The organism is Halobacillus karajensis, from assembly GCF_900108515.1.
Lineage (GTDB): Bacteria > Bacillota > Bacilli > Bacillales > Halobacillaceae > Halobacillus > Halobacillus karajensis.
The window spans coordinates 1-51778 of record NZ_FNWW01000015.1; the positions used below are offsets into that span (position 1 = coordinate 1).

52 protein-coding genes, 2 tRNA genes and 1 rRNA gene are annotated in these 51778 nt (G+C 42.4%); 3 read left to right on the forward strand and 52 right to left on the reverse strand.

Annotated features, from left to right (window positions below):
* The 14 genes from BLW54_RS19040 to spoIIE all read right to left on the reverse strand — a co-directional run.
* A 16S ribosomal RNA gene (locus BLW54_RS19040) occupies nucleotides 1-184 on the reverse strand; the annotation flags it as partial.
* 368 nt (nucleotides 185-552) lie between these two features.
* Nucleotides 553-2043: a lysine--tRNA ligase gene (lysS, locus tag BLW54_RS19045; RefSeq protein ID WP_074736295.1), complete on the reverse strand. Its 1491-nt coding sequence runs from the start codon at nucleotides 2041-2043 to the stop codon at nucleotides 553-555.
* Between the two features lie 285 nt (nucleotides 2044-2328).
* Nucleotides 2329-2826 (reverse strand): 2-amino-4-hydroxy-6-hydroxymethyldihydropteridine diphosphokinase, encoded by a 498-nt coding sequence (gene folK / locus BLW54_RS19050; RefSeq protein ID WP_074736298.1) that lies wholly within the window; start codon nucleotides 2824-2826, stop codon nucleotides 2329-2331.
* Nucleotides 2823-3188: a dihydroneopterin aldolase gene (gene folB, locus BLW54_RS19055; protein WP_074736300.1), complete on the reverse strand. Its 366-nt coding sequence runs from the start codon at nucleotides 3186-3188 to the stop codon at nucleotides 2823-2825. The genes folK and folB overlap by 4 nt, the downstream gene beginning before the upstream one ends.
* Nucleotides 3181-4014, reverse strand: coding sequence for a dihydropteroate synthase (folP, locus tag BLW54_RS19060; RefSeq protein WP_074736302.1), 834 nt, complete (start codon nucleotides 4012-4014; stop codon nucleotides 3181-3183). The genes folB and folP overlap by 8 nt, the downstream gene beginning before the upstream one ends.
* Nucleotides 4015-4177: 163 nt before the next feature.
* Nucleotides 4178-5104: a cysteine synthase A gene (cysK, locus tag BLW54_RS19065; RefSeq protein WP_187689710.1), complete on the reverse strand. Its 927-nt coding sequence runs from the start codon at nucleotides 5102-5104 to the stop codon at nucleotides 4178-4180.
* A 150-nt stretch (nucleotides 5105-5254) separates the two neighbouring features.
* The gene (gene hslO / locus BLW54_RS19070) at nucleotides 5255-6145 is read right to left on the reverse strand and encodes an Hsp33 family molecular chaperone HslO (protein ID WP_035511825.1); all 891 of its coding nucleotides are present in this window, start codon (nucleotides 6143-6145) and stop codon (nucleotides 5255-5257) included.
* A gap of 5 nt (nucleotides 6146-6150) precedes the next feature.
* Entirely contained in the window at nucleotides 6151-6942 is a 792-nt protein-coding gene (locus BLW54_RS19075; protein WP_035511824.1) for a type III pantothenate kinase, read from the reverse strand.
* A gap of 126 nt (nucleotides 6943-7068) precedes the next feature.
* Nucleotides 7069-9108, reverse strand: a complete 2040-nt coding sequence (gene ftsH / locus BLW54_RS19080; protein WP_074736304.1) for an ATP-dependent zinc metalloprotease FtsH — start codon at nucleotides 9106-9108, stop codon at nucleotides 7069-7071.
* Nucleotides 9109-9225: 117 nt separating this feature from the next.
* Nucleotides 9226-9765 (reverse strand): hypoxanthine phosphoribosyltransferase, encoded by a 540-nt coding sequence (hpt, locus tag BLW54_RS19085; RefSeq protein WP_035511820.1) that lies wholly within the window; start codon nucleotides 9763-9765, stop codon nucleotides 9226-9228.
* 11 nt (nucleotides 9766-9776) lie between these two features.
* Complete coding sequence (gene tilS / locus BLW54_RS19090) at nucleotides 9777-11171, reverse strand: tRNA lysidine(34) synthetase TilS (protein WP_035511818.1); 1395 nt, start codon at nucleotides 11169-11171, stop codon at nucleotides 9777-9779.
* Nucleotides 11172-11396: 225 nt separating this feature from the next.
* Nucleotides 11397-12317: a serine/threonine protein kinase PrkT gene (gene prkT, locus BLW54_RS19095; RefSeq protein ID WP_074736306.1), complete on the reverse strand. Its 921-nt coding sequence runs from the start codon at nucleotides 12315-12317 to the stop codon at nucleotides 11397-11399.
* Nucleotides 12298-13035 (reverse strand): vWA domain-containing protein, encoded by a 738-nt coding sequence (locus tag BLW54_RS19100; RefSeq protein ID WP_035511814.1) that lies wholly within the window; start codon nucleotides 13033-13035, stop codon nucleotides 12298-12300. The genes prkT and BLW54_RS19100 overlap by 20 nt, the downstream gene beginning before the upstream one ends.
* Nucleotides 13036-13098: 63 nt before the next feature.
* Complete coding sequence (spoIIE, locus tag BLW54_RS19105) at nucleotides 13099-15546, reverse strand: stage II sporulation protein E (protein WP_035511813.1); 2448 nt, start codon at nucleotides 15544-15546, stop codon at nucleotides 13099-13101.
* Between the two features lie 278 nt (nucleotides 15547-15824).
* On the opposite strand from spoIIE, the gene BLW54_RS19110 reads away from it, so the two are divergent.
* Together BLW54_RS19110 and BLW54_RS19115 are read left to right on the forward strand one after the other, a co-directional pair.
* Nucleotides 15825-15901, forward strand: a tRNA-Met gene (locus tag BLW54_RS19110).
* Nucleotides 15902-15921: 20 nt separating this feature from the next.
* Nucleotides 15922-15993: transfer RNA gene (locus BLW54_RS19115), tRNA-Glu, on the forward strand.
* A gap of 67 nt (nucleotides 15994-16060) precedes the next feature.
* Here the strand turns inward: BLW54_RS19115 and BLW54_RS19120 are convergent.
* The 27 genes from BLW54_RS19120 to metG form a co-directional block, all read right to left on the reverse strand.
* Entirely contained in the window at nucleotides 16061-16909 is an 849-nt protein-coding gene (locus BLW54_RS19120) for a MurR/RpiR family transcriptional regulator (RefSeq protein WP_035511812.1), read from the reverse strand.
* Between the two features lie 75 nt (nucleotides 16910-16984).
* Entirely contained in the window at nucleotides 16985-18364 is a 1380-nt protein-coding gene (locus BLW54_RS19125; protein ID WP_074736308.1) for an aspartate aminotransferase family protein, read from the reverse strand.
* A 240-nt stretch (nucleotides 18365-18604) separates the two neighbouring features.
* Nucleotides 18605-18991 carry a S1 domain-containing RNA-binding protein gene (locus BLW54_RS19130; protein ID WP_035511808.1) on the reverse strand — a complete coding sequence of 129 codons (387 nt, stop codon included), beginning with the start codon at nucleotides 18989-18991 and terminating at the stop codon, nucleotides 18605-18607.
* 76 nt (nucleotides 18992-19067) lie between these two features.
* A complete protein-coding gene (locus tag BLW54_RS19135) occupies nucleotides 19068-19451 on the reverse strand; it encodes an FtsB family cell division protein (protein ID WP_035511806.1) in 384 nt (127 codons plus the stop codon).
* Nucleotides 19452-19466: 15 nt separating this feature from the next.
* Nucleotides 19467-20057 carry a spore cortex biosynthesis protein YabQ gene (gene yabQ, locus BLW54_RS19140; protein ID WP_035511804.1) on the reverse strand — a complete coding sequence of 197 codons (591 nt, stop codon included), beginning with the start codon at nucleotides 20055-20057 and terminating at the stop codon, nucleotides 19467-19469.
* Complete coding sequence (gene yabP, locus BLW54_RS19145) at nucleotides 20054-20359, reverse strand: sporulation protein YabP (RefSeq protein ID WP_035511802.1); 306 nt, start codon at nucleotides 20357-20359, stop codon at nucleotides 20054-20056. Before yabP ends, yabQ begins: the two co-directional genes overlap by 4 nt.
* A 175-nt stretch (nucleotides 20360-20534) precedes the next feature.
* A complete protein-coding gene (locus BLW54_RS19150) occupies nucleotides 20535-20798 on the reverse strand; it encodes an RNA-binding S4 domain-containing protein (RefSeq protein WP_035511800.1) in 264 nt (87 codons plus the stop codon).
* A 3-nt stretch (nucleotides 20799-20801) separates the two neighbouring features.
* The gene (yabN, locus tag BLW54_RS19155; protein WP_074736310.1) at nucleotides 20802-22268 is read right to left on the reverse strand and encodes a bifunctional methyltransferase/pyrophosphohydrolase YabN; all 1467 of its coding nucleotides are present in this window, start codon (nucleotides 22266-22268) and stop codon (nucleotides 20802-20804) included.
* Nucleotides 22265-23851, reverse strand: a complete 1587-nt coding sequence (locus BLW54_RS19160) for a putative polysaccharide biosynthesis protein (RefSeq protein WP_035511798.1) — start codon at nucleotides 23849-23851, stop codon at nucleotides 22265-22267. The genes yabN and BLW54_RS19160 overlap by 4 nt, the downstream gene beginning before the upstream one ends.
* A gap of 93 nt (nucleotides 23852-23944) precedes the next feature.
* Nucleotides 23945-24481 (reverse strand): stage V sporulation protein T, encoded by a 537-nt coding sequence (gene spoVT, locus BLW54_RS19165; protein WP_035511796.1) that lies wholly within the window; start codon nucleotides 24479-24481, stop codon nucleotides 23945-23947.
* Between the two features lie 407 nt (nucleotides 24482-24888).
* On the reverse strand, nucleotides 24889-28425 hold the full coding sequence (mfd, locus tag BLW54_RS19170; RefSeq protein WP_074736312.1) for a transcription-repair coupling factor: 3537 nt from the start codon (nucleotides 28423-28425) through the stop codon (nucleotides 24889-24891).
* Between the two features lie 49 nt (nucleotides 28426-28474).
* A complete protein-coding gene (gene fin, locus BLW54_RS19175; protein WP_035511793.1) occupies nucleotides 28475-28705 on the reverse strand; it encodes an anti-sigma-F factor Fin in 231 nt (76 codons plus the stop codon).
* A 77-nt stretch (nucleotides 28706-28782) separates the two neighbouring features.
* Nucleotides 28783-29346, reverse strand: a complete 564-nt coding sequence (pth, locus tag BLW54_RS19180; protein ID WP_035511791.1) for an aminoacyl-tRNA hydrolase — start codon at nucleotides 29344-29346, stop codon at nucleotides 28783-28785.
* A gap of 270 nt (nucleotides 29347-29616) precedes the next feature.
* A complete protein-coding gene (locus tag BLW54_RS19185; RefSeq protein WP_035511789.1) occupies nucleotides 29617-30255 on the reverse strand; it encodes a 50S ribosomal protein L25/general stress protein Ctc in 639 nt (212 codons plus the stop codon).
* A 78-nt stretch (nucleotides 30256-30333) separates the two neighbouring features.
* On the reverse strand, nucleotides 30334-31287 hold the full coding sequence (locus BLW54_RS19190; protein WP_035511787.1) for a ribose-phosphate diphosphokinase: 954 nt from the start codon (nucleotides 31285-31287) through the stop codon (nucleotides 30334-30336).
* Between the two features lie 15 nt (nucleotides 31288-31302).
* A complete protein-coding gene (gene glmU / locus BLW54_RS19195) occupies nucleotides 31303-32682 on the reverse strand; it encodes a bifunctional UDP-N-acetylglucosamine diphosphorylase/glucosamine-1-phosphate N-acetyltransferase GlmU (protein WP_035511786.1) in 1380 nt (459 codons plus the stop codon).
* A 183-nt stretch (nucleotides 32683-32865) separates the two neighbouring features.
* Nucleotides 32866-33165: a septation regulator SpoVG gene (spoVG, locus tag BLW54_RS19200; RefSeq protein ID WP_035511784.1), complete on the reverse strand. Its 300-nt coding sequence runs from the start codon at nucleotides 33163-33165 to the stop codon at nucleotides 32866-32868.
* 180 nt (nucleotides 33166-33345) lie between these two features.
* On the reverse strand, nucleotides 33346-34164 hold the full coding sequence (gene purR, locus BLW54_RS19205; RefSeq protein WP_074736314.1) for a pur operon repressor: 819 nt from the start codon (nucleotides 34162-34164) through the stop codon (nucleotides 33346-33348).
* Between the two features lie 53 nt (nucleotides 34165-34217).
* Nucleotides 34218-35090 (reverse strand): 4-(cytidine 5'-diphospho)-2-C-methyl-D-erythritol kinase, encoded by an 873-nt coding sequence (ispE, locus tag BLW54_RS19210; RefSeq protein WP_035511781.1) that lies wholly within the window; start codon nucleotides 35088-35090, stop codon nucleotides 34218-34220.
* A gap of 116 nt (nucleotides 35091-35206) precedes the next feature.
* The gene (locus tag BLW54_RS19215; RefSeq protein WP_035511780.1) at nucleotides 35207-35386 is read right to left on the reverse strand and encodes a small, acid-soluble spore protein, alpha/beta type; all 180 of its coding nucleotides are present in this window, start codon (nucleotides 35384-35386) and stop codon (nucleotides 35207-35209) included.
* Nucleotides 35387-35565: 179 nt separating this feature from the next.
* Entirely contained in the window at nucleotides 35566-35826 is a 261-nt protein-coding gene (gene veg / locus BLW54_RS19220; RefSeq protein ID WP_035511778.1) for a biofilm formation stimulator Veg, read from the reverse strand.
* 385 nt (nucleotides 35827-36211) lie between these two features.
* The gene (yabG, locus tag BLW54_RS19225) at nucleotides 36212-37102 is read right to left on the reverse strand and encodes a sporulation peptidase YabG (RefSeq protein WP_181949691.1); all 891 of its coding nucleotides are present in this window, start codon (nucleotides 37100-37102) and stop codon (nucleotides 36212-36214) included.
* Nucleotides 37103-37171: 69 nt separating this feature from the next.
* Nucleotides 37172-38041: a 16S rRNA (adenine(1518)-N(6)/adenine(1519)-N(6))-dimethyltransferase RsmA gene (rsmA, locus tag BLW54_RS19230; protein WP_035511776.1), complete on the reverse strand. Its 870-nt coding sequence runs from the start codon at nucleotides 38039-38041 to the stop codon at nucleotides 37172-37174.
* Nucleotides 38034-38594 carry a ribonuclease M5 gene (rnmV, locus tag BLW54_RS19235; RefSeq protein ID WP_074736316.1) on the reverse strand — a complete coding sequence of 187 codons (561 nt, stop codon included), beginning with the start codon at nucleotides 38592-38594 and terminating at the stop codon, nucleotides 38034-38036. The genes rsmA and rnmV overlap by 8 nt, the downstream gene beginning before the upstream one ends.
* Before the next feature lie 97 nt (nucleotides 38595-38691).
* Entirely contained in the window at nucleotides 38692-39966 is a 1275-nt protein-coding gene (locus BLW54_RS19240) for a G5 and 3D domain-containing protein (protein WP_035511772.1), read from the reverse strand.
* A gap of 211 nt (nucleotides 39967-40177) precedes the next feature.
* Nucleotides 40178-40948, reverse strand: a complete 771-nt coding sequence (locus tag BLW54_RS19245; protein WP_035511771.1) for a TatD family hydrolase — start codon at nucleotides 40946-40948, stop codon at nucleotides 40178-40180.
* A 96-nt stretch (nucleotides 40949-41044) separates the two neighbouring features.
* The gene (gene metG, locus BLW54_RS19250) at nucleotides 41045-43000 is read right to left on the reverse strand and encodes a methionine--tRNA ligase (protein WP_035511770.1); all 1956 of its coding nucleotides are present in this window, start codon (nucleotides 42998-43000) and stop codon (nucleotides 41045-41047) included.
* A 416-nt stretch (nucleotides 43001-43416) separates the two neighbouring features.
* Here metG and abrB point away from each other — a divergent pair, with 416 nt between their 5' ends.
* Entirely contained in the window at nucleotides 43417-43692 is a 276-nt protein-coding gene (abrB, locus tag BLW54_RS19255) for a transition state genes transcriptional regulator AbrB (RefSeq protein ID WP_035511769.1), read from the forward strand.
* Between the two features lie 211 nt (nucleotides 43693-43903).
* Here the strand turns inward: abrB and rsmI are convergent, their stop codons facing one another.
* From rsmI to BLW54_RS19310, 11 genes are all read right to left on the reverse strand, one after another.
* Nucleotides 43904-44782 (reverse strand): 16S rRNA (cytidine(1402)-2'-O)-methyltransferase, encoded by an 879-nt coding sequence (gene rsmI / locus BLW54_RS19260; protein ID WP_074736318.1) that lies wholly within the window; start codon nucleotides 44780-44782, stop codon nucleotides 43904-43906.
* Nucleotides 44760-45050 (reverse strand): GIY-YIG nuclease family protein, encoded by a 291-nt coding sequence (locus tag BLW54_RS19265; RefSeq protein ID WP_035511764.1) that lies wholly within the window; start codon nucleotides 45048-45050, stop codon nucleotides 44760-44762. Before BLW54_RS19265 ends, rsmI begins: the two co-directional genes overlap by 23 nt.
* Nucleotides 45040-45783, reverse strand: a complete 744-nt coding sequence (locus BLW54_RS19270; RefSeq protein ID WP_035511762.1) for a tRNA1(Val) (adenine(37)-N6)-methyltransferase — start codon at nucleotides 45781-45783, stop codon at nucleotides 45040-45042. Before BLW54_RS19270 ends, BLW54_RS19265 begins: the two co-directional genes overlap by 11 nt.
* Before the next feature lie 159 nt (nucleotides 45784-45942).
* Nucleotides 45943-46293: a DNA replication initiation control protein YabA gene (gene yabA / locus BLW54_RS19275; RefSeq protein WP_035511761.1), complete on the reverse strand. Its 351-nt coding sequence runs from the start codon at nucleotides 46291-46293 to the stop codon at nucleotides 45943-45945.
* 15 nt (nucleotides 46294-46308) lie between these two features.
* On the reverse strand, nucleotides 46309-47136 hold the full coding sequence (locus BLW54_RS19280; protein WP_035511760.1) for a PSP1 domain-containing protein: 828 nt from the start codon (nucleotides 47134-47136) through the stop codon (nucleotides 46309-46311).
* Between the two features lie 7 nt (nucleotides 47137-47143).
* Complete coding sequence (holB, locus tag BLW54_RS19285) at nucleotides 47144-48130, reverse strand: DNA polymerase III subunit delta' (protein WP_035511758.1); 987 nt, start codon at nucleotides 48128-48130, stop codon at nucleotides 47144-47146.
* Nucleotides 48131-48143: 13 nt separating this feature from the next.
* A complete protein-coding gene (locus BLW54_RS19290; RefSeq protein WP_035511756.1) occupies nucleotides 48144-48584 on the reverse strand; it encodes a YaaR family protein in 441 nt (146 codons plus the stop codon).
* Between the two features lie 18 nt (nucleotides 48585-48602).
* Nucleotides 48603-48932, reverse strand: coding sequence for a cyclic di-AMP receptor DarA (darA, locus tag BLW54_RS19295; RefSeq protein ID WP_035511753.1), 330 nt, complete (start codon nucleotides 48930-48932; stop codon nucleotides 48603-48605).
* Nucleotides 48933-48986: 54 nt separating this feature from the next.
* A complete protein-coding gene (gene tmk / locus BLW54_RS19300) occupies nucleotides 48987-49616 on the reverse strand; it encodes a dTMP kinase (RefSeq protein WP_035511752.1) in 630 nt (209 codons plus the stop codon).
* A gap of 2 nt (nucleotides 49617-49618) precedes the next feature.
* Nucleotides 49619-51043 carry an aminotransferase class I/II-fold pyridoxal phosphate-dependent enzyme gene (locus tag BLW54_RS19305; protein ID WP_083391580.1) on the reverse strand — a complete coding sequence of 475 codons (1425 nt, stop codon included), beginning with the start codon at nucleotides 51041-51043 and terminating at the stop codon, nucleotides 49619-49621.
* A gap of 249 nt (nucleotides 51044-51292) precedes the next feature.
* Nucleotides 51293-51475, reverse strand: a complete 183-nt coding sequence (locus BLW54_RS19310) for a sigma factor G inhibitor Gin (protein ID WP_035511749.1) — start codon at nucleotides 51473-51475, stop codon at nucleotides 51293-51295.
* Nucleotides 51476-51778: the final 303 nt, after the last annotated feature.

Below are 51778 nucleotides of genomic sequence, written 5' to 3' on the forward strand. Positions count from 1 at the left end.
ATTAGCCCCAGTTTCCCGGGGTTATTCCGGTCTTACAGGCAGGTTGCCCACGTGTTACTCACCCGTCCGCCGCTCGTTCCACGAGCTTCACCCCGAAGGGATCCACTCGCTTCCCGCGCTCGACTTGCATGTATTAGGCACGCCGCCAGCGTTCGTCCTGAGCCAGGATCAAACTCTCCATAAAAGTTAAGTTTGACTTGCTCATTTGCACACCGAATGTGCTTGTTTAAAATCTCTTCTATATAAGAAGAAATGTTTGACGTACTGGTTGGTTCGTTCAGTTTTCAAAGATCAATGTTTGGTTCGCCGCTTCAAAACAGCGACTTAATCAATATATCATGTTCAGTCATTATCGTCAACAACTTTTTAAGATTTATTTTGTTAAGCCGTTGCGGCTTGCCGCTCTCTTAATGCGACAAATAATAATTTACCATGGTTTTTGAATTAGTTCAAGTGATATTTTATTAAAAAATAATTCTGATTATTATTCAACCTTATTCATCTTCCAAACAAAAGAAAAATCCCCCCGGCTCGCACCGGAGGGATGGATATTTAAGAATCACGATTTCTCATTTGAGGAAACAGCAGCACGTCACGAATGGACGGGGAATCTGTCAACAACATAACAAGACGATCGATCCCGATACCAAGACCACCTGTTGGAGGCATCCCATATTCCAATGCCTCAAGGAAATCTTCATCCATCATATGTGCTTCATCATTACCTTCTTCTCTTTCTTTTAATTGAGCTTCAAATCTTTCTCTTTGATCAATCGGGTCGTTTAATTCAGAGAAAGCATTGGCATGTTCACGACCAACGATGAACAATTCAAAACGATCCGTAAACCTTTCATCCTCAGGATTCTTCTTCGCAAGAGGAGAGATTTCTATCGGATGTCCATAAATAAATGTAGGTTGAATCAATTTTTCTTCTACACGCTGTTCAAAAAATTCATTAACAATATGACCGAATGTCATCGTATCTTTAATTTCAATCCCATGCTCATTAGCCAATTCTTTTGCCTGCTCATCACTCATATGCTCCCAGAAATCTACACCTGTATGTTCTTTAATCGCGTCCACCATATGGAGACGAGTCCAAGCTGGTTCCAACTCAATCTCTTGTTCGTTATATGTCACTTTCGTAGTACCAAGCACATCTTTAGCAATGTGAGCGACCATATCTTCTGTTAAGTTCATAATGTCATGATAATCCGCATACGCTTCATAGAGCTCAATCATTGTGAATTCTGGATTATGGCGAGTGGAGATTCCTTCATTACGGAATACACGGCCGATTTCATAAACCTTCTCTAATCCACCGACAATCAAACGTTTCAAATGCAATTCAATAGCAATACGCATATAAAGCTGCATGTCCAATGCATTATGGTGTGTAATAAACGGGCGTGCTGAAGCTCCGCCGGCAATTCCATGCATTAACGGCGTTTCAACCTCTAAGAAGCCTAAGCCATCAAGGTAACGACGCATAGACTGAATAATTTTGCTTCGAAGGACAAAAGTATCTCTACTATCAGGATTGGTAATCAAATCTAAGTAACGTTGACGATAGCGTTGCTCAACATCTTGCAAGCCGTGGAACTTTTCAGGGAGTGGACGCAGAGACTTGGTTAACAACTGATATTCTGCAGCTTTAACGGACAGCTCTCCTACATTTGTTTTGAACATCACTCCTGAAACGCCGACAATATCTCCTAAATCAGCAGACTTGAAAAGAGTATCATAAGCTTCTTCCCCGATTTCATCTTTACGTACATACAACTGAATTTGCCCTGTAAGGTCCTGGATATGTGCGAAACCCGCTTTTCCCTTTCCGCGCTTTGTCATAATCCGTCCAGCAATTGTTGCGGGGAGCTGCTTTTCCTCTAGCTCCTCTTTGGTATAGTGATCATATTTTTCTATTAAGTCCCGGGCGTAGTCTGTTCGTTCGAATTTGTCACCGAATGGGTCAATGCCCTGTTCGCGGTGAGTACTCATCTTATCGCGCCGCACCCGCATATGTTCATTGAGTTCTTCTGTCATTGCTATCACTCCATTCCCTGATCTTTTTGGATACTTACCGTTACAATAACAAAAACTGCCAGCATGGGACTGGCAGCATCTAACTATCGTTTAGTATAAAAAAGTACTATAGGCGTGTCAATGTTGAGAGGTTTAAGATGCTTGTATTTTCTCCTCTAATTCATCATCGAATTCATAAAAGGGAGGACACATTGTCTCTCTGGTTCAGCTTGGATTAATACGGTGACGGATTCGTCTGTTCCCTTTCATATACCATGACCCCGCACCTGTTTGACGTCATTCCGTTTAAATTCTCCCCCACTCGGACATACTGTCTACTTCTTCCGAAGGTAACAAACCGAGGGCCTCTCCTGCCGTCTGTTTCAAATGAGGAAGGTAGGTTTTAGGATCCAAGTCAGCTAAAGGGACCATGACAAACGCCCGCTCATGCATATGAGGATGGGGAATCGTTAAATGCTCGGCATTCATATTTTCATGATTATAAAGTAAAATGTCAAGGTCTATCGTGCGTGGTCCCCATTTCACCAGTCTTTTCCTCCCCAATACACGTTCAATTTCCTGACAGTATTGAAGAAGTTCTGAAGGGGATAAGCCGGTATTTATACGAATGACCATGTTTAGGAAATCATTTTGTTCCGTATACCCCACAGGGGCCGTTTCATAAACAGCTGACTTTTGTTCAATATTGATTTCTTTATGTTCCTTTAGAAGAATAATCGCGTCTTTTAGGAAGTTTTCTCTCGGCGTGATATTGGAACCTAATGCAATATAAGCCTCATTCATGTCGTACGTCTCCGATAGATCTCAACAGCAACCGATTTGTAATGGCCCGGGATGGGAGGATCAGGTTTGTAAACTTTCACAAGGCTCCCCTCCAATAATGGGAACTCCGCGAAAAGTTGATGAGCAATCATTTCAGCAACGGTTTCGATTAACTTATATGCCTGGCCTTCCACTATTTTTTTCGTAACCTCATAAATAGCGCCATAATCAATCGATTTTGTCATATCGTCAGATTCGCCCGCTGGCTTCAAGTCCAGTTCAAGCTCAAGGTCCACATAAAATCTCTGGCCAAGTTTGTTTTCTTCCGGAAAAAGACCATGATACCCCCAAAACTCCATTTGATCTACATATATTTTATCCATTCCCTTCACCCTTTCCAAGCATGGCATCCATCATTCGAGTCATCCGTATCATCGGTTGCACCTCATGCACACGAACGATTTGAACTCCCTGGGCCACTCCATAACACACAGTTGCCCCTGTTCCCTCCATCCGTTGGTCTTTCGGGAGGTTCAATGCCGTTCCTATAAAAGTTTTTCTGGAAGTACCTAATAAGATGGGATAACCCAGTTCATGCAATTGATTCAGGTTGCGCATAACTTCCAGGTTTTGATCCTGAGTTTTGGCAAAACCTATGCCTGGATCAAGAATGATGAACTCTTCCTTCACCCCTGCCTGTTTAGCTGATTCAATACTTTTGTGAAGGTCTTTTTTTATATCATCCATTAAGGATGTGTACTCTTTATTCGTGCGATTGTGGGTGAGTACAATAGGTACATTATATCGAGCAGCAACATCAGCAATTTCCGGCTCCTTCAGCGCTCCCCAAACGTCATTAATAATGGATGCTCCGGCCTCCACAGCCTTTTCTGCAACCTTAGCTTTATACGTATCAATGGATATGGGAATACGAACCGACTCTTTAACTGCCTCAATAGCAGGAATAACACGCGCCAACTCTTCATCTGTTGATACAGGATCGTGACCAGGACGAGTAGACTCGCCCCCAATATCAATGATATGTGCCCCTTCTTCTTCCATAGCCTTCGCTTGTTTCACAGCCTGATCAATATCAAAATACAGTCCCCCATCTGAAAAAGAATCAGGGGTTATATTTAGAATACCCATGACAAGCGTTTGTTTAGTTAAATTATATGTTTTTTCGGATGTTCTTAGTTCATTGACCATATGCGTCTCTCCTCGTTTCCTTCATTCTCTCCCCCTATCTTACATCATTTCAAAGTTTCTATCACACTTGTCATCCAGGAGGGGATTACGGCATGGAGATAAAAATATCCGAAACAAAAGTAAAACTGCACTCCGCTTTGGGAAGTGCAGTTTTTTCATACGCTTATTCTCCATCAAAATCATAAAGAGGGGTAGAGAGATAACGCTCTCCATTACTAGGTAGAACAGCCACAACTTTTTTTCCTTTCCCCAGCTTCTTCGCCACCTGTTTTGCTACATGGATAGCAGATCCAGAAGAGATTCCTCCCAGGATTCCGTCTTTTCTTGCGGCATCTCTGGCTGCTGCAAAAGAATCTTCCTTGGAGACAGTCACGACTTCATCATAGATATCTGTATCGAGGATCCCTGGTACGAAACCAGCACCAATCCCCTGGATTTTGTGAGGGCCGGGCTCTCCACCAGATAATATAGCGGATTCTTCCGGTTCTATCGCATAAATTTGAATATCTGGATACTTTTCTTTCAATACTTTACCAGCGCCGGTTATTGTACCGCCTGTGCCGATCCCGGCTACAAAAGCATCAAGTTGGCCGCCCATCTGCTCGACAATTTCCGGCCCTGTTGTTTTTTCATGTATAAGAGGATTCGCTTCATTATTGAATTGTTGTGGCAGAAAATAACCTTCTTTTTCTTGAAGTTCAGATGCCTTTTTAATAGCACCTTTCATCCCTTCGCTTCCCGGAGTTAATACGAGTTCGGCTCCATAGGCACGTAAAAGGTTGCGACGCTCTTGGCTCATCGTATCCGGCATAACAAGAACCGCTTTATACCCTTTAGCTGCTGCAATCATTGCTAAACCGATACCAGTGTTTCCACTCGTCGGTTCTACAATTGTATCTCCTTCCTTCAAGCGGCCGTCTTTTTCGGCCTCTTCAATCATCGATAAGGCAATACGATCCTTGACAGAGCTTCCCGGGTTCATATATTCAAGTTTCAGATAAATATCAGCACTATCTTCCTCTGCACTGCCATTTAATTTAACTAGTGGAGTCTGACCTACTAATTCACTTACGTTATTTACGATTCTCATTATACTCACTCCTAAAACCAAGTATTTTTATAGGATTTAACCCTAATGTACTGAATACTGAAGGAATTGTCAAACATTTCAATCATATATAAGAAAAGAAAAATGACGAAACGAACGTTTCGCCATTTATTGAATCATCATTTTACTTGCTTATGAGGGAGAATCAGTTCCATTAGACTGCAGCTCCTGAAGTTCTTCCACATTGAATTGGTAATCTTCATTACAGAAATGGCACTTCGCCTCTGCTCCCTGGTCTTCTTGAATCATTCGTTCAATTTCTTCATCCCCAAGGCTGGCAATGGCCATCTCTACCCGTTCGCGTGAGCAATGACATTGGAACTTCATAGGCAAGGTATCCAGTATACGGACATTTTCTTCCCCAAGGACGGTGTGTAAAATCTCTTCCGGCGTCTTTCCATCCCGGACTAACGATGAAATGGCTGGCATCTCAGATAGTTTCTTTTCGATTTGATTAGTTGTCTCATCATCAGCTCCAGGCATCATTTGAATAATGAAACCTCCCGCTGCAAGAATGGAATAATCGGTATCGACAAGAACACCTGCACCTACAGCAGATGGGACTTGCTCAGAATTCGCAAAGTAATAAGTGAAATCTTCACTGATCTCTCCAGAAACTATCGGGACCTGACCTGTGAAATGATCTCTCATCCCAAGATCTTTTACAACGCTTAAGGTCCCAGAAGTACCAACCGCACGCCTGACATCTAATTTACCTTGTGCGTTAGATTCAAAGTCGACATGAGGGTTCTTAATATATCCCCTTACCTCCCCTTTTGAGTTCGCATCTGCAATAATAGCTCCTGCAGGGCCGTCCCCCTCAATTTTCACTGTGAGTTTATCGTCCCCTTTGAGCATAGCGCCCATCATTCCACTAATGGTCAACGTTCTCCCAAGTGCTGCGGATGTTGTGGCCCAGGTGTCCTGTCTACGCCTCGCTTCATCAACAGTTTCAGTTGACTGAACCGCATAGGCTCTGACTTGTCCATCGAAACCTACGGCACGCACTAAATAATCTGACATGCTATTCATTCTCCTTTAAATGCTTTTTTCTCTTTGTTCCGTTGGTATATCTTATGAAGACCTTTCAATGTCAAAAAAGGATCTACATGGTCGATTGTTCGCGATTGACCGGCAATCAGGTTGGCAAGTCCGCCTGTTGCAATCACTGTCGGTGTCTGATCCGACGTTTCTTTCATGCGGCGTACGACTTCGTCTACCTGGCCGACATATCCATAGTAAACACCAGACTGCATCGCCTCTACTGTACTCTGTCCAATTACTTGATCCGGACTCTTAATTTCAATTTTCGGCAGTTTGGCCGCTTTAGCATACAAGGCTTCCATGGAAATATTCACACCAGGAGCAATAGCGCCTCCAAGATACTCACCTTCCGCATTGATATAACAATACGTCGTAGCCGTTCCAAAATCAATAATTACTAGAGGAAGGGGGTACTCATCGATAGCTCCCACTGCGTTCACCACACGGTCAGCTCCTATCTCACTAGGGTTCGGATACCTCATTGGCAGACCGTGGTCCACGGCCCCCTCACCAATAATCATCGGTTGCTTTTTAAAATAATATCGGGACATACGATCGAGTGCAAACATTATAGGTGGAACAACGGAAGAAATAATAACGCCGTCCATATGTTCAAAACTTAAACCTTCATGGTCGAAAAGGGATTTAATAAGCATACCGAACTCGTCTTCTGTTTTGTAACGGTCGGTTTTAATTCTCCACTGGTACTTTAAGGAGTCATCTTCAAATACACCTAGTACAGTATTGGTATTTCCCACATCAAGGACAAAATTCATACATGCAGCCTCCCGTGTCATTTCCTTCGGCTACCATCATATCATAAGACCCTACCGCTTCGCTCCTACCTCACACACAAAAAGCCACACCACCCAAATTTAGGGCTGATGTGGCTTTGCTTGTGATTAAGAACGACGGTCCTCTGAATCAGATGGACCTTCATCTTTTGTTTCTTCTTGTTTATCTTCCTTAGTTACTTCATTCGAAGGTTCTGTTCCGTCTGTTTGTTCATCTTCTTTTGACTGGATGGTTAAACGCACATCCTCGTTATCGGAAGACGTATTATTCTTGATTTTTGCGTTGTGTTCCCGCGCAATTTCTTCAAGTTCTTCATCCGTCGGAAGACGACCTTTGTCAAACAGTGAGCGAATTTGAGTTGCATCAAGGGTTTCAACATCCAACAATGTCTTCGCAATCAACTCAAGTTTATCTTTATTTTCCGTCAGAATCGTTTTCGCACGATCATAACAGTATTGAATAAAGTTCTTCACTTCCTGATCAATTTCATAAGCAATTTGATCACTATAATTTTGTTCGTTCTGGATGTCACGGCCTAAGAAGACCTGACCACCAGAGTTGGAACCAAACTGAAGCGGGCCAAGTTTTTCACTCATCCCGTACTCTGTGACCATCTTACGAGCAATACTTGTTGCACGCTGGAAGTCATTGTGAGCACCTGTACTAACTTCACCGAAGATGATTTCTTCTGCGACTCGGCCACCAAGCAATCCTGTAATCTTATCAAATAGTTCAGGTTTTGTCATGAAGTAACGATCTTCTTTTGGAAGCATGACGGCATACCCGCCTGCCTGCCCACGAGGGACAATTGTTACTTTATGAACCATATCGGCATCATCCAGCACCATGCCAATTACTGTATGTCCACTCTCGTGGTGGGCCACAATATCGCGCTCTTTCTTGGAAATGACACGACTCTTCTTAGCTGGTCCTGCAATAACGCGGTCAATTGCTTCGTCTACATCGTCCATATCGACTGCCTTCTTATCTCCACGTGCGGCTACAAGAGCTGCTTCGTTGAGTAAGTTTTCTAAGTCAGCACCAGAAAACCCTGGCGTACGAAGAGCGATTGTTTTCAAATCAACGTTTTCTGAAAGGGGCTTGTTTTTCGCATGAACAGCCAGAACAGCTTCACGACCTTTAACATCAGGGCGATCAACCGTGATTTGACGGTCGAAACGACCAGGACGTAGAAGAGCCGGGTCCAGAATATCTGGCCTGTTAGTAGCTGCGATGATAATAATCCCTTCATTGACACCGAAACCATCCATTTCAACAAGCAATTGGTTCAACGTTTGCTCACGTTCATCGTGGCCACCACCGAGTCCAGCACCACGCTGACGACCTACAGCATCGATCTCATCAATGAAGATGATGCCAGGGGCATTCTTTTTCGCATTTTCAAATAAGTCACGGACACGAGATGCCCCTACACCAACGAACATCTCAACAAAGTCCGAACCACTAATGGAGAAGAATGGAACACCAGCTTCGCCGGCTACTGCCCGAGCGAGTAGTGTTTTACCTGTACCAGGAGGTCCAACTAACAAGACACCCTTAGGAATACGTGCACCGACAGCAGAGAATTTACGAGGGTCTTTTAAGAAGTCAACGACCTCCACAAGTTCCTGCTTTTCTTCATCTGCTCCGGCAACATCTTTAAAGCGTACTTTCTTCTTCTCTTCCGAGTACATTTTCGCCTTACTCTTACCAAAGTTCATAACACGGCTTCCGCCACCCTGAGCTTGGTTAAGCAAGAAGAAGAACAAGATAAAGATAATGACGAATGGAATGATGGAAGTTAGGAAAGTCACCCATGCACTAGGCTGTTCTTCCTGTTCCACAGTTAGGTTGCTCTGTTCTTGAGCTGTCTGTGTAATATTAGCAATCACTTCATCGTTCGCAGGAATCTGCGCTACGAAGGTTTCTCCTTCTTCAGCTCCCTGCTCTTGACCTGTCACGCGAATCACCCCGTTGACAGGCTGAATCGTCATTTCCTGAATCTCACCATTATTCAATTTATTGTAGAATTCATTGACATTGTATTCTGTTTGCGGATCACCTTGACCTCGAAATAGACCGACCACGCCGATAACCACGAGGAAGATAAGTAAGTAAAATATGGTATTACGAAAGATCCGGTTCATTGCCTACCTCCTCCCAAACGAGAAAAACTATAGTAAATACTACCATACCAAAAACGGACGACACAACTAATTACCCTTGACATGAACAATCTAAAACTACTTCGCCAGAATCTATATTCAGCCTCCATAAACCTCAGGCTTCAATACTCCGACGTATGGAAGATTCCGATATTTTTCTTGGTAGTCGAGACCATATCCGACAACAAATTCATCAGGGACTTCGAACCCAACGGTATCTGCTTTAATATCAGCACTGCGCCCCGTCGGTTTATCGAGAAGTGTAACGATTTTGATTGAATTAGCTTTGCGGTATTTAAACAAGTCGACAAGATAGGCCAACGTGCGTCCACTATCAATGATATCTTCAATAATTAGCACATCTCTACCTTCAACCTTTGTATCAAGGTCCTTTACAATTTTGACCTCTCCAGAAGATTCCATACCTCCGTGGTAGCTGGACACATCCATAAAGTCCATTTCCAAATGTGTTTCCATACGCTTCAAAAGGTCAGTCATGAATGGGGTTGCTCCCTTCAATACACCGATCGCCAAAGGGAAATGACCTTCATATTCCTTCGAGAGTTCTGCCCCCATTTCTTTACATTTCTCTTGAATTTCTTCTTCGGAAATCAAGACCTTTTCAATTTCATTATGCATGATTGCTCCTCCTACGTGTCTGCTTTGTTTTTATAATGTAACCGAAGCCACTTACCTGATGAAAGGCTGGTACGTTCCCCACCTTTTTTCAAACCGATTACCCAAAGGATTTTCCCTGTTTGGTCTGTAATGATCGGCCAGGTATTACGCAGACGGGCCGGGACTTTCTGGTCGATAAAAATATCTTTTACCTTTTTCGACCCGTTCATCCCTCTGATATTTATCCGGTCCCCGTCCAGCCTCGTCCGAACAACGAGAGGAGGTTTTACGTGATGCGAATCACATACGTACGTAAAAACATTCTCTGTCTCGTCAGGTTCACACCAGCTTGCCGTAATGTTGGATCCGTCAGGGAGTTCCACAGAACCTTCAATCGAAAGTTCGTATTTATAGCCCTTTTCCTCTTCCCTTTCTTTAAAAGCAAAAGTGATTTCATCATAGGCGCGGGTAATTTTCAACCCTTCCGGGAAATCAAGGGAAACATTCGGTTTTTCATCATTCAAAAGGTTCATAAACATTTCTTCATGCAAGTAAGAAATGTCTTCATTTTGCTTCACATACAGATAGTTCAATATTAGATGAAAGGCTGTCCTTTGTAAAGCAAGCGGGAATGTTTTGAAAGTTCGTTTAGAAAATTGTACGAATTTCTCAACATTTTGCGAAAAATGGACGGTTTCCAATACCTTTTGGGCCTGTTCATTTATGTATGACCTTTCTTCCCTGACCCTTTCGCTCCACGCCTGCATATGCTTATGAAACTGAGGATTTTTCTTATTCATAAATGGTAAAACATGCTGGCGGAAGGCATTACGGGTATAATCTGTTTCGGTATTAGATGGGTCGAGTCTAAACTTTACATTTTTTTCTTCCAAATAGTCAGTGATCTGTTTTTTTGAAACGGTTAGAAACGGGCGTATAATCTGACCACAAGCAAAGGGCCGTACAGCAGGCATGCCTTGGACGGCTTCAGGCCGTGCGCTGCGCAGCAGCTGCATCATGACTGTTTCCGCCTGATCATCTCCATGATGCCCCATAACTAATGCATCCGCTTCGTAAGCGTACATCATCTTCTCAAACCATTGATAACGTAAAGTTCGGGCAGCTTCCTGCGTTCCTTTACCCGTTTCTTTTTTGTACGATTTTACATCCACAGATACCCCTTGGAATTCTATATCCCACTGCTGACAAACTTCTTCAACAAAACAAAGGTCTTCCCCCGATTCTTCCCCTCGTAATTGGTGATCGACAGATAGGACGACTAGACGGAGAGAGGATGATTTCCTCATGGAGCATAAGAAATGCAAGAGAGCCATCGAATCCGGCCCGCCGGACACTGCCACAAGTAACGTTTGATTGGAGCGAATCAGATGGTGTTTAGCTATAAACGAATGGACAGCGTGATCCATTAAAGGTTCCTCCAGTCTCTGTCATTTGTATCTCTTCTTATCGTATCACTATTCGCAATCACTGCAAAAGATAAGCTGTTTATTTCTTCTTTTATTTTTCATATCGTTTCAGAAGACCTTCACATAAGAGGCCGAACATTTATAGATACCTGGAAGGTCAGGGAGGGCAAATGACCAATCCACCAGGAATGTACACTTTTCCTTACCTATAATGGGTCCGGTGTTCTATAGAAAGAAGCTGAGTACTGAGACACCAAAGACCACTCCGGCCGTTAGAGTTAATGTAGCGAGCTCTCGATTCTCAGATTCTTTAGCGCTGCGCCGCTTTTGGACTCGAGATGAGTTTGTGCCACTCCGCTTCATCAATATGTCAGATAGGGCCCGCTTCATATCAGCCGCATTTTGAATCTTCCCTTTCCAGCATTGTTGAATAATACGCCGATAAGGTTTTAACACGGAGGAAGAGGCAAGTTTACTTTCTAACGTTTTATACGGGTGGCTTCCTTTGTCAAATCTTTTAGGATATCCCATTTCCATCATTATCATGGTGACGGCAAATAAATCATACGTCGCCTCTGCTTTTCTCGATCCTAAATTCCAATATCCCCGATCATAAAACTCTGTGTATTCCTTAATCGCACGTCCTATAGCCGTAACTCCCCCAACATCAATCCATCGGACCCGTGAAGAGGATATTAATAAATTTTCTGTTTTCAAATCCCCAAACACGTAACCAGCGTGATGAAGATTCTCGAGATCTGTCAGCAATTGAATGGCAAAGATGCCGACCCAGTCCTTCGTTTTCCCTTTCAAAAATTCAGGCAAAGGAGTTCCGTCCACATATTCCATCACATAAAAAGGGAAAGAACGCCCTGATGGATTGATCCAATCATCGACGTCAACAAAAGAAGGCCCAAGCTTCACCCCTTGGACCTTACTGAATTTCTTGAGCATATTCACTTCCAACATCATGCGCGAACTATCTTCTCCCACCTTCAGGGCATACGTATCCCCTTGCTCGGATCGGCATAAAAAAACAGTTCCACAGGCACCAGCGCCTAACTTTTTGATGGTGGTATAAGTACGCCCGTTCCATTTACCGGTTATTCGACTTCCAGGGGATAAGTCAAAAACCTGTTTCTTCATATGGATCTTCCTCATTTCTCATCCGTTCCATTAATGGTTTCCCTGCAAAGGCATACACCGCTTCCTTCAATGCAGGCCCAGTCGGTGTATACCCCCCACTGTTCAACTTTGAGAAGATCCCATGAATTTCACCCAGTTCCGGTGTCCAGTCGACCATTTTAGTAATGGTCTTTTTCGGATCCGGAAAGGCATAAACACTAAATTGGTTCGATCCTGATCTTGCATTTAAACTTAACGATAAATCAAAAAGCGCCTCCTTTACTGTAGGAAGTTTATGGTGCATACTCGCACTCGTATCCACAAGGACGAGAACTTCAAGATCACTGCTCTCCCCTAATTCATCCACCACTTCAACGACTTCTCCCCGCTGCTCCGGAGGGAGCTCCTCAATAGTCTGATTTTTCCCGAGTATTTCTTGTAATTCTTTATTCACCACCCCTTGAATCGTTTGGGTCATGGCCTGTCTCGTAACCATTTGTACGGTTTGGGACAAACTTTTCTGGTAAACAATTTGACTGACGCCTCCACCTGCCTCAGCAATCGATTCTACTTCTTCAAGCCCTTGTGGCTTGCCATTTTGCCGATCGTCAAGAACGCCAATCACATTGACCGTTATCCCCTGATTTCTCGCAAGCGCTGCGACGACAACAGGGTCTTCTCCATGGTTCGAGCATCCATCTGTCAATAAAAGAATCTGCTTTATTCGGCCTGGTTTCATTGTGCATATCCCTCCTGTTTCGTTGCTTCCATCATCGCCGAAAAGGAGGAATTCTATACTAGATTATGCCTCTTTTTTTGCAGAAGGAATCGATGTCCACTCCGGCATATACCGATCAATCCGCGCCACAATAATTGTCATATCATCAACAATTGCACCTGATTGGGTCCGTATCACCTCTTCCAATAATAGATCCGCCATCACCTGCGGGTCTTCATCTGAAATCTCCTTAATTTTACGCTTGAGCCACATATCTACATTCCCGATTTGTTTCGGTCCTTCTAAAATGCCGTCACTCATCATTATGAGTAAATCCCCTGCTTTTAACTGTTCACTTCTCATATCAACATCAACTTCCGGAATAATCCCTATCGGCAGATTTCCGGCCTCGACAGTGAAAATTTTATCTCCTCTCTTAATATAACTTGGTGTACTGCCAACTTTGATAAACTTGGAGGTAGCCTGATGCAGATCAATTACAGCTAAATCCAAGGTGGAAAATATCTCATCATTTGTCCGCAATGACAAAATGGAATTAATAGATTGAATAGCTACAGACTCCTGGATTCCCGATTGTAGAATCTGCTTTAAAAGTCTTAGCGTTTCCATACTTTCTTCATGAGCACGTTCACCGTTACCCATTCCATCACTAATGGCAAGCGCGTACTTCCCCCTTCCCAGTTCCATCATCGTAAAGCTGTCTCCCGATACAAACCCGCCCCCTTTGGCTGCATGAGCCACTCCAGATTCGATAGAAAAATGCTTCGCAGATCCAAATGATAGATAACACCTTCCGTGTGGGTACGGAGATATCTCTTCCATGGTGACAACGATCGTTTCCCCTAAAATATCGGAAAGTACAGGGGCAATAATCTTTGCACCTTCTCCTCTATAATTATCGACTTCCACAATTAACTCCAGGTCCATATTCCCCGCATCCAAGGAGTAGATTTCTAACTTTTGAATAACCATCCCCATTCGTTCCAGAGCACGGTAAATAATTTGTTCTTTTTGCTCATGGTGTTCCCGCTCTTTCACAATTTCTTTAGCGAAATTCCCCATCACATCAGAAACCCCTTGCAGCTGTTCCGCTACAAATTTGCGACTCTCCAGAACCTGCCGCTTTAATTCTTTATTAGCATGATAAAAAGTTAACTCATGATTCATTGTATCGATCAACTTTTGTGACTTGACGCAGTGCTGATCGATGTTTTTTCTCATTATACGGCTCGGCTCTCCCTTTTCGTCCAGTTCATGCATCAGCTCCGTCATTAAGTGATGGGTATCATCAAACTGATTGACCCAGCATTTTTCTTTCTTAAAACATGATTGGCAGGTCTTTTCCGTGACATGACTTAAAAAATAGTCAATCTCCTCCGCTTCTCCACTATCCTCCTTAGGAGACTCTAAGTGAGTAAAACTCTTAGATAAAGCCTGAAAAACATCTGAAAATTTCCCGACCCTTACAGCCGTGACGTCTCGTACTTTTTGTAAGTATTTTTGTTGTTCCGAATGGTGCTCATCCGTACCTGGAATATACCTGGATAGCTGTTTAACCCAGGAATTTGGAGTCAATACAAATAAGGCCACTGCCCAGGCTGAAGCCCAAAGGGAAGATGGCAGATCTGCCCCACTGCTCATATAAAATCCTATCAATAATGTACCTACGACAAGTCCAGCACTCACACCGGCTTTTTTCCCCTCCTTCAATAAACCTCCTAACAAACCGGAAAAAGCGAGCAGACTCATTTGATAGATATGATCCATATTGGACAGGCTTAACACCAGACCTGTTACGACACCAACTGTCGATCCTATTGCTGCCCCAGCTATATAAGCCAGTAAAATAACTAAATACCTGGCAAAAATATCGACAACCGCCACTCCTTGAACTTGCCAGCCGATCATCCCTGTTAAAACAGAGGCTAATAAAATGATTAAACAAACGATTTCTTCATTTTTTAATGTAGGTTGATACCTTTGAGGTGTTAAAAGCGGAATGCTTTGCATAAAGATAAGTACAAGTATAAAAGCGAGTACTCCTTCTGCCACCATCAAAGTAAGTTCATAGAGCTGCCAACGATCGAGCAATGCTAGACTCGCTGTTCTGGGAATCAAGCTTGCCATTAATGCAATCATCGGCAGCCATTTCTGGGGGTGACTTGTTTTGCGTAAGGCCAGACTTAAGAGCAAAAAAGTCGTCGACGCCCCTACAATAAAACCCGCATGACCGTAGCTGTATGTAGAGGCTCCGGCAGCCATCATAATAGTTACTGGTATGACGAGGGGACGCTTTAACCACCAGATCACCGCTAAAAACGCAACGCCAAAAGGGGCCATAGAAGATAGGATGATGGCTCGTCCCAATAACAAAGCCAGAACCATGTGGAAAATTCCTTTGTTCGCCATGAAAGAAAACGTACCATATGAAGCCCTTCGAACCCCTTGCACAATCCCTGACCCACGAACCGTTGATTGACGACTTTCTTGTTTTGATACAGTTCCTAACATTTTCATCACTCCTTCTTTGTGAAACCTATTAAACCACACCCAGAACAAGCATTTTGTCAAAACAACAGGAGAGCAGGAACAAAAACTTCGATGGTTTTCACAGGAACCAAGGTTGTTTCTACAAAATCCCCCCAGCCATACCTCTTCACTTCCCAAAAATCCCCTTCATTCCCTAGCGAAATAAACAGAGTTATCTGATATTTTTATTTCTTGTTGACAGTTTTTTTACCATGGTGTAATATATTTTTTGTGACTTTGAGAGAACATTTTAACGACATGGCGGTGTAGCTCAGCTGGCTAGAGCGTACGGTTCATACCCGTGAGGTCGGGGGTTCGATCCCCTCCGCCGCTACCATTATTTTTCTCATACATATTGGCCCGTTGGTCAAGTGGTTAAGACACCGCCCTTTCACGGCGGTAACACGGGTTCGAATCCCGTACGGGTCATCAGAAGCATTCTTGTCCCAAAAAACCCGCCTTCTCTAGTAAGAGAAGGCGGGTTTTTTTATTTTCTTCAATAGAAGATGTTAAACCGATTCCATACATCTTCTAGTGTATCTAACTTCTCGTCAAAACCATCTCGTTTTTCTTTCGCTGTATGAATAATAAGCGCATTAATTACACTCAAAGGCGCAACAAAAGAATCGATAAAAGCGGGCATTTGACTGGAAGCCATCAAGGAAACATCGGTATGCTGGTGCAGTGGTGATAAAAGGTCATCTGTCAGCGCCACCGTGGATGCTCCCTTTTCTTTTGCATAAGCAAAGACATCAACGGTACTTCTCGTGTACCTTGAATAACTAATACCAATGACAAGATCCCCCTCTTGTAAGTCATGAAGAAGGTCTGCATCCTTTTCTATAGAATGGAGCATATCGACGTGATCCAGAATAAAATCCAAATAGTAATGAAGGAATATACCAAGCGAAGCGGCACTGCGATTAGCCACAATATATACTTTACGTGCTTTCAACAAGTGATCGATGGATTTTCTGAAATCTTTTACGTTGAGGTGATCCATTGTCGTTTGAATGTTTTTTATGTCCCCGCTCAACACTTGAATAATCCCCTGATCGTCATTCCCATAGACCTCTTCTGACATTTGTAATCTTTCTTTTGCCGTCAATTGCTGCTGAACAGAAGATTGAATATGCTCTTGAAATTCAGGGTAGCCTGAAAACCCTAAATATATCGCAAATCTTACAATCGTTGCATCACTAACACCTACACACTTCGCCAACTTCCCTACATTTAAAAAAGGGACTTCATTCGGGTTTTCAAGAATGTATTGTGCAATTTTCCGTTGGGATTTGCTCATCTTCGGTATTTTCTCATTGATTTTTTTATATACATTGTTCTCCATGTCAAACCTCTTTCTGCTACACTTTTAATAATGTAAGTGTAACATGTACCTTATAGATTCAACGGATTTCCCAGATTATCGCTGCTTCAGAACTGTTTTAATCGCCTGTTCATGTGCTCGAATCGTCCGGCTAATATCTTCCTCCGTATGGGCTGTGGAAAGAGAATAACGGTTCAACGGTTTTGTATAAACCCCATTTTTTAATAGTTCATAATCAATCGCCTTTCTGAGGCACAGATCCGCCTGTTCCATATCCCGGTAATTCTTTATAGAAGCTTTCGATAAAATGATGTTAAAAATGCTTCCCTTCCCTATGGTCTGCATCGGGATACCATATTGACCATACAATTCCTCAAGCCGATCTCTAAGCGCATGGGTTTTGGAGAAGAGTTCACCTATAACACCATCCCTTTCAAGAAGTTCGATAGTGGAAAGGCCCGCCGCTAACACCGTTGGATGTCCGTTATAAGTGCCACTATGGAAGACAGCCTCTCGTTTCTGGCTATCCTCTTCCCCAACAGTCATAATATCCCTTCCACCGTGAGGGGAGAGAAGGTTCATGATCTCCTTCTTTCCACCAATGGCTCCAACTGGAAATCCACCACCAAGTACTTTTCCAAGTGCCGTAATGTCAGGTTCAATTCCATAAACCTCCTGCGCACCTCCGAGGGAAAGGCGAAACCCCGTCTTCACTTCATCTAAAATAAGAACAATGCCAAGCTCTTCGGTCAGCGTACGGAGTTGTTTTATAAATTCCTTTTCCGCAGGTATGAACCCTCCTTGAACCGGCTCCATAATAATAGCTGATATATCTTCCTTACAGGTGCGCAATATCTTCTCAGTGGAAGGAAAATCATTAAAAGGTAGCATAATCGTATTTTTTTGATAATATTCTGGAAGTCCATGTGACTCTGGGACGGAATTCGGTTGTGCCGCATCCCCTGACTTTTCATGTTCAGGATTCACACTCAATAATACTTGATCATAACCCCCGTGGTAATGACCTTCAAACTTGGCAATTTTTGGTTTACCTGTGTATGCACGTGCTGTCCGAAGAGCAAGTAAAGTCGCCTCTAAACCAGAGTTCGTATATCGAACCATTTCAATTCCAGGATAAAGGGAAATCAATTTTTCAGCCATTACCATTTCCAATTCATGCGGGGTCCCAAAAATCGTAGTGCCCGAACTTTTCATTTGCTTCATCACAGCTTCGTACACCTCGGGGTGCCCATGGCCATGGATCAAAGCCCCATATGAAAGAAGGTAATCCATATATTCGTTGTGATCGATATCATAAAGCTTACTGCCTTCTGCTCTTCTCATAATGATAGGATGCGGTTCCATGTATTTGATATTGGCTGTAACCCCTCCAGGTATAAGCTCCCTCGCTTTGGTATATTGTTCCGCCGATCGCTTCGTTTGTTCTGCAAATGAATGAAAATCTTCACTACCCAAGTCTTATCCCTCCACCATTAAGTAATTTACATTTCAAATAAATAGTATCATGAAATAAATATTTCATGAAGGGGGTCCTCACCAAACACAACATTTGTTTTATTCTTGTAAAACCTTGAATAGCACTATAAAAAGATTAGGAGCACCCATTTACAAGACAAATGAAAAAGAGCAGATCCTTAATGGATCTGCTCTTTATATGAAGACGTGCATCTTTTACTCATTGTCCTAGACAGCAAGCTATCCTCTTTTAGCACCTCGACCTCCACGTTTGGATTCCGTGTGCTTTTTCAGTGATGCCAAACGATCTTCGCTATCCTTCATAAAACGGTTCATCTTTTGTTCGAATGATTCAGCCGGCTTACGAGGCTTTTGTGGGCGACGACCGTAATTCTCTTTTGCTTTCTTGATGGAAAGTCCAATCTTTCCATCGTCTCCGACATTAATGACTTTTACTTCCACCTGGTCTCCCTGGCTCAAGTGTTCATTAATATCTTTTACATAGTTGTCGGCAACTTCACTAATGTGAACCAGCCCCGTCTTACCATCTGGAAGCTCGACGAACGCTCCAAAATTAGTGATTCCCGTTACCTTACCCTGCAGCTTGCTGCCTACTTCAATTGACATAAAAAAAATGCTCCTCCTTAAATTTTCGATAAAAAAGTATCTTCCTATATATTATATATAAGCTTTGAAAAGAGTGTCAATAAGACGGGTCCTCATTAGGCATTTTAAAAATTATTTCTCCTTCTTTTGAGAAGAAATAATTCGTCCGTGCAATCTGAAGCACGTACTCTTCATCCTTAAGAAGCTCAATCTCCTGCTCTAAACCTTTTTCCTCTTGTTCCAAAGCGGTCATTTCTTGCTGTAGCTGTTGATACTTTTCTTCCTTCTCTGCATACAGCGACTGTTGTTTCATATGGTAAAACACCATGGAACCAGCAACGATCGACACTAACAGGGCAAACATGACGAGACGACGGACTAAGCGCTTTTTCTTTCGTTGGTGTCTGTCCATATAAGCATCGTAGTGCTTCATGTATGTAGAATCCAAGCGTGCGACAGACTCCGGTTGTCTCTTTGCCATGAAAGTAGGCCTCCTTTACTTCTTAATTCGTTTCATCCATTTGTTCATTGTATTCTTCATTTTATCCAGAAACCCTGCTAAATGCCTTAAGTAAATTTTCATGTTTTTCGGCAAAAGTCGCCAAATGATACGAAAAGCTAGCCGGATCGGATAAAATGCGACAAGAAACAATAGAATGATACCCTTTAAAAGTATCTTATAAACGCCAAGAAGTAAAGAAATAATAAGGAAAATGATTGTTTTCGCGGGAAGAAAAATTAAATAATACCCCGTTTTTTTAATAAAGCGTATGACCGATACAACGATTCGAATCCACATTTCAAGTGTTTTTAAGTAAAGATTCTGAAACAATGCACGATACGCCGCAAATCCGCAAACAATGGCAACAAAAACATAGACTCGTAATTCACCATAATTGGCGAGATACAACAAATAAAAAAGAAAAGCGGCTTGGATAAGCCAAAACCCTAATTGATAGATGACCTCAAGCCAACTCTTCTTTTTTCTTTTGTGAAAGAAACGCTCGAAGGTATCCATGGAAGCACCAACGAACACCCCTCCTCCGATCATGGAAAGGATAGTGATGAATTGGGTCGTCAGTGTCATTTGAATAACTTGCTAAACAAACCTTTAGCTTTCTCCCCTTGGTGCTCGTCCAAGTATGTCATTTCGTACATTTTCCCTTTAATCGATACAATCCCTGCATCCAAATCCAGGTTTTTCATTTGCAAATTCTGGCCCCGAACGACCAAGTAACCCATAGACGTCTGGAGGAGAAATTCTTCACTATCAAAACTATCCACCTCTTTGACACCAGAGATCTCTATATTCCTTCTATTCCATACCTTCACATTATGCTCTACCGGCTGCTGACTACGAATCCCCTGATTTTTTTCATAACCTTCCATCACACCAGCCCCCTTCTCTAGTACAAGCTATGAAAAAACCAAGACGATTAGAACTTAGAATGCGGAAGCGGCTTGGTCAGCACCAACAAGCATAAACAAAGTATCTTCTGTGCAGTGGCCACACAACTATTTACTATAACCAAAAACCACTGCCGTAAAACGGCAGTGGTTTAAATCAAGATTGGTTCACAGGCTCTTCCTTTTTTATTTCATAAAGTGATGCGGCCTCGTCTTTTGTCACATTTTCCTTTAATGACTTCACTTCAATCGTCAATACTTTCTGGCCAAATTGAATCGTCAGTTCATCGCCGACCGCTACATTACTGGCCGCTTTGCTTTGGGTACCATTGATACGAATGCGCCCTTGATCAGCTACCTCTTTCGCCAGTGTACGTCTTTTGATCAACCGGGATATCTTCAAGAACTTATCCAAACGCATATATTATTCCGCTCCTTTGTGTTTAACTTTCGCTCGTATCCACAGTTCTTCTAATGAATCCAGGTGGTATTCTTCCAAGGTCATCCCTTCTTCATTTGCTTCTTTTTCCATCGCAGAGAGACGGGTCCTGAACTTACGATTAGTACGCTGAAGGGCATTTTCACTACTTAGCTTGTAATGCCGTGCAAGATTGGCAATAGCAAATAACCAGTCCCCAAACTCTTTCTCCATCTCTTCTCGATTTCCATCTTCACGGGCTTCCTGAAATTCCTGCCATTCCTCTTCAACTTTTTCAATGATAGGATCAATCGTATCCCAATCAAATCCTACTTTTGCTGCTTTTTTTTGCAATTCTTCTGCTTGCAACAAAGCAGGAAAACTCTGCGGGACAGCATCAAGAATAGATTCGGATCTTTCTCCTTTTTCCTGCACTTTAATGGCCTCCCAATTCGTTACAACTTCATCCGAAGTATCTACTGTCACTTCGCCGAAAACGTGAGGGTGACGACGAATCATTTTATTTGTTATCGATACTATTACGTCATCGATGGTGAAAAAACCTTCATCTTCCCCAATTTGACTGTGGAGCATCACTTGCAACAACACATCCCCGAGTTCTTCCACCATATGATCGTCATCCATCCGATTGACGGCATCTATAAATTCATAGGCTTCTTCAATCATGTATTTTCTCAATGATTCATGTGTCTGCTTACGATCCCACGGGCAGCCTTCCGGACTTCGTAACATTTTAATCACTTCTCTGAGACGAAAGAATTGGTGATTCAAGGTATCTCTTTCCACTGGCGGGACATACACACTTGTCAAATTGTCCACTTTTACACTTCGGTCCAATTCCTCCAAAGGAACAGTCGTTATTCCTTCCCCTTTACTTCCAGCAGCTGTGACAATCGTGACAGGGTGGTCAGCAGGCAAATCCTCAAGCAGCGTCAATTTAACTTCTGATGCCACTAAAGCATCGTAAACCTGACAAAAGATGAGATGGTTTAAATACTGAAGCTGATCACGCTTTATATCAGTAGCGTCTACAAATTGAAACCCTTCGATCGGATCGATTTCCAACGCAGTGAACGTTGCATCAAGGAAGCTCTGGCCACCTTTCAAATCAAGATTGATTGCTCCCTTTTCCCTCTCCTCAATTAAGAGCTGAACCGTTCTTTCAGCAAGCATGGGGTGTCCTGGAACAACATAGATGATATCTTTCTCCCGAACCTGCTTGAGTAAGCGAGAGACAATCTCTTTATAGATGTCTTCAAACTGTTCATGGGATTCATAGGTCCCATCAAAACTCTCAAAAACGATTCCTTCTTTTTGTAATTCCTGAATGACGGGATGATTAAGCGTGCGTGCATAAATAGATGATTTTGTTTGCGTAAGTTCACGATACACCCCGATGGGAAGCTGTTCAAAGTCTGCAGCCCCAAGTCCGATTACTTTGATCGTGTTCATTGATTCATTCCTTTCGGCAAAAATTTCGCCAATACCTTATGAGAAGGTAAGGTTTGTATTTCTTCTTTTGTAAAACAGCCCAGTCTCAGCAACAGAACTAAGTAAGTCAAAGCACCGATTCCTGTAAGTGATAATGTGTAGATCAATAAGAGTAGCCTTCCATCTAAATCAAAAAACACGTAGATCGTAGTTTTCATCACCCATAAACTGATGACCATTCCCAAGAGAGAAAGTCCGACTCCTCTCCATGGAAGAGGCATCCACTTCTTCCATGGCACTTCATGTCTTAAGGTTACGATATTTCCCACTAAAACAAAAGCGACAGCTATCGTGGATGCCATTGCTGCACCATAGATATCAAAGATTGGGATGAGAATCATATTCCCGGCCCACTTCACAACAATTCCCCCGAGGATAATCATGGCGGTGTGCTTTATATAATTCAGGCCCTGTAATACGGAGGAAAGTGTAATGGATATGGAACTTCCGAGAATCACCAACATCAACACTCTCAACTCACCTGTCCCCTGGCCATTTTCAAAAAATGACTGATTAATAGCTGGAAAAAGAAAGATTAACCCTGCCGTTGCTCCCAGAGATATAAACACCGTAACCTTCACTGCACTTATGATGGATTTTATCACTTTTTCAGGGTGTCTATTCATCCTTGTGCGCGTGACAGAAGGAATCAACGCCAGAGCAAGAGAGGAGGCGAGAACTGTACCTAATTGGATGAGGGGTTGACCTCGATCGAATACCCCCTTCATAATGCGCGCATCATCCAAAGCTACTCCTGCTTTCAATAAAGAAGGAATCATCGTCAATGCGTCGACAAGCTGTAAGGACAATAGCAGCATATAATTTAAACAGATTAAAATCCCGTGAAGGAAAATTGTACGTTTGTAAGTCTTGTGATTCTGCCAGCGATGGAAGCTCCATATCGAATCTTTCCGGGCAATCCAATAAAACAAAATTACGAATGCAGCTAATGCACCTATAATTGACCCCAATGAGGCTCCTACTCCTATCGCATAGACCTCAGCTCCTTGCATGACAAAAACAGCTGTACAGATAATTACACCCACTCTAAAGATCTGTTCAATAATTTGAGAAACAGCGGTTGGAGTCATATCGTTTTTCCCTTGAAAAACTCCCCTTATTATTGAGACAAAGGGCACAAGTAAAAATGTAGAAAAAGCAGCCTTAAGCGAAGGAGTTAGTTGCTCATCCCCCATGAGGGAAGCGATCCAGGCAGACTGCGTATATCCGACAATAAAAATTAATCCTGAAGCTGCCATTAACCATCCAAAAACAGGGAGGAAGAAGGACGGAACAGACAATGATGATTGATCTTCGCCAATCTCAGATACGATTTTCGAAATAGCTGCAGGAAACCCATACAAGGCCAAAATTAAGGCGATTCCAAGAATCGGATACACTTGCTGGTAAACATAGAACCCCATATCCCCAGTCAAGTTCTGAAGTGGGACTCTGTAACCTGCACTAATGATCTTACTAATTACACCAGCTAACGTAAGAATGAATGCCCCTTTTAAAATAGAGCGTGAACGTAATTTGGTCATTTTGGACCCTTTCTAATTATATGTATTCAGAACATTCATTATATCATAGGAAAAGGTCAGATCCCTGAACCCGCTTGGACCTGACCTCCTCTACTACTCCATTTGTTTCGCTAAAAAACTAGCCGCTGTCTGTACAGCTTTGTTGACGCCTTCCTCTAATGGAGAGCCCTCCTTATTGAAGGCGACAACGCAGCCAATCGGATCGCCTTGAGCAATGATAGGATGAATAAGATAAGAAATGACATCTTCCTCTTGACCCCGGGTGAATTCCACAGGATCGGGGTGCTTTTCAAAAGACATCGTTCTTGAATCCATCACTTCCTCAACCTTGGAACCGATCGACCGATTCATATAATCTTTTTTCGCACTACCCGCCACCGCTATATACTCATCACGATCGCAGATCAACACAGGAACCTCTAAAGATTCACTGAGCGCCTCTGCGTATTCTTTTGCAAAATCACCCAACTCGCTGATAGGTGAGTATTTTTTAAGTATGACTTCACCTTCACGGTCTACAAAAATTTCTAAAGGATCCCCTTCTCGAATCCTCAAGGTACGGCGGATCTCTTTCGGGATAACAACACGTCCTAAATCATCAATACGGCGTACAATACCAGTTGCTTTCATTCTTTATGCTGCCTCCTTTTCTGTGATGACTGCCTATGAATTTCCTGTTGAAGCGCAATCAGAACAAGCGGGTGATTACAGATAGTATGATTCAGCAATAAAAACCTATACACCCTTGGTATGGATTTTTTCATAAAAAATGTCAACTTCAAAAGTATGCCGATCCGGGAGACACGACAAGTATACGACAAGACCCCACAGTGGTGCGGGATTATCCATAGAGTAAATCAAAAGGAGGTCAGCTGAAAACACAACGCCGGTTGCAACGTTAAAGATCCCACATTGTTTAAAAACCTATGATCCCGAGAAGCTAGACCAGCGAATGGACTCTATAAAAGTGGAGCAGCCTAGTCTCGAGTTCCAAAACACTTAAAAAACCTCATCCCTATTCAGGGATGAGGTAGATCTCAAGCTGTCGTTACCTCCCTCATCATTCCAGGCAGCTTTCCGATAAACTCCTCAACAAGCTTATATCGTTTGAACTCCGTTTTGCGGTCCCACGTGATTGTTACCTTCAATTGCGAATCTTCCGTTCCCAATTGAACCATTCGACCATATTTATTAGCGAATTCAAATAACTTTGAGCCATCGATCTTTTGACTTTGTTCAGCTTCCATCAACATTTCAATTTTCTTCTTCTTCTCCGTAACATTTTCAATACGCGCTTGTTTTGCCTGAAGGCGTATGGAAGAGACCCGGAATAAGTTTTCGACTTCTTCTGGATAATCCCCGAAGCGGTCCATCAATTCATCACGTAAATCATGGATATCTTCATTATTTTCAATAGCCTGAAACATTTTGTACATGTCAATTTTCTGCTTTTCATCTGCAATGTAATCATCTGGGATATACGCATCAAGCATCAAATCGAGTTCTGGCTGGAACGGTTGGATATTTTCGGTTTCCTTCCCTTGTCTTTTCGCTTCAATCGCATCTTTCAGCATTTGGGAGTACATATCGAAACCAACCGAGTCGATATATCCATGTTGCTGAGCACCCAAGAGATTACCCGCTCCACGAATAGATAAATCACGCATGGCAATCTTAAATCCAGAGCCAAGCTCGGTAAATTCCTTGATCGCCTGCAGTCTTTTTTCGGCGACTTCTGTTAACACTTTATCCTTCTGGTATGTGAAATAGGCATAGGCTACTCGGTTTGATCTCCCTACACGCCCTCGCAATTGGTATAACTGGCTTAAGCCCATACGATCAGCATCATAAACAATAAGCGTGTTGACATTAGGAATATCTACACCTGTTTCTATAATCGTCGTACTAACAAGCACATCAAATTCCCCTTCAAGGAAAGAGAACATGACATTTTCAAGCTCCGTTTCATTCATTTGACCATGAGCAAATGTGACGCGCGCCTCTGGAACCAGCTCGGCAATTTGCTGGGCCATCCGCTCAATATTCTCCACTCGATTGAACAGGAAAAATACTTGTCCATCGCGTGCCATCTCTCGCTCGACTGCTCCCCGGAGGAATATAGGGTTATATTCCAATACATATGTCTGGATAGGAAATCGATTGGCCGGCGGCGTTTCAATAACGGACAAGTCTCGTACCCCAAGCATAGACATATGCAAAGTCCTTGGAATTGGAGTCGCTGTCAATGTCAAAACATCAACATTGTTTTTCAATTGCTTAATTTTCTCCTTATGTTTCACACCAAAGCGTTGTTCTTCGTCTACAATAAGTAACCCAAGATCTTTAAACTGAACATCCTTGGAAAGAACCCTGTGCGTTCCTACCACGATATCAACTAATCCTTTCCTCAAACGCTCTGTCGTTTCTTTCTGTTGCTTTTTCGTGCGGAAACGACTCATAAGTCCAATATTAATTCCAAAGCCTTGCAGGCGTTCCTGCAGCGTTTCATAATGTTGTTGAGCGAGGATGGTGGTTGGGACAAGCAAGGCCACTTGCTTTCCATCGACAATAGCCTTAAAGGCTGCACGAATGGCTACTTCTGTTTTTCCATACCCTACATCTCCACACAAGAGACGATCCATTGGACGGACACGCTCCATATCAGATTTAATCTCTTCTATACAGCGGATCTGATCTTCGGTTTCTTCATATGGGAAGGCCGCTTCAAAATCTTTTTGCATTTCACCGTCTTCACTAAATGCGTACCCTTTGGAAGCTTCCCTTTCCGCGTAAAGCTGGATCAAATCATCAGCGATATCCTCTACAGAAGATTGCACACGGCTTTTGACTTTCTTCCACTCGCTGCCTCCAAGCTTATACACTTTCGGTTCTTTGCCTTCAGAGCCTACATATTTTTGAATAAGATCGATTTGGTCGATCGGTACGTACAATTTATCGTTGCCCGAATACTTAACCATCAGAAAGTCCTTATGGTTTCCACCCATTTTAAGTGTCTCAATCCCAAGGTACTTCCCAATCCCATGGCTGGCATGAACGATATAGTCCCCGACTTTCAACTCCTGGTAGTTCTTAATCCGTTCCGCATTCGACATTTTCTGTTTTCGCTTCGGTTTCGATGTCCGTTTCTTAAACAGCTCATTTTCCGTCATAACGGCAAGCTTATGCATCGGCCATTCAAAACCATGACTAATATTTCCGGTTATGATTGTCGGTTTGACTAACGGAAGCTGAATATCTTCTTCAGAAATGACCGCTTCTATATCATAATCTCGAAGCACACCTTCAATCTTAGACTTCCTGTTTTCGTCAGGAGCCAAAATGACCACAGAGTAATTTTGTTTCTCCCAGCGATCCATTTCATTTTTCAATAAATTCATTTGCCCATGAAACTGCTGCATCTGACGACTGGAAATGTTTACGATATTCTGAGGTTGGGTATTTGGGATATGTCTCATAAACACAGACAGATACAATCGAGGGTGCTCCATCCTCATCCAAGCATCCTGCCAGTCAAACGATATTTTCAATTCTCTAACCGTCTGGTTCGCCTCGAGCATACTGTTATGCCATTCTCCTTCTTCTTGATCGAGACGATTGGCTGTTTCCTGAATACGGCTCATTTCATCCAAAATGACAATCCCTGTCTCAGGCAAATAGTCTAATAGACTGACAGGTTCCTCATAGAAGTACCCAATGTACTTATAAATTTCCTGAAAATGTTCCCTTGCTTTCAAACGATCGAGGTCATGTTCCACCACTTGGGTGAGTGTCTCTTTCGCCTCTTGTTTGTTTAATTTTTTCAATGAATGACTAAGTGCATCTTCTAACCGATCATGAGCTCGCACAAAGTCTTCCTCTCTCAGTAACAATTCTGTTGCCGGTCCAATATGTACGGCATCCAGTTTGTCATGAGATCGTTGAGTTTCCGAATCAAATGTTCGGATCGAATCCACTTCTGTATCAAATAATTCAATTCGATAAGGGAAATCAGAAGTGAGTGGAAACACGTCCATGATCCCTCCACGAACGGAAAACTCTCCAGGAGTGGCCACCATTCCGGTTCGGTCGTATCCCATATGAACTAAGCGCTCCAAATAATCATCAAGATTGATTTCTTCACCAACACGAAAAGGGAGCTGATTTTGCTCCCAGTATGATTTCGGCGGCATCATTCGTTTCAATGCGGCCACAGGTGCAATCAGGATCCCTTTTTCCTGCGCCAGCCATTGATTCAATGCGTCAATTCGCTGGCTCCTTAGTTCGGGGCTCGCAACGGCAATTTCTGAGGCAATCAATTCATTCACAGGATACAGATGAACAAGATCGGCATCCGTTAATTCCTGCATGTCCTCATATAATTGTTGAGCTTGAATTAGTTGGTGAGTGACAATGATAACAGGCTTTTCCAACGATTCCTGTAATAATGATACTATCAAACTTCTCGAAGCCCCGGAAAGCCCAGCCACCATCTGTTCTTTCATGCCTGACCTGAAGCCTTCGACTACCGAATGGATATCATCCTTTGGAAATAGATAATCCTTAATACCTTGCATAACGAATTCCTCCACCATCCAGATTTCTGAACCATTCAGAAACCAAGATTTACTGTATAAAAAAGTCTAATTCATGGTAATGGGGATTGTCGTCTAATGACTCCTTACATGAGTCGCAAATGGTCCGTATGTCCATATCTCCGCCCGTTGTCATATGAACCATTTGTTCCTGGTCCTGATCATTTAATAAATCAAATCCCAGTTGAGACACATCCACATGTTCAGCATCTAATTCTCCGACCTGATTTTGACAATGACGGCAAAAGTAACGTATTTTCATTTCCATCCTCCTTGAAGGGTTGATGGTAGTTAGTTTTACCGTCCTATCCAACTGTTATACGGAGACTGACTGCTCCATCATTTCACGTTAAAATCATTCATTACTTCGTTAAAGGTCTGTCCCAACCATGCTTCACATGCTTTGACAGCAAAATCAACACTCTCAGTTACTGGTTCTTGTTCCTCTTTGTTAAAAGAACCCAGTACATGGTCAATCACTGTTTTTGAACCTTCCGGACGACCAACACCCACCCGGAGTCGTTTAAATTCTTTTGTACCTAGTTGGTCAATAATGTTCCGGATCCCATTGTGCCCGCCGTGGCCACCTTTTTTCCTTAAGCGTATTTTACCGGGAGGTAAGTCTAAATCGTCATAAACCACTAAAACATCGCCCACTTCAATGTCATAAAAGTCCATCAATGGACGCAGAGATTCCCCTGATAAATTCATATAGGTTTGTGGCTTTAACAGGACAACTTTATCTCCATTCAACCGCTCCATTGTAAACAAGCCATTAAACTTCTTTTGGCTTAATGACCAATGATTACGTGATGCTAACTCATCTATAACCCTAAATCCAATATTGTGGCGGGTGTCTTCATACTTTTTCCCTGGATTTCCAAGACCTACGATACACTTCATAAAAAACTTCCTTTGCTCTCTTTATACTATTGGTCCATTATATCAAAAGGCTGCGTTGAATCATGTCAAAATCCGTTTGATTTGAGCAAAATTTTGCTCCTAACCTGTCGATAGCTCAGATGTTTATACAATCCCCTGAATTTAAAATCTTAAACAAGCTTGCAAATGGACCTTATTTACACCTGCAATACAGGATGAATATTCATTCGACAACGATGAAAAAGGGCGTGCCTGATCGGCCCGCCCTCTCTATGCTTCATGCTAATTGTATTATTCTTTTTCGTCTGCGTCATCTGACTTTTCATTGATCACTTCAGGCTCAGCATCAGCATCGGTCGTATCCGGCTCTTCCGGCATTTCTTCCGGAGGAGTAACTGAAACGATCGTCGTATTTTCATCTTCTGTAATTTCGTAGTTTCTAGACGCTTTTAAGTCACTAACCATTACACTGTCCCCGATACTCAATTCAGAAACATCAACGACGATTTCCTCTGGAATATCACCTGGTTTCGCACGTACAGCCAACTCATAAAGCGGCTGTTGAACGACACCACCTTCTTTACTCCCGGCTGCTTCTCCTTCAAGACGGACAGGAACTTCAACATCCATCTCTTCAGACATATCCACGATGTAAAAGTCCGCATGAATCAGTTCATCTTTTATTGGATCCACTTGGTATTCGTGAAGCATGACATCCACCTTGTTTTTACCATCAACATCAAGGGATATTATCGCGTTCTTCCCTTCATCACGAACAGTTTTAAGTAACTCTATGCTGCTAACAGCAACCGTGATCGGTTCCTTATCCTTCCCATATACGACACTTGGAACATTTCCTTCCAGACGTAGTTCACGGGTTACGGATTGCTTGAGATTTTGTCTTTGATTTGCTTTTAATGTAGTAGCCAAATTAATCAACCTCCAGTAATTTACCAATCATTCATTCAGTTTCCCGTTATTCACAAGAGTTAAACCTCTATTCAGAAATTAATCAAATAAAATGCTAATGGATTGACGCTCATGGACGCGAATAATTGCCTCACTAATTAAACCAGCAACAGATAGTTCTGTAATCTTCTCACTTGCCTTCTCTTCTCCAAGCGGAATCGTATTAGTCACCACAAGTTCTTTAATCTTGGAGTTATCAATACGCTCGATGGCCGGTCCAGATAAAACCGGGTGAGTACAACAAGCATAGACATCTTTGGCCCCGTTCTCCACAAGGGCATTGGCCGCAAGAGTGATCGTACCTGCTGTATCGATAATATCATCAATCAAAATGGCAGTTTTCCCTTCGATATTACCGACAATATTCATGACTTCCGCAACGTTCGGTCGAGGACGCCGCTTATCAATAATCGCAATCGGCGCCTTGAGACGATCCGCCATCTTGCGTGCACGTGTCACTCCACCATGGTCAGGGGATACCACGACAACATCATCAAAATTCTTTTCTTCAAAGTAGTCGGATAAAATTGGCACTCCGACAAGATGATCGATCGGCAAGTTAAAGAACCCTTGAATCTGTGGAGCGTGAAGATCAAGCATCAGCACACGGGAGGCACCTGCGGTTTCAAGCAAGTCCGCGATCAGTTTAGCGGTGATCGGCTCTCGAGCCCGTGCCTTACGATCCTGCCTTGCATACCCATAATAAGGCATAACAATATTGATGGTTCTTGCGGACGCACGTTTCAATGCATCGATCATAATTAAGAGTTCCATGATGTGTTGGTTAACGGGCTCACAAGTGGATTGAACAACGTACACATCACACCCACGGATACTTTCTTCTATGTTGATTTGAATCTCGCCGTCACTAAAACTTGTGACTGTACATTTACCTAGCTCGACTCCGATGTTATCAGCAATTTCCTTCGCTAACTCAGGATTTGAGTTAAGTGAGAATACTTTCAGTTTTGAATCCTTATATCCAGTTGCCATGGATGGAACCCTCCGTTAATCTTTTTTGATCGATTTCATTTTAGTGGCGTATCCTTCTTTGTTCGTCTGACGAGAACGTGCGATGGACAAGGCCTCTGATGGGACATCTTCATTAATGGTAGAACCTGCAGCGACATACGCTCCTTTTCCAACTTTCACAGGAGCGATCAAGTTTGAATTGCATCCGATAAATGCATCATCCTCAATGGTCGTTAAGTGTTTATTTTTTCCATCATAGTTGACCGTAATGGTGCCGCAACCGATGTTCACACCGCTCCCTACTTCAGCATCACCAATATAACTTAAATGGGAGGCTTTGCTGCCATTGCCAAATGCCGCCTTCTTCACTTCAACAAAATTCCCAACTTTCACATCATCCCCCAGGTTTGACTGTGGTCTAATGTGTGCAAATGGACCAATTTGAACACGTGCTCCAATCCGGCTGTCAGCAGCCGCACTTTGCTTAACAGTCGTCTCAGCACCTACATGGCAATTGGTAATCGTCGTATGAGGTCCAATAACGGCATCATTTTCAATGAATGTTGTACCTTCCAGCACACTACCAGGGTAGATAACGACATCCTGGCCAATCTCAACATCTGGTCCGATATAAGTTTGATCAGGATCAACAAGCGTTACACCATTTCTCATATGTTGCTCGTTAATTCGTCTCTTCATTAATTTTTCTGCTTTTGATAAAGCCACGCGGTCATTAACTCCTAGAGATTCAGAGAATTCAGGCGTTTGATAAGCACTGATTGTTTCTCCACGACCTTTTAAAATTTCTATAACATCTGGGAGATAATATTCCCCTTGAACATTATCATTAGAAACGTTTTTAAGCGCTTCAAACAACATAGCATTATCAAAACAATAGGTGCCTGTATTTATTTCCTGAATGGCCTGTTCCTCTTCAGAAGCATCTTTTTGCTCAACAATCCGTTCTACTTGGCCATTTCCTCCCCGAATGACACGCCCATACCCGGTTGGATCTTCGGCGTGAGCGGTTAGAATCGTTGCCTTTGCCTTTTCAGCATCATGATGATCAATCAATTTCTGCAAAGTTTCACCTGTCAACAATGGAGTATCTCCACAAACAACAACAGTGGTCCCTTCTCGATCCGCTAAAATATCATCAGCTTGCAAGACAGCGTGACCTGTCCCCAATTGCTCCTCCTGAATGACATAATGGCTATCCTCACCAAGCTGGTCCTGAACTTTTTCAGCACCAAAACCTACAACAGTAATTAATTCCTTCAAATCTAATGTATTCAACTGGTCGACAACATGCTGGACCATCGGTTTGCCGCATACAGGATGCAAAACTTTGTAAAGTTTTGACTTCATACGCGTACCTTGGCCAGCGGCTAAAACGACAGCATATCTATTAGTCATGAAAACGTACCTCCATCCTCAATATCCACTTTGAATCATATCTTAATACCAAGGTGATTTCAACATGGAGGACACAGCCCAACTGAATTTATCAAGTCTGCAATCAATGATGTTAAGTATTACCTGGACATCAAAAAAAGAGCCTAACCTTTTCAGGGCTAGACTCTTGGTGTGCAATAAGTATTAGGAAGCTCCAGCTTCTTCAAATTCCGCCTCAGCTTCAGCCTCATCACCCGCACGGTGATAGGCTTCAAGTACAGCGTCTTGAATCTTTCCACGAGTACCTGAATTTATTGGATGTGCAATATCACGAAACTCCCCATCCGGAGTGCGCTTGCTCGGCATTGCTACGAACAGCCCATTGTTGCCATCAATCACCCGTATGTCATGGACAACAAACTCCTGATCCAAGGTAATAGAAGCAATTGCTCGCATTCTTCCATCGGTATTCACGCGTCGCAGTCTTACGTCAGTTACTTCCATTAGAATTCACCACCTTTTATGCAAAAGAACTTATGTAAAACAAATTCCACAAAACGGGAAAAATTCCTGCTATATTTCTAAAAAATTTTTATGATTCTGTTTATTTTGTAATTAAATGGGGGTCGTACCATGAAAAAAGACCCTCATACAAAAGGATGAGGGTTTTTTTACACTAAATCATTAAATTTTATTTAGTAAATTTCCTGGACGAACTTCAATAGACCCCCGTCTTTCATCCGCATTTACGATTTGGACAACAGACAAGTAATCATCGACCACTCGATCTTCTTCTTCATCTTCAGCTTCAGCAAGAACTCCAATTCCAGCCAATTCAGCATCAAACTCCATTAATAGGTTTCTCATCCCATTAATAGTTCCTCCCGCTTTCATGAAATCATCTATGATACAGACACGGGAGCCTTGAGACAATGACCTTTTGGTAAGGACCATGGTTTGAATTTTGCGGGTGGAACCAGAAACATAGTTGATACTTACCGTGGAACCTTCAGATATTTTCGGGTCCCTCCTGGCAATGACAACCGGAACATTCAAAAAAGATGCAACCGCATATGCAAGAGGAATTCCCTTTGTAGCGACAGTCATGACCACATCGATATCCTTGTTACGAAAAGCTGAGGCGAAAAGTTTGCCAATGTTACGGGTCGTTTCCGGGTCTCCAAGCAAATCACTCATGAATAAATAGCCACCCGGAAGAAGGCGGGCTGGGTCTTCTAATTTCTCACAGAGTTCTTCAACGAAACGGCTGCTCCCCTCTAAAGAAAATGCAGGGATATATTTCACACCACCAGCCGCACCAGAAATTGTCTCCAAGTAACCGATCCCTTCATGCTGAAACATCTTATTGATGATGCCGAGATCTTCACTGATGGAAGATTTCGCTGCATCAAATTTCTCCGAGAAAAAAGGAAGGGAGATGAGATTCCGTGGTCGATCGAGAATATAATGTGTCATGGCGACAAGCCTTTCGCTCCTTTTCATAACAAAGCACCTCTAAATCCGAATATTTTCATTAAATATAACAAATTCGTACGTTATTTATCAAGTGGTTCTCTGTATCCCAGTAGACGGACCATATAAACTTCTGTGCAGAAGCCTTTAAGACTGTTATAAATTCTTTGAGCACGAGCATCATGTTCCACAAGAGAAAATACAGTCGGACCGCTGCCACTCATCAATACAGCATCTGCACCAGCCTGTGACATTAGCTCCTTGATTTGACCAACTTCTTCATGCATTTCTAGGGTTACACCTTCAAGCGTATTGCCTACATGGGTACAAATTTCTCGATAATCTCCATTTTTAAGAGCCGCCACCATCGCCTTCGTGTTAGGGTGTTCTGCCTTCTCTACATCCAGATTCTGATAAACAGATTGAGTAGAAACGCCGAGAGTAGGTTTAGAAAGAACCACCCAGCAAGGAGGAGGGGCTGGTATTGACTGTATCTTCTCTCCTCGTCCAGTAGCGAGAGCCGTCCCTCCGTACACACAAAAAGAAACATCAGAACCGATTTCTGCACCAAGGACCGCCAATTCATCAAGACTCAAACCTAAATTCCACAAACGGTTTACTCCTCTTAATACAGCGGCAGCATCACTGCTACCACCAGCCAGACCAGCAGCCACGGGGATATTCTTTTCAATATAAATTTTAACTCCCTTGCGTACATCATACCGATTCTTGATTAATTGGGCGGCTCGATAGGCTAAATTTCGCTCGTCATTGGGGACAAAGCGGCTTTCTGATTCCACTCTAATTTCATTTTCAGAGAGAAGAGACAATTCAATTCGATCTGCAAGATCTACCGTTGTCATGACCATTTCTACTTCATGGAAGCCGTCCGGGCGTTTATGTAAAACATCAAGAGACAAATTAATCTTCGCAGGGGCTTTTTCGAGTATTTGCATGCAAGCACCTCATATTCAATAAGATTCTGAAAGCATTGTACCATACTTGTAAGCTGCAAAGTGAGCTGATATGAAAGCAAAAAACCCCTGGCGCTAGGAGCACCAGGGAAAAGTACTTACTGTTGGTTTTTCACCATTTGTTCTTCTGCCATTTGGATTGCTCTTTTTACCATATTTCCTGCATCCCGCCCAGAGATGCCGCCCCATCCGTCCTTTTCTACCTTGTCGTAAAACCCAAGTTCTTTCGCGATCTCTTCTTTCAACGAATTGGACATCATGCTGCGCTTACGTCCCATCGTCTTCAGCTCCTTTCGCTTTCACTAAGGTAACGACAACCCTAGTATGTGCGTTTGGTCGACAAGACAAGCACGGTAGTTGTATGTAATGTTGGTAATGATTCCTTTTCTATAAAAGCATTTTAAATTGAATGCTTTTCCATGATATAGACAAAATAAAAAAGCAGCAAACGAAAGGTTTACTGCTCAAGTGCCATAGTCTGTAGGTCATCGAAGTTCAATTCGACTGTCTCTGTAAGTACATCTGCATAGCTGTAAGATACACGTTCAAAAGCATTTTCTTCTTGATCAAGCTCTACAATGAAAACAGCAGGATAAGTCTCTGCCAATACACCAGAACGCTCAATTGTTTTACGGCGCCCGCCGTTTGCTTTCAATGTAAGACGCTTGCCAATTTGCCCTTCAAGGGACTGCTTGATTTCTACTAACGTTTTAGCCACTGCACTCCACCTCACTGTATATTAGGATATCACAAAGATTGGACAAAGTCAAATAAAATTATTAATTATACCAACTGTGCTAAAACAATGCAACAGAAGGGTATAAATAATCGGTCCCGATTAGCTTATCCATTTAAAGGAAAACTATGTAATCTTTTTTATTTTTCTATGATATCGCGTGTTTTCTCCTCTCCTCCCTGCAAGAATAATTCTTTTTTCTTTGATTTCCCATACTAAAAAAATTGAATACCCTCTTATACCCCTAAGCTAAAATAGAGGGACCTTATTTTCTTTCCCATGGAGGAGCCTGCCTTACATGAGCAAAGATGGATACGTCCCTATAGTCTTAGATAATTAAAAAGCCGCCATAGGTAAATGGCGACAATTAAGTTTCTTCCTTATTTTCTTCTTCGGTTTGATTTTCTGTATATGGCATCCCAATACGCAGAAGCCCTTTCGTTTCAATTCCACCGAGACCATCTTCCCCACTTACAGTATTACGTATAACTTCCCAAATGTTAATATGATCCATAAAGGAGGTATAAGCCACTCGGGCCGCTACATAGACGGGGTCTATGGCATGGATGTTGACTCTTGCAGGTGAACTGGCAAAATTAGCCCCTGCTCTGATGATGGACTCAAAGTGCGATTGACACGCACCAGCAAATAGGACAAGCTGGTCAAAGTTGGGGTATTTTCTTCTAATATTACGGACTGCTTCCACAAAATACTTCGAATGACGGTAGGATTCTAATTCTCTGACCGTACCCTTGGCCTTTGAATAAGAATCGTGTCCTGTCAATACGACAATTTCCGGGTGGACTTTCTCTATTAAAGGCAGTACTTGGTTCGGCATCTCTTTTTCATGGAGGTACTGACCATGGACTTGTAACCCTAATTGCTCATATAAGGCAATACATTTCTTTAGAAATAACGGGTCCCCGTCTATATGGAGAATACGGGGCGGGATTTGGAAATAGTTTGTTTCTTTAGCCTTCGTATACCCACTCCCGGCCTCCGCTTCTCTCTTTTCTTTTAACAGCCTGTAATCCTGTCGAAATAAACGATAGGAGTAGGCCTCCTTCTTATCCACTTCACTTTTTCTCCGATGGTATTCGGCACCGGTCACTTTTTCAAGATCATCGAGAGGGGCATCGGCCTCGAGACGTACGTGTTCGCCCATCAATTTTAAGAGCTGTCCCGTCTCTGTCTTCACTCGAAAAATGATGTCGTGCTTATAAGATTTCCGTGTGACTAGGTCTCCACTTGATATCATTATTCCCCACCTCACTCTATACACTACTTTTAGTGTATGTGTGACTATGGGCTTTGTGTCTATTTCACGTTACTTATATAAAACATTGGCGAGATCAGCAAACTCCTGCATCGTCAAAGATTCTCCCCGTCTCGAAGGATCGATATCAACTTTCTCAAGACAGTTTCTTAACTCTTCCTTATTCTTTTCTCCTTTAAAATGACGGGCTAAGTTATTCATCAATGTTTTTCTTCGTTGTCCAAATGTCGCCTTTACAACATCAAAGAAAAATTCCTCATCTTCCACTTCGACTGGCGGCTCTTTTCTCATTTCAAGGTGAAGTACGGAAGAGTCCACATTAGGTTGTGGCATAAACACGGTCTTAGGTACATTCAGTACGACTTTTGCCTTTGTATAATATTGAACGGCGATGGAAAGAGAGCCGTAACTTTTGGTATTCGGTTCCGCAGCCATACGATCTGCCACTTCCTTTTGAATCATTACTGTAATACTGTCAATCGGTAGACGATCCATTAACAGCTTCATTAAAATAGGAGTCGTAATATAATAAGGAAGGTTTGCTACCACACGGACAGGCTGATCCGGTTTGAAATGATCCGATATCATCTGGGAAACATCTGCCTTTAGAATATCTTGGTTAATCACCTCAACATTCTCATAAGTCCCAAGTGTTTCTTCCAGAATTGGGAGAAGCCGCTGATCGATTTCAAAAGCTACTACTTTATCAGCATGCTGGGCAAGCTGTTCTGTCAATGCACCGATTCCAGGTCCAATTTCAATGGCACCTGCTGTGCGGTCAATTCCTGCCTCACTTATGATGTTTTTTAAAATGTTCACATCAATCAAGAAGTTCTGCCCTAAACTCTTTTTAAATGAGAATCCATACGTCTGCAGGATCTCTTTTGTCCTAGTCGGTGTAGCTACTGCTTTACTATTCATTTCTTTCCTCCTGAATAATTTGATTCATCACTCGATCAAGCTGTTTTGAGGTAATGTGGAACATATTTAAGCGTTTTAATAATTGTTTGCCATTTGTCTTGCCGATGTTAAGGACAACCCCCAGCCTTTCCCGTCGCTTAGACGATTGAGACCCTCCGATCAGACCATAGTCGATCAAGTCCTGCTTCGTGATCTCCCCTTCATGGATATCAACAAGTTCATATATAGCGGATAATGCTTCTTGTATATCTGAAATTGAAGCATGCTCAATCCCGATCCCTTTATCATGTTTCGCCCGGGCTTTCTCTTTCGGCAAAAAGGCATGTTTACAATCGGGGACATGTTGGGTGACAATATGTCTGATCCGTTCGCCCGGATAATCCGGATCCGTAAAAATAATCACTCCTCTTTTGTTCTGGGCATGCTTAATTTGCTCGATAACAGCTTCATCAATTGCAGAACCGTTAGTTTCAATGGTATCTGCATCTACAGCACTTTTAATTCTCGCTGTATCATCTTTCCCTTCTACAACGATGACTTCTTTTATTTTCACATTCTTTCCTCCTGTAGCGTTCCTTTCATCATCGTTCCATATCATACCATGAGTATATACACGAAAAAAGCAGAGGAACAGTCCTCTGCTATCTTCATTAATCTAGTATTTTCACTTTCACATTTTTTGAACCAAAGTTTAGAGCCTGGCTTTTCGAAGGCACAAACAAGTCAATACGATTCCCACTAATAGCTCCACCAGTATCTCCAGCAATGGCATGGCCATATCCTTCCACCCAAACGCGGCTCCCTAATGGAATAACGCTAGGGTCAACAGCTACGACCTTTTTGTCAGGATTCGCCTTTAAATTGATTCCTGTTGCCGTGACTCCAGAACACCCTGAACAATCGGCTGTATAGGCAGTCGCATGCATATACAAAGTTTTTGCTCCGCTTGTATCGTTCCTTGATACTGTGGTTGAAGCCTGTGAAGCCGTACTTTTAGATGAACTTGACACACTGGAGGAAGAGCTGGAAGACGGTGTAGAAGCAGAAGCAGTCGCTTTTTCCTCCACTTTAGTACCTAAAGCAACCACTTCCTTTTTACTTTCCTTCTCCACGTTCTCTTCCACTAGCTCCCTGCTCGTTTCTTCCCCGTTTTTAAGGACCACTTCATATTCCTTGGTGACTAACCCTTTTTCACCAGAGGAGACCACTTTCTTTTCTCCTTTCGGAAGAGAGCCGTCTTTCTTCGTTTCAACTGTATAGTCCACTTCCTCTTCCACGATATCAGTCACTTTTTCAACCCTGGTAATGGTTACTGGTTTATCAGATGGGAGTGGATCATTTGGATCAAGATTCATTTCATCAAGCTTGTTAAGTTCAACCCCCTGATCTTCAAGTAGTTCAGATACAGTTGAGGCCGTGCTCCAAACTTTTTCGGAATCCTTTCCATCCTTTAAGGTAACTTGGAACGCTTTTTGGACTTCAATATCCATCCCTTGTTCAATACGGGTGTCTTGGTCGTGGGAGACTTCATCCCTCTCCTCGAACTCAAGACCCTCCTGCTCAAAGAATTCCCCTACGGTAGAGGCTGTTGTATAGTATTGCTCTCTATGATTACGATCGATGGCTAGATTGATAGACTTAGATGCTATGTAAGTGACATCCATTCCATACTTAACCGGATCGGTTAACTTATGTGATAATTCATCATGTTGCTGAACAGTGACACCGAGTTCTGATAATAATTCTTCGATAGTATCTGCATGAGTGCGTATCAGTTCTTTCTGTCCATTTTGTGTCACTTGCACGGAAGCTTTGGTAGCTTCATACGAAACGGTTACTAAAAAGGCGATGCATAGGACGGCAATCACAGTTGCCCATACCATCATGTGACTAATGGCTGACTTTAATCTATTCCCTATTTTCATCCTTTGGCCTCCTTTCTAAAGCACGCGTTTTATTGTAGTCAAGTGACAAACCCGTGTCAAATGAATCTCCTTAAAGCAAAAAGAGGAGCCAGTTTGACCATCACTGACTCCTCTATTATGCTATTTTACCTAGATAATTAACATAACAGACATGTTACAATTCCCATACAATTGGACGATGTTTGTAACATAGCTGCCAAAGTCCCCTTCTTTACGACTGAATTCCAAAAAATTCGAGAGCATTCGATGTCGTCACCCTGCTCACTTCTTCATAGGATACTTCTTTCAGTTCCGCAATTTGTTCGGCCACAAGTTTCACGTAAGCGGGCTCATTTCTCTTTCCACGATTTGGATGTGGAGCAAGGAATGGGCAGTCTGTTTCAACTAACAAGTGTTTTAATTCGACTGATTTAGCCACTTCCTTCGGTAACTTGGCATTCTTAAACGTAACAGGACCTCCGAGAGAAATCATGAAATTCATATGAATACATTCATGAGCCGTCTCAACAGGACCGCTGTAGCAGTGCATAATCCCTCCCACTTCTGCTGCATTTTCCTCTTTTAGTATATCAACAATATCTTCTGTCGCTTCCCTGTTATGAATAATGATTGGCATGTTCACTTTCTTCGCCAATCGGATTTGTTTTCGAAATACCTCTTTCTGAACCTCTTTCGGGGATTTATCCCAATGATAATCAAGCCCCATCTCACCAATTGCTACCACTTTAGGGTGTGCGGACAATTCTTCAATCCACTGGAGGTCTTCTTCCGTCATATCAATGGCATCTACAGGGTGCCATCCGACAGCGGCATATATATGTTCATACCTCTCTGCAAGCTCCATGGCTTTCGGTATGGTCTTTCTATCAAACCCAACGACTGTCATATAGTGGACTCCTGCTTCACGAGCCCGCTCAATCGTTTCTTCCAGATCCTCTTCAAATTGATCTGCATTCAAATGAACATGTGTATCAAATAGCATCCATACCCCACCTCTATCTTGATTACTTCTCTTTTATAAAGTCTCCATTTAAAAAAAGGAAAGCGCTGTTAAGAGCTTTCCCTTTTTATTTGAACGTTATTTCACTTTCGTACCATTCGCCAATGCCTGATCTACGGAGGCTAAAGATAGACCGCCTTCATCTTCACCAGCAAGGATCATTCCTTGTGATAATTCACCACGAAGTTTGACCGGCTTAAGATTAGCTACGCAAATGACCTTTTTACCTACAAGATCTTCTGGTGCGTAGTGTTGAGCAATTCCGGAGATGACTTGTCTCTGCTCATAACCAAGGTCCAATTGAATTTTCAAGAGTTTATCTGCTTTTTTCACCTTGTCTACTTTCAATACTTCAGCTACACGGAAATCAAGCTTCATGAAATCATCAATCGTTACTTCTTCGGAATCGACCTGTTCCTCCTCTTTCTTTTCTTCTTTTGGAGGGGTTGGTTTCTTCATCATATCCTTGATGATCTGTGTTTCTTCCTCGGCATCAAGGCGAGGGAAGATAGGTTGATCTTTCTGTACTTTTGTACCTGTTGGAATTCGCCCGAACTCGTTCAAACTGTCCCAAGCCTTATGATCGTCTGCTGTCACACCCAATTGTTGGAAGATCCGTTCAGGGGTTTGGGTTAAGAATGGTTGTAACATGACACCAATCTGACGAAGCGACTCTGCCAGGTGAGCCATAACATTCCCAAGCCGTTGTCTTTGGTTTTCATCTTTAGCAAGGACCCAAGGCTGAGTTTCATCGATATATTTGTTTGTTCGGCTGACAAATTTCCAAAGATTCGAGAGAGCTACAGAGAACTCCATATTTTCAAGGGAATCTTCTACTGACTTTCTTGTTTCTTCCGCAATTTGTTCAAGATTTTGATCAAATGAGTCTTCTCCCAACTCCAATTCTGGGATTTCACCATCGAAATATTTACTGATCATGGCGACTGTACGGTTTAATAGGTTCCCTAAATCGTTTGCAAGATCATAATTAGTCCGCTCAACGAATGCTTCTGGTGTAAACACTCCATCAGATCCGAACGGCACTTCACGGAGCAAGTAATATCTGAGGGCATCCAAACCATAGCGATCACTCAGCTGCACCGGATCAACAACGTTCCCTTTCGACTTGGACATTTTTCCATCTTTCATAAGAATCCATCCGTGTGCAAATACCTTTTTCGGTAACGGAAGATCCAGTGCCATCAGCATAATCGGCCAGTAAATAGTATGGAAACGGACGATTTCTTTCCCAACCAGCTGGACGTCTGCCGGCCAGAACTTTTGGTAGCGGGAGTCATCCTCACTATCGAAACCAAGCGCTGTAATGTAGTTACTTAGCGCATCAATCCAAACATAAATGACGTGCTCTTCATTCCCAGGCACACCGATTCCCCAGTCAAAGGTCGTACGCGAGACAGCAAGGTCCTCGAGGCCAGGCTTAATGAAGTTATTGATCATCTCATTTTTACGACTTTCCGGCTGGATAAAGGTCGGGTTCTTTTCATAGAACTCCAATAATTGATCCACGTAGTTACTCATTTTGAAAAAGTAAGATTCCTCTTTTACTTTTTCTACTTCGCCACCACAGTCCGGACAGCGGCCGTCTTCCAGCTGTCGTTCTGTAAAGAAGGATTCACACGGCGTACAATACCATCCTTCATACTCATCCAAATAAATGTCGCCTTTTTTCATTAAGTAATCAAAAATCTTTTCCACCACTACCTTATGGCGATCTTGTGTCGTACGAATAAAGTCGTCATATGAAATGTCGAGCTTATCCCACAACTGTTTAATTCCACTCACAATCTCATCTACGTACGCTTGTGGAGAAACACCTTTCTCCTCTGCTTTCCGCTGAATCTTTTGGCCGTGCTCATCCGTTCCTGTCAAATACATGACATCGTATCCTCGTAAACGCTTGTAGCGAGCCATAGCATCCCCCGCTACTGTCGTATATGCATGTCCAATATGCAAATTCCCGCTGGGATAATAGATAGGTGTAGTAATATAAAAGGTCTTGTTTTCCTCAGGCATCCTGTTCCCTCCTCAAAAATCTTCATACCATACGCCATAAAAGGTCATGGTATCATTCTATCGATTTATCTCCTTTATTTCCATTCCTAACATTAAAATATACCGAATTTTACTTAAAACTGTCAAAAGAACCAAACATTATAATTCCACATCTGTAAATACTCTGGTAAAATGATATGTATAAAGTGAAATTGGATAAACCAACCAAATATGGGATAGGTAACTTTTGGCGTTAGAGGAAGAGGCCTGTGGAAAACGCTTTTCTAACACTTTTTATATACCTTGTCCAGTATATGGATTTGGAAATTCTTATGCCTTTATTAGTAATTGACACGTCTGGGAATGGTTGGTACTATATTGTCGAGACATATGTCGAAACATGACAGAAAAACTTTTGATTGAGGGGAGACAGAAAAATGAAATCTACAGGTATCGTACGTAAAGTGGACGAACTCGGTCGCGTGGTCATCCCGATTGAACTTCGTCGTACATTAGGAATCAATGAGAAAGACGCGTTGGAGATTTATGTGGACGATGATCGAATCGTTCTTAAGAAATATAAACCCAACATGACTTGCCATGTCACAGGGGAAGTTTCAGATGAGAATTTGAAACTGGCAAATGGCAACCTTGTCCTTAGCAAAGAAGGCGCTCAAATGCTTCTTCAGGAACTACAAGACAACCTAAAGTAAATAATCATAGAGATAAATAACAAAAGACGATTGACTGGTTATACAAAAAAGAATTTTGACTCATTGACATATGTTAAAGAAACCCCCTTACTGTTCACAGGCCTGACAGTAAGGGGTTTTTAATGGACTTTTACCTTAATATACGATTTCTCCGCCCAACGAGGGGCGATGCCGTTTTAACTTCGTGCGCGCGGAAAAATAACGGTAATCCTCATTTTTCATCCACATGATAAGCTTGATACACTTCCCTTTTAGGAATTCCCCGATCTAAAGAGGCCTGTTTAATAGCTTCTTTATTTCTCATTCCTTCTTCCTCCATGTAATGATCGACATGATCGACAAGAGAAAGGGATGTCCACCAGCTATCTACTTCGCTATCTGTGCCCTGTCCGCCTTCAACAATGACACAAAACTCTCCACGGACTTCCTGGGTGGATGCCCAATCCACCAGTTCTCCTAAATCGCCTCGCACATATTCTTCATAACGTTTTGTTAATTCCCGGACTAATGAAGCCTTTCTCGCTCCAAATACCTCGTACATATGACTCAGCATTTCTTTCAATCTATGGGGTGATTCATAAAAAATCAAAGTAGCTTGAATCGCTTGGAGTTGATCCAAAACAGAGGAGCGGTCTTTCTTTTTCCGTGGTAAAAACCCACAAAAATAAAACTCTTCTGTCGGTAATCCTGAACCGGCAAGAGCCGGTAGAGCTGCGTTCGCCCCTGGAAGTACAACAACTGGAATGTCTACTTCCACGGCTCGTTGTATCAAATCCGTTCCAGGGTCTGAAATTCCAGGCATCCCGGCATCACTGACGATGGCAATACTCTCCCCGCCAAGTACCCTGTCGATTAACTGCGGCCCTTTTGAATGTTTATTGTGTTCATGATAGCTAACTAATGACGTAGATATCTCAAAATGATTAAGCAGCTTTTTTGTATTTCTCGTATCTTCTGCTCCAATCAAATCCACTTCCTTCAAAGTCTTCACCGCGCGAAAAGTCATATCTTCCAAGTTTCCGATCGGAGTAGGGACGATATAAATGATCCCTTTGTTTACACTATGATTAAAGCTCTTTTGAACCTTCATTCATCTTTACTCCTTTTTTTCTGGATTGGATCCACTGTTCTTTCTCTTTCCTTGTCATCCGCTTCATTCGGTACTCCTGACGCAGAGCTTCTGATTTCGTTTGAAACTCTTCATAAGCTTCTAAAACAAGGGGACCTCTTCCCCTAGTATATTTGGCACCTTTTCCGTTTTGATGTTTCTCAAGCCGGGCTTCCAGATTATTTGTGTAACCTGTATAAAGTGTCTCATCATTACATCTAAGTATATAGACAAAATGGTTATTCTCCATAAAGAATTTCCTTTAGTTCCGCCGTGTATTCGTCTTCTTTCGTGAGGGCATATAATGGAGGAAGGATTTTTAGGCCAGGCTTACCGTCCCTCACACCTTCAATCAAAAGAATATTAGCTTCTTTTCCTTCTTTCGGATAGACAAGACGCATCCGCTTCGGTTCCAGTTTATATTTGTTGAATAGCTGGATAATCTCTACCAACCGTTCCGGCCGATGCACCATAGACACTTTACCTCCAGATTTTGCAAGGCGGCTGCATGAATCTATGACTTCTTCAAGACTACAATGGATCTCGTGACGGGCAATCGCCAGATGTTGGTTCAAGTTTTGTTCATCCGCCTTAGGAGTAGGGAAATAAGGGGGATTACATGTCACAAGGTCAAATTTATCATTTCCATAATAAGCAGGCATTTCTTTCAAATCCCCGTGAATGATCTTAAGCTGATCCTTTAACCCATTTAGTTCAATATTGCGAAGGGCCATATCATAAAGTCGTTCCTGTATTTCAACGCCTGTGATTGGAACTTTTGACCGTGTAGAAAGAAATAGGGGGACCACCCCATTCCCTGTACATAAATCAAGGATCTTACCACGTGTCTTGGGTACGTATGTAAAATCAGCCAGTAAAACAGCATCTAGTGAAAAAGCAAACACGCTGGGACTCTGAATAATCCGCATATTCTCTTTCGCTAATAAAAAATCGATTCGTTCATCACCGTATAATTGAACCATCTAATGTTTTCCTTTCTATCTTTTCCACCTTTATTATGAATAGCTCCCTCATCCAAATATGTTTCGAGACATTTTTTTGAGCAGATGATGGATGGGAAAAGAGTATGGATATAAAGAGAGCCCTTCCTCGGATGAGCAAGGAAAGGCTTGGACCTGGAATTATTTCTTTTTATTCAAGAAAGATAAACAAAACAGACAATCTTCATCTCTAGGACTGCCAAAATGCAGATTACAAATATGAAAGCCCTCTTCATATAGTCGTGCCAGATTATCATAACCTTCTCCAACGACTGCACCCTTGTCCTGTTTTGGCTCTGATGATGAGACTGTTTGTTCTTTTTCTTCCTCTTTCTCTAACCGTTGTCGCAAGTGATGATTTTCAAGCGATAAATGTTGGTTTTCTTCTAAGAGATAGGCAAGCTGTTTTTTTAAATCGCCAAGTTGTTCATATAGCTCACCGATTTGGCTTTCAAAATGGGATACTTGTTCAAATATGGCTTTCTTGTTCACGCTCGTCTCCACCCTTTATTCTGAGGCTTCGGTTTGAAGAACTCCCTCATCGATCAGTTCTTGAAGAGAGTATTCAAGGACACGCTCCTTGTCGCGGAATTCAATCTGTACCATACGTTCCAACATATTGAGACCAACGACTTTCCCTTTTCCGAAGGATGTGGCAATACTTTCACCAAGGTCAGGAAGCTCTTTTTTCGCATTTTCGTAATCATCATTTTCATACTTGAGACAACACATTAACCGGCCGCATAACCCGGAAATCTTCGCAGGATTGAGTGATAGATTTTGGTCTTTGGCCATTTTTATAGAAACAGGTTCGAAATCACCTAAAAACGTTGAGCAACAAAGCATCCGTCCACATGGCCCGATCCCCCCGAGCATCTTCGCTTCATCCCTTACACCGATTTGGCGAAGTTCAATCCTCGTCTTAAACACAGACGCAAGATCTTTAACTAATGTACGGAAGTCCACACGGCCATCCGCCGTAAAGTAGAATATGACTTTGTTACGATCAAACGTGTATTCGACATCAACAAGATTCATGTCCAATTTATGTTCACGGATTTTCTTTTCGCAAACCCGGTAAGCTTCGAGAGCGTTGTCTTTGTTTTCATCCACCGTCACTTTATCTTTATCATCTGCCATACGGATGACTTTCTTAAGAGGTAAAACAACGTCTTCTTCATCTATGGATTTATTAGCAATGACAACTTTTCCGAATTCGATCCCGCGTACGGTTTCAACGATGACATAATCATCTGTCGTCATCCGCAATCCCCCTGGATCGAAGTAATATATCTTACCCGCCTGCTTAAATCGGACACCTACAACTTCGATCATTCGATCATCACCTCTGTAGTTGAAGGGTAAGTTGTTCCATCACTAAATTAGGATGGACATTTTGATTTATCTTTCGTTTCGCCTCAAGAATATCCGTTAAAGAGCGTGCTGCAGACTGACGTGACCACCTCATGGACGCCTGATTCAGTTTTTCTCTCTCTGTTGTAAAAACAATTGTTTCTTCCCGGTCCAATAACAGGTTAATCACATCTTGGAACCAGAGCATCAGTACATCGAGACCACGCTGCAACTGCGTACGATCCTTAAAATGAGGCATCCACTGATAGTTGATAAACAAAAGTCCTTCATTTGGTTTATTTTGAAGCACTTCAATTAATTGTATCACTAGTTTTCGCACATTCGCAAACCACTCATCTTCATTCATCTCAAGCGCTTCTGTAAGATTATTCGTTAATGATGAAAGCAGTCTTGCGCTAGACTCTGAAACACCCGCTTCGGCTAATTTTTCCTGGACACGGGCCGGGTTCAAAGGTTGAAAAGCCAGTAACTGACAGCGGGAGCGAATCGTATCCAGTATCGTTGGACCACTTTCTGTTAATAGCATCGCAGTCGTTTGCTGACTCGGTTCTTCTAAAAATTTCAACAAACGATTGGAAGCATTCACCGTCATTTTGTCAGCATCAACAATGATATATACTTTTCTATTTGATTCCAGACCTGTATACGTAAATTCTTTCTGCAAATGGAGAATTTGTTCTTTCTTTATGGACTGTCCATCCGGCTCAATCCAATGAAGGTCCGGATGGTTACCAGAGTCAATCCGATGACAGTCCCTGCAATTTTGACAAGGTTCTTCTCCATCCCGGTGTTTGCAAAAAATGCTCTTCGCAAAAAGGGTACTCATTTCCTTTTTCCCTGTTCCACGATTCCCTTGGAAAAGATAAGCATGGGAGATACGATCTTTTTTAAAACTATTCACCAGCATTTGGGCAGCTAAAGGCTGAATGTCTTTCATTTGTGTCCACGTCTGCATACTACTTCCGTCCTTACGTGTATAAATTAATCAGCAAACCCTTGATTTCACCGATCAGTCCTAAAAGAACGACGGTACGCTTTTCCTGATCCATAACGGCCTCTGTCAGCTCAGCAAGCTTCTCATCAACAGATTCAACAATCGTCAGTTTGCGGGTCTGACCGTAAGCGTTCCAACTATGGGAATGCTTTAATTTCCTCCCATACTGAACAGAGTCCTTCATAAACTCTTTAATCAAACGTTTGTATTTCGCCAAATCACGGAAGGAACGGGCCCTAGCGACCCGTTCTCCCTGTGACGTAATGTTCTTCATCAATTGATTTAACTGGGCTTCCTGAAGCTGTCTGGATTGATATTGGACCATCGCATCGAAATTAGGTTTCCCGTTTAATTGATGAGGGGGTTGCTTCTTCCTCCCATCTATCTGTGCACGTATATCCTGACTGATCTTCATACTAGAGTCCCTTCTTATTTAAAACTGGAAGAAAGAATCGACCGGCAGGATGAAAACAGTGGCTCCTCCCACCTCGACCTTCACCGGTTTTGGAATATAAGAGTCAGCATTTCCCCCCATTGGAGAAATTGGAGCAACCATCTGTTCACGCTGGCTGCAGTTTTTCTTAATAATATCAAGAGCATCGTCCACTTCGTCGTCATTACAACCAATCATGAACGTTGTGTTGCCTTCTCTTAAAAAACCACCTGTTGTAGATAGTTTCGTCGTTTGAAAATCATTCTCTGCTAAAGCCTCAGTTAAACGATTGCTGTCTTTATCCTGAATCACCGCAATGATCATTTTCATGCCAACATACCCTCCTATTGGGTGTTTTATCCTATTATAACAAATAGGCAGAGTTTATGATGTCAAGTATCCCCTTAATACTCGGGAAGCATCCTCTTTCACAGATTCAAAAGGCCGGCCGGCCTCTATAACTTTTATACGGTCCTTATATTTTTCAGCTAATTGGTGATAGGCCGCATACACTTTCTCATGAAAATCAATACGTTCAAGATCCAGACGGTTCTTTTCTCTCCCCTGATTGGCAGCAATTCTCTCAAGGCCTTCTTCTGGTTTGATGTTAAATAACAATGTTAAATCCGGCATGCAGTCATCAATGGCGAATTCATTCACTTTATACACTTCATCCAAACCAAGCTCACGAGCAGCTCCCTGATAAGCAAGGCTTGAATCTACAAACCGGTCACAAAGCACGATCTTCCCTTCATTTAAGGCAGGAATCACTTTTTCTACTAGATGCTGTCTCCTTGCGGCTGCATACAAAAGTGCTTCTGTACGCCCATCCATCTCCGTGTGGGAAGGGTCCAGGATGACTTCTCTTATTTTTTCGGCGATCCGGATACCACCGGGTTCCCTTGTCTCGAGAACAGAAAACCCCTCTTCTCTTAACTCTTGACCCATTTCTTTTAAAATAGAGGATTTACCAGCACCATCGCCACCTTCGAATGTTACAAACAACCCTTTCACGTTCATTCTCCTTTAAAAACAAGAATTCCTTGTTTCATGTCTATGTTTTGAAAACGCGCCCCTTGCTTTATTAAGTTCTGCACGTTATGGATTTGCTTTTCACCTATACGCTCCCCTTTCATGACTAAAGGAATACCCGGTGGATACGGAATCAAGGCTTCTGCAGCTACACGTCCTTCTGCTTCCACCCACTTAACCTTTTCCACGTTCCTCCCCTGCATGTCAGAGTAGCTGAGTTCCAATTGTTGAATCGTTGGAAACGGGATTTGATCCTCTCTTATTGTAGCACGGTCGGGAACCTTTTTTAATTGGTAATCCACGGTCCTCAGACGAAACTCCAATTGTTCTAGATTAACACTTGGGGCCAAACCGAGTACTAGAAGGACTTGGCTGGAAGTTGCCATTTCCGGAATGACTCCGGACTCGTCCATAATATTAGCTACCTCAAATCCGGTTCCCTTCTTCACATCCAGTGTTAGTTTCAAGGGATCATGGCCTCTGGTCGATTTCACTTCCCATCTATGTCGATAGGAAGAAAAAATCTCCCTTACTCGATTGATATAGGGGAGGAGAAGATTTAAATCCTCCGTTCCCCAGGAGGATAAGTAGGACCTTGCTATATCTAAACTTGCCATCAGAGGATAGGATGGGCTGCTTGATTGAAGCATTTGTAAATAATGACGAATCCGATTTGTATCGACCCTTTCTCCTTGGATGTGTAGATAAGAGGCCATTGTCATAGCAGGAGCCATTTTATGTGCAGACTGTGTCACAACATCTGCCCCTGCAGCTAAAGCAGGCTTAGGGAATGGACCTTCCAGTTGAAAATGGACTCCGTGTGCCTCATCAACAAGCAATGGGATATTATATTTATGAACCACACGTGCAACTTCTTCTAGGTTATAAACCCTTCCAAAATAATCCGGATAAGTAAGAAAAACAGCTTTACTTTCAGGGTATTGCTTCAAAACTTGCTCTACGTCCTCTACACAAACTCGACTATACCTCCCCGTTTCATCTTCGTAACGTGGACTAAGGAAAACAGGGGAGGCACCTGCCAGCTCTAAACCATTCAGTACAGATTTATGACAATTTCGCTGAACAATTATTTGATTCCCAGGGCGACAAACAGCCAAGATCATTGCCAAGTTTCCTACAGTTGTTCCGTTAACAAGAAAGAATGTATGGTCGCAATTAAAGAAATGGCAAGCTAACTCCTGAGCTTCTCGAATTGCTTTTTCAGGTGCGTGAAGATCATCCAGGCCATTCACTTCGGTTGCATCAATATCTAATATCGATTGAAAATGAACCATTGATTCTTTTCCATACACTTTCCCGTACTTATGTCCAGGTACGTGGAAAGACATCGGATTTTTGCTTATATTTCTTTTAAGCGCTTCGTAAAGCGGCTGATTGGTACTACTCAAATGAACACCTTCTTCCATGTACAAGCGTACATAAAAAGCCTTCAGCAAGCAATATGAGAGTGAAACAAATACACAAGCAATTCTTCCCCCTAAAAGGCTTGTCGATCATCCACATGACCAATCTGATATCATAGAGGGGGTAGGCACGGACGGATTAACACTTAATAAGGCTAATTCCTGATAGCGCAAACAAAAAAACTCCACCCATTGAAGGTGGAGCTGTATTCTTCATAGCTGCCCTGTATTATATTAAGAGGGAATCATAGATTTGTGTGCTTTTGCCATTCGTTTCACAAAATACTCATACTTTGGATCATCCGCAGGTGTATTAATCATTTCTTCTTCACATTCTTCACAAATATAGACCCTTAATAAATAAATTCCTTTTTCCGTTTTTTTCTCACAGATACTGCAATGATCTTTATGACTCATTCTATTTCCACCTCCCTTTGTTCCGACGCGCTTTATTTATAGTATCTCCCAATCTATCAACCTTATACATCATTTCTTAAAAAGATAGAGTACCAAGAATGAAAGGAAATTTCCTGATTAAATTCCTAAGAGAGAGGTGCCAAAGAGGTGGGGCTTTGCCTAGACTTGGAAAGGTAATCTATCATTCATCCATACAAAAACAACCCTTCAGGAAAGAATCCTGAAGGGTTGTTGAATGACATGGCGGCGTCCTACTCTCACGGGGGTAAACCCGACTACCATCGGCGCTGAAGAGCTTAACTG

Bases quoted from the DNA above. Each gene is read 5' to 3' on its own strand.
- purR (WP_074736314.1), bottom strand. From the start codon at position 34,164: ATGAAAAGGAGCGAAAGGCTTGTCGCCATGACACATTATATTCTCGAT.
- metG (WP_035511770.1), bottom strand. From the start codon at position 43,000: ATGCCTGAGGAAAACAAGACCTTTTATATTACTACACCTATCTATTAT.
- BLW54_RS19160 (WP_035511798.1), bottom strand. From the start codon at position 23,851: ATGACCAAATTACGTTCACGCTCTATTTTAAAAGGGGCATTCATTCTT.
- folP (WP_074736302.1), bottom strand. From the start codon at position 4,014: ATGGTCAATGAACTAAGAACATCCGAAAAAACATATAATTTAACTAAA.
- spoIIE (WP_035511813.1), bottom strand. From the start codon at position 15,546: ATGTTAGGAACTGTATCAAAACAAGAAAGTCGTCAATCAACGGTTCGT.
- BLW54_RS19245 (WP_035511771.1), bottom strand. From the start codon at position 40,948: ATGCTATTTGATACACATGTTCATTTGAATGCAGATCAATTTGAAGAG.
- yabN (WP_074736310.1), bottom strand. From the start codon at position 22,268: ATGAACACGATCAAAGTAATCGGACTTGGGGCTGCAGACTTTGAACAG.
- BLW54_RS19135 (WP_035511806.1), bottom strand. From the start codon at position 19,451: ATGGCAAAGAGACAACCGGAGTCTGTCGCACGCTTGGATTCTACATAC.
- yabG (WP_181949691.1), bottom strand. From the start codon at position 37,102: ATGATATCAAGTGGAGACCTAGTCACACGGAAATCTTATAAGCACGAC.
- BLW54_RS19150 (WP_035511800.1), bottom strand. From the start codon at position 20,798: ATGCGTTTGGATAAGTTCTTGAAGATATCCCGGTTGATCAAAAGACGT.
- BLW54_RS19240 (WP_035511772.1), bottom strand. From the start codon at position 39,966: ATGAAAATAGGGAATAGATTAAAGTCAGCCATTAGTCACATGATGGTA.
- folK (WP_074736298.1), bottom strand. From the start codon at position 2,826: ATGAATGAGGCTTATATTGCATTAGGTTCCAATATCACGCCGAGAGAA.
- lysS (WP_074736295.1), bottom strand. From the start codon at position 2,043: ATGACAGAAGAACTCAATGAACATATGCGGGTGCGGCGCGATAAGATG.
- fin (WP_035511793.1), bottom strand. From the start codon at position 28,705: ATGAAAATACGTTACTTTTGCCGTCATTGTCAAAATCAGGTCGGAGAA.
- BLW54_RS19120 (WP_035511812.1), bottom strand. From the start codon at position 16,909: ATGGAGAACAATGTATATAAAAAAATCAATGAGAAAATACCGAAGATG.
- ftsH (WP_074736304.1), bottom strand. From the start codon at position 9,108: ATGAACCGGATCTTTCGTAATACCATATTTTACTTACTTATCTTCCTC.
- holB (WP_035511758.1), bottom strand. From the start codon at position 48,130: ATGCAGACGTGGACACAAATGAAAGACATTCAGCCTTTAGCTGCCCAA.
- folB (WP_074736300.1), bottom strand. From the start codon at position 3,188: ATGGATAAAATATATGTAGATCAAATGGAGTTTTGGGGGTATCATGGT.
- BLW54_RS19310 (WP_035511749.1), bottom strand. From the start codon at position 51,475: ATGAGTCATAAAGATCATTGCAGTATCTGTGAGAAAAAAACGGAAAAA.
- hslO (WP_035511825.1), bottom strand. From the start codon at position 6,145: ATGTCAGATTATTTAGTGCGTGCCGTAGGTTTCGATGGACAAGTCAGA.
- ispE (WP_035511781.1), bottom strand. From the start codon at position 35,090: ATGCAAATACTCGAAAAAGCCCCTGCGAAGATTAATTTGTCTCTTGAT.
- darA (WP_035511753.1), bottom strand. From the start codon at position 48,932: ATGAAAATGATCATTGCGGTGATTCAGGATAAAGACAGCAATCGTTTA.
- BLW54_RS19280 (WP_035511760.1), bottom strand. From the start codon at position 47,136: ATGATCGAAGTTGTAGGTGTCCGATTTAAGCAGGCGGGTAAGATATAT.
- mfd (WP_074736312.1), bottom strand. From the start codon at position 28,425: ATGCAAGGTATTAAGGATTATCTATTTCCAAAGGATGATATCCATTCG.
- BLW54_RS19100 (WP_035511814.1), bottom strand. From the start codon at position 13,035: ATGAAACCAGGCCGAATAAAGCAGATTCTTTTATTGACAGATGGATGC.
- BLW54_RS19190 (WP_035511787.1), bottom strand. From the start codon at position 31,287: ATGGCAACTGGATATAAGGATTCAAAACTGAAAGTATTCTCACTTAAC.
- yabP (WP_035511802.1), bottom strand. From the start codon at position 20,359: ATGGAAGGTTATGAAAAAAATCAGGGGATTCGTAGTCAGCAGCCGGTA.
- yabQ (WP_035511804.1), bottom strand. From the start codon at position 20,057: ATGACACTGACGACCCAATTCATCACTATCCTTTCCATGATCGGAGGA.
- tilS (WP_035511818.1), bottom strand. From the start codon at position 11,171: ATGGATCACGCTGTCCATTCGTTTATAGCTAAACACCATCTGATTCGC.
- BLW54_RS19075 (WP_035511824.1), bottom strand. From the start codon at position 6,942: ATGAATTTTGTCCTTGATGTGGGAAATACCAATACTGTACTAGGTGTA.
- BLW54_RS19265 (WP_035511764.1), bottom strand. From the start codon at position 45,050: ATGGAGAATAACCATTTTGTCTATATACTTAGATGTAATGATGAGACA.
- BLW54_RS19130 (WP_035511808.1), bottom strand. From the start codon at position 18,991: ATGTCAATTGAAGTAGGCAGCAAGCTGCAGGGTAAGGTAACGGGAATC.
- glmU (WP_035511786.1), bottom strand. From the start codon at position 32,682: ATGACTAATAGATATGCTGTCGTTTTAGCCGCTGGCCAAGGTACGCGT.
- rsmA (WP_035511776.1), bottom strand. From the start codon at position 38,041: ATGAATAGTAAAGCAGTAGCTACACCGACTAGGACAAAAGAGATCCTG.
- hpt (WP_035511820.1), bottom strand. From the start codon at position 9,765: ATGCATAATGAAATTGAAAAGGTCTTGATTTCCGAAGAAGAAATTCAA.
- BLW54_RS19290 (WP_035511756.1), bottom strand. From the start codon at position 48,584: ATGAAGATCAGTCAGGATATACGTGCACAGATAGATGGGAGGAAGAAG.
- spoVT (WP_035511796.1), bottom strand. From the start codon at position 24,481: ATGAAAGCAACTGGTATTGTACGCCGTATTGATGATTTAGGACGTGTT.
- prkT (WP_074736306.1), bottom strand. From the start codon at position 12,317: ATGAAGAAACAGGTTTTTGACTTATCCCCTGGAAGTCGAATAACCGGT.
- BLW54_RS19215 (WP_035511780.1), bottom strand. From the start codon at position 35,386: ATGGGACGTAAGCGCAGCATGATGTCCAATTCGTTGAAAGAAGAGATC.
- rsmI (WP_074736318.1), bottom strand. From the start codon at position 44,782: ATGAAGGTTCAAAAGAGCTTTAATCATAGTGTAAACAAAGGGATCATT.
- pth (WP_035511791.1), bottom strand. From the start codon at position 29,346: ATGAAGTGTATCGTAGGTCTTGGAAATCCAGGGAAAAAGTATGAAGAC.
- cysK (WP_187689710.1), bottom strand. From the start codon at position 5,104: ATGAGAATCGTAAATAACGTAAGTGAATTAGTAGGTCAGACTCCACTA.
- spoVG (WP_035511784.1), bottom strand. From the start codon at position 33,165: ATGGAAGTAACTGACGTAAGACTGCGACGCGTGAATACCGATGGAAGA.
- abrB (WP_035511769.1), top strand. From the start codon at position 43,417: ATGAAATCTACAGGTATCGTACGTAAAGTGGACGAACTCGGTCGCGTG.
- BLW54_RS19270 (WP_035511762.1), bottom strand. From the start codon at position 45,783: ATGGTTCAATTATACGGTGATGAACGAATCGATTTTTTATTAGCGAAA.